54 protein-coding genes (1 of these 54 running past the window's edge) are annotated in these 57,671 nt (G+C 44.2%); 34 read left to right on the forward strand and 20 right to left on the reverse strand.

Going from position 1 to position 57,671, the window contains the following annotated elements:
• On the forward strand, positions 1–425 hold a 425-nt coding region (locus tag B2089_RS05595; RefSeq protein ID WP_296686319.1), incomplete at its 5' end, for an AMP-binding enzyme.
• A 31-nt stretch (positions 426–456) separates the two neighbouring features.
• Here the strand turns inward: B2089_RS05595 and B2089_RS05600 are convergent.
• The 7 genes from B2089_RS05600 to B2089_RS05630 form a co-directional block, all read right to left on the reverse strand.
• Positions 457–1,896: an ASKHA domain-containing protein gene (locus B2089_RS05600; RefSeq protein WP_296686320.1), complete on the reverse strand. Its 1,440-nt coding sequence runs from the start codon at positions 1,894–1,896 to the stop codon at positions 457–459.
• A gap of 67 nt (positions 1,897–1,963) precedes the next feature.
• On the reverse strand, positions 1,964–2,530 hold the full coding sequence (locus tag B2089_RS05605) for a hypothetical protein (protein WP_296322991.1): 567 nt from the start codon (positions 2,528–2,530) through the stop codon (positions 1,964–1,966).
• On the reverse strand, positions 2,527–3,123 hold the full coding sequence (locus B2089_RS05610; protein ID WP_296322988.1) for a YigZ family protein: 597 nt from the start codon (positions 3,121–3,123) through the stop codon (positions 2,527–2,529). Before B2089_RS05610 ends, B2089_RS05605 begins: the two co-directional genes overlap by 4 nt.
• Positions 3,120–4,019, reverse strand: a complete 900-nt coding sequence (locus B2089_RS05615; protein WP_296322985.1) for a hypothetical protein — start codon at positions 4,017–4,019, stop codon at positions 3,120–3,122. The genes B2089_RS05610 and B2089_RS05615 overlap by 4 nt, the downstream gene beginning before the upstream one ends.
• 22 nt (positions 4,020–4,041) lie before the next feature.
• Positions 4,042–5,982: a DNA topoisomerase IV subunit A gene (locus B2089_RS05620; RefSeq protein WP_296322984.1), complete on the reverse strand. Its 1,941-nt coding sequence runs from the start codon at positions 5,980–5,982 to the stop codon at positions 4,042–4,044.
• Between the two features lie 11 nt (positions 5,983–5,993).
• Positions 5,994–8,147, reverse strand: a complete 2,154-nt coding sequence (locus B2089_RS05625; RefSeq protein ID WP_296322980.1) for a DNA topoisomerase IV subunit B — start codon at positions 8,145–8,147, stop codon at positions 5,994–5,996.
• Between the two features lie 68 nt (positions 8,148–8,215).
• Positions 8,216–10,354, reverse strand: coding sequence for a methyl-accepting chemotaxis protein (locus tag B2089_RS05630; RefSeq protein WP_296322977.1), 2,139 nt, complete (start codon positions 10,352–10,354; stop codon positions 8,216–8,218).
• A gap of 151 nt (positions 10,355–10,505) precedes the next feature.
• On the opposite strand from B2089_RS05630, the gene B2089_RS05635 reads away from it, so the two are divergent.
• Genes B2089_RS05635 through B2089_RS05655 form a run of 5 tightly spaced genes read left to right on the forward strand, consistent with a single transcriptional unit; the run spans position 10,506 to position 14,127 of the window.
• Complete coding sequence (locus B2089_RS05635; RefSeq protein ID WP_296322972.1) at positions 10,506–11,090, forward strand: xanthine phosphoribosyltransferase; 585 nt, start codon at positions 10,506–10,508, stop codon at positions 11,088–11,090.
• Positions 11,091–11,111: 21 nt separating this feature from the next.
• Positions 11,112–12,428: a nucleobase:cation symporter-2 family protein gene (locus tag B2089_RS05640; RefSeq protein ID WP_296322969.1), complete on the forward strand. Its 1,317-nt coding sequence runs from the start codon at positions 11,112–11,114 to the stop codon at positions 12,426–12,428.
• Complete coding sequence (locus tag B2089_RS05645; RefSeq protein ID WP_296322966.1) at positions 12,425–12,934, forward strand: COG2426 family protein; 510 nt, start codon at positions 12,425–12,427, stop codon at positions 12,932–12,934. The genes B2089_RS05640 and B2089_RS05645 overlap by 4 nt, the downstream gene beginning before the upstream one ends.
• Positions 12,931–13,551 carry a hypothetical protein gene (locus B2089_RS05650; protein ID WP_296322963.1) on the forward strand — a complete coding sequence of 207 codons (621 nt, stop codon included), beginning with the start codon at positions 12,931–12,933 and terminating at the stop codon, positions 13,549–13,551. The genes B2089_RS05645 and B2089_RS05650 overlap by 4 nt, the downstream gene beginning before the upstream one ends.
• Before the next feature lie 12 nt (positions 13,552–13,563).
• Entirely contained in the window at positions 13,564–14,127 is a 564-nt protein-coding gene (locus tag B2089_RS05655) for a M48 family metallopeptidase (RefSeq protein ID WP_296322961.1), read from the forward strand.
• A gap of 8 nt (positions 14,128–14,135) precedes the next feature.
• Here B2089_RS05655 and B2089_RS05660 read toward each other — a convergent pair whose 3' ends face one another.
• Complete coding sequence (locus tag B2089_RS05660; protein WP_296322958.1) at positions 14,136–14,828, reverse strand: HAD family hydrolase; 693 nt, start codon at positions 14,826–14,828, stop codon at positions 14,136–14,138.
• Between the two features lie 150 nt (positions 14,829–14,978).
• Here B2089_RS05660 and B2089_RS05665 point away from each other — a divergent pair, with 150 nt between their 5' ends.
• The 5 genes from B2089_RS05665 to B2089_RS05685 all read left to right on the forward strand — a co-directional run bounded on the left by B2089_RS05665 (position 14,979) and on the right by B2089_RS05685 (position 20,846).
• Positions 14,979–15,923 carry an ABC transporter ATP-binding protein gene (locus B2089_RS05665; RefSeq protein ID WP_296322954.1) on the forward strand — a complete coding sequence of 315 codons (945 nt, stop codon included), beginning with the start codon at positions 14,979–14,981 and terminating at the stop codon, positions 15,921–15,923.
• Between the two features lies 1 nt (position 15,924).
• Positions 15,925–16,641 carry an ABC-2 transporter permease gene (locus B2089_RS05670; protein WP_296322950.1) on the forward strand — a complete coding sequence of 239 codons (717 nt, stop codon included), beginning with the start codon at positions 15,925–15,927 and terminating at the stop codon, positions 16,639–16,641.
• Between the two features lie 5 nt (positions 16,642–16,646).
• On the forward strand, positions 16,647–18,737 hold the full coding sequence (locus tag B2089_RS05675; RefSeq protein WP_296322948.1) for a GldG family protein: 2,091 nt from the start codon (positions 16,647–16,649) through the stop codon (positions 18,735–18,737).
• A 149-nt stretch (positions 18,738–18,886) separates the two neighbouring features.
• Positions 18,887–19,486: a DUF4340 domain-containing protein gene (locus B2089_RS05680; protein WP_296322945.1), complete on the forward strand. Its 600-nt coding sequence runs from the start codon at positions 18,887–18,889 to the stop codon at positions 19,484–19,486.
• A gap of 85 nt (positions 19,487–19,571) precedes the next feature.
• A complete protein-coding gene (locus B2089_RS05685; RefSeq protein ID WP_296322940.1) occupies positions 19,572–20,846 on the forward strand; it encodes a CobW family GTP-binding protein in 1,275 nt (424 codons plus the stop codon).
• Positions 20,847–20,863: 17 nt separating this feature from the next.
• On the opposite strand, the gene lptB is transcribed toward B2089_RS05685, so the two are convergent.
• The 3 genes from lptB to lptC all read right to left on the reverse strand — a co-directional run bounded on the left by lptB (position 20,864) and on the right by lptC (position 23,095).
• A complete protein-coding gene (gene lptB, locus B2089_RS05690) occupies positions 20,864–21,601 on the reverse strand; it encodes an LPS export ABC transporter ATP-binding protein (protein WP_296323000.1) in 738 nt (245 codons plus the stop codon).
• A 191-nt stretch (positions 21,602–21,792) separates the two neighbouring features.
• Positions 21,793–22,542, reverse strand: a complete 750-nt coding sequence (locus B2089_RS05695) for an LptA/OstA family protein (RefSeq protein ID WP_296322937.1) — start codon at positions 22,540–22,542, stop codon at positions 21,793–21,795.
• The gene (gene lptC / locus B2089_RS05700) at positions 22,532–23,095 is read right to left on the reverse strand and encodes an LPS export ABC transporter periplasmic protein LptC (RefSeq protein ID WP_296322934.1); all 564 of its coding nucleotides are present in this window, start codon (positions 23,093–23,095) and stop codon (positions 22,532–22,534) included. Before lptC ends, B2089_RS05695 begins: the two co-directional genes overlap by 11 nt.
• A gap of 106 nt (positions 23,096–23,201) precedes the next feature.
• Between lptC and B2089_RS05705 the strand changes: the two genes are divergently transcribed.
• Together B2089_RS05705 and B2089_RS05710 are read left to right on the forward strand one after the other, a co-directional pair.
• Positions 23,202–24,017 (forward strand): CheR family methyltransferase, encoded by an 816-nt coding sequence (locus B2089_RS05705; protein WP_296322932.1) that lies wholly within the window; start codon positions 23,202–23,204, stop codon positions 24,015–24,017.
• A 79-nt stretch (positions 24,018–24,096) separates the two neighbouring features.
• The gene (locus tag B2089_RS05710) at positions 24,097–25,302 is read left to right on the forward strand and encodes a protein-glutamate methylesterase/protein-glutamine glutaminase (protein WP_296322928.1); all 1,206 of its coding nucleotides are present in this window, start codon (positions 24,097–24,099) and stop codon (positions 25,300–25,302) included.
• 119 nt (positions 25,303–25,421) lie between these two features.
• Here the strand turns inward: B2089_RS05710 and rny are convergent, their stop codons facing one another.
• Positions 25,422–26,954, reverse strand: coding sequence for a ribonuclease Y (gene rny / locus B2089_RS05715; RefSeq protein ID WP_296686323.1), 1,533 nt, complete (start codon positions 26,952–26,954; stop codon positions 25,422–25,424).
• A gap of 140 nt (positions 26,955–27,094) precedes the next feature.
• On the opposite strand from rny, the gene B2089_RS05720 reads away from it, so the two are divergent.
• Entirely contained in the window at positions 27,095–27,688 is a 594-nt protein-coding gene (locus tag B2089_RS05720; protein WP_296325317.1) for an RlmE family RNA methyltransferase, read from the forward strand.
• Positions 27,688–28,686, forward strand: a complete 999-nt coding sequence (locus B2089_RS05725; RefSeq protein WP_296325320.1) for a M23 family metallopeptidase — start codon at positions 27,688–27,690, stop codon at positions 28,684–28,686. Before B2089_RS05720 ends, B2089_RS05725 begins: the two co-directional genes overlap by 1 nt.
• Before the next feature lie 70 nt (positions 28,687–28,756).
• Here B2089_RS05725 and B2089_RS05730 read toward each other — a convergent pair whose 3' ends face one another.
• Genes B2089_RS05730 through hflX form a run of 5 tightly spaced genes read right to left on the reverse strand, consistent with a single transcriptional unit; the run spans position 28,757 to position 31,975 of the window.
• A complete protein-coding gene (locus tag B2089_RS05730) occupies positions 28,757–29,176 on the reverse strand; it encodes a hypothetical protein (RefSeq protein WP_296325322.1) in 420 nt (139 codons plus the stop codon).
• A complete protein-coding gene (locus B2089_RS05735; protein ID WP_296325325.1) occupies positions 29,169–29,729 on the reverse strand; it encodes an RNA polymerase sigma factor in 561 nt (186 codons plus the stop codon). The genes B2089_RS05730 and B2089_RS05735 overlap by 8 nt, the downstream gene beginning before the upstream one ends.
• Positions 29,704–30,063 (reverse strand): hypothetical protein, encoded by a 360-nt coding sequence (locus tag B2089_RS05740; RefSeq protein ID WP_296325328.1) that lies wholly within the window; start codon positions 30,061–30,063, stop codon positions 29,704–29,706. The genes B2089_RS05735 and B2089_RS05740 overlap by 26 nt, the downstream gene beginning before the upstream one ends.
• A 51-nt stretch (positions 30,064–30,114) precedes the next feature.
• Positions 30,115–30,588 (reverse strand): flagellar basal body-associated FliL family protein, encoded by a 474-nt coding sequence (locus B2089_RS05745; RefSeq protein WP_296325331.1) that lies wholly within the window; start codon positions 30,586–30,588, stop codon positions 30,115–30,117.
• 28 nt (positions 30,589–30,616) lie between these two features.
• A complete protein-coding gene (hflX, locus tag B2089_RS05750) occupies positions 30,617–31,975 on the reverse strand; it encodes a GTPase HflX (RefSeq protein WP_296325334.1) in 1,359 nt (452 codons plus the stop codon).
• A gap of 66 nt (positions 31,976–32,041) precedes the next feature.
• Here hflX and B2089_RS05755 point away from each other — a divergent pair, with 66 nt between their 5' ends.
• Both B2089_RS05755 and B2089_RS05760 read left to right on the forward strand, forming a co-directional pair.
• A complete protein-coding gene (locus B2089_RS05755) occupies positions 32,042–34,855 on the forward strand; it encodes a hypothetical protein (RefSeq protein WP_296325337.1) in 2,814 nt (937 codons plus the stop codon).
• A gap of 9 nt (positions 34,856–34,864) precedes the next feature.
• Complete coding sequence (locus tag B2089_RS05760; protein WP_296325341.1) at positions 34,865–35,347, forward strand: hypothetical protein; 483 nt, start codon at positions 34,865–34,867, stop codon at positions 35,345–35,347.
• Here the strand turns inward: B2089_RS05760 and B2089_RS05765 are convergent.
• Positions 35,344–36,879, reverse strand: a complete 1,536-nt coding sequence (locus tag B2089_RS05765) for a DUF5312 family protein (RefSeq protein ID WP_296325346.1) — start codon at positions 36,877–36,879, stop codon at positions 35,344–35,346. The genes B2089_RS05760 and B2089_RS05765 overlap by 4 nt on opposite strands.
• 92 nt (positions 36,880–36,971) lie before the next feature.
• Between B2089_RS05765 and B2089_RS05770 the strand changes: the two genes are divergently transcribed.
• From B2089_RS05770 to B2089_RS05780, 3 genes are read left to right on the forward strand one after another with little or no spacing between them, the layout of a single operon-like run.
• A complete protein-coding gene (locus B2089_RS05770; protein ID WP_296325349.1) occupies positions 36,972–38,066 on the forward strand; it encodes a hypothetical protein in 1,095 nt (364 codons plus the stop codon).
• A 1-nt stretch (position 38,067) separates the two neighbouring features.
• Positions 38,068–41,208 (forward strand): FlgD immunoglobulin-like domain containing protein, encoded by a 3,141-nt coding sequence (locus B2089_RS05775; protein ID WP_296325354.1) that lies wholly within the window; start codon positions 38,068–38,070, stop codon positions 41,206–41,208.
• A gap of 13 nt (positions 41,209–41,221) precedes the next feature.
• Entirely contained in the window at positions 41,222–42,004 is a 783-nt protein-coding gene (locus B2089_RS05780) for a TIGR02757 family protein (protein WP_296325356.1), read from the forward strand.
• Position 42,005: 1 nt separating this feature from the next.
• Here B2089_RS05780 and B2089_RS05785 read toward each other — a convergent pair whose 3' ends face one another.
• Together B2089_RS05785 and fliS are read right to left on the reverse strand one after the other, a co-directional pair.
• On the reverse strand, positions 42,006–42,491 hold the full coding sequence (locus tag B2089_RS05785) for a flagellar biosynthesis protein FlgN (RefSeq protein ID WP_296325357.1): 486 nt from the start codon (positions 42,489–42,491) through the stop codon (positions 42,006–42,008).
• Between the two features lie 15 nt (positions 42,492–42,506).
• The gene (gene fliS, locus B2089_RS05790; protein WP_296325360.1) at positions 42,507–42,947 is read right to left on the reverse strand and encodes a flagellar export chaperone FliS; all 441 of its coding nucleotides are present in this window, start codon (positions 42,945–42,947) and stop codon (positions 42,507–42,509) included.
• 118 nt (positions 42,948–43,065) lie between these two features.
• Here fliS and ftsH point away from each other — a divergent pair, with 118 nt between their 5' ends.
• The 14 genes from ftsH to B2089_RS05860 form a co-directional block, all read left to right on the forward strand.
• Positions 43,066–45,135 (forward strand): ATP-dependent zinc metalloprotease FtsH, encoded by a 2,070-nt coding sequence (gene ftsH, locus B2089_RS05795; protein WP_296325363.1) that lies wholly within the window; start codon positions 43,066–43,068, stop codon positions 45,133–45,135.
• Complete coding sequence (locus B2089_RS05800; protein ID WP_296325366.1) at positions 45,132–45,806, forward strand: LolA family protein; 675 nt, start codon at positions 45,132–45,134, stop codon at positions 45,804–45,806. Before ftsH ends, B2089_RS05800 begins: the two co-directional genes overlap by 4 nt.
• Before the next feature lie 6 nt (positions 45,807–45,812).
• The gene (locus B2089_RS05805; protein WP_296325370.1) at positions 45,813–46,901 is read left to right on the forward strand and encodes a helix-turn-helix domain-containing protein; all 1,089 of its coding nucleotides are present in this window, start codon (positions 45,813–45,815) and stop codon (positions 46,899–46,901) included.
• Positions 46,902–46,918: 17 nt separating this feature from the next.
• Entirely contained in the window at positions 46,919–48,472 is a 1,554-nt protein-coding gene (locus B2089_RS05810; protein ID WP_296325374.1) for a MiaB/RimO family radical SAM methylthiotransferase, read from the forward strand.
• Between the two features lie 33 nt (positions 48,473–48,505).
• The gene (locus tag B2089_RS05815) at positions 48,506–48,931 is read left to right on the forward strand and encodes a protease inhibitor I42 family protein (RefSeq protein ID WP_296325377.1); all 426 of its coding nucleotides are present in this window, start codon (positions 48,506–48,508) and stop codon (positions 48,929–48,931) included.
• 9 nt (positions 48,932–48,940) lie between these two features.
• Entirely contained in the window at positions 48,941–51,340 is a 2,400-nt protein-coding gene (locus tag B2089_RS05820) for an ATP-dependent helicase (protein WP_296325380.1), read from the forward strand.
• A gap of 41 nt (positions 51,341–51,381) precedes the next feature.
• Positions 51,382–52,239 carry a hypothetical protein gene (locus tag B2089_RS05825; protein WP_296325383.1) on the forward strand — a complete coding sequence of 286 codons (858 nt, stop codon included), beginning with the start codon at positions 51,382–51,384 and terminating at the stop codon, positions 52,237–52,239.
• A gap of 87 nt (positions 52,240–52,326) precedes the next feature.
• The gene (gene gatC, locus B2089_RS05830) at positions 52,327–52,635 is read left to right on the forward strand and encodes an Asp-tRNA(Asn)/Glu-tRNA(Gln) amidotransferase subunit GatC (RefSeq protein WP_296325386.1); all 309 of its coding nucleotides are present in this window, start codon (positions 52,327–52,329) and stop codon (positions 52,633–52,635) included.
• Positions 52,635–54,134 (forward strand): Asp-tRNA(Asn)/Glu-tRNA(Gln) amidotransferase subunit GatA, encoded by a 1,500-nt coding sequence (gene gatA, locus B2089_RS05835; RefSeq protein WP_296325390.1) that lies wholly within the window; start codon positions 52,635–52,637, stop codon positions 54,132–54,134. The genes gatC and gatA overlap by 1 nt, the downstream gene beginning before the upstream one ends.
• Complete coding sequence (gene gatB / locus B2089_RS05840; RefSeq protein ID WP_296325393.1) at positions 54,134–55,669, forward strand: Asp-tRNA(Asn)/Glu-tRNA(Gln) amidotransferase subunit GatB; 1,536 nt, start codon at positions 54,134–54,136, stop codon at positions 55,667–55,669. The genes gatA and gatB overlap by 1 nt, the downstream gene beginning before the upstream one ends.
• Positions 55,670–55,688: 19 nt before the next feature.
• The gene (locus B2089_RS05845; protein ID WP_296325396.1) at positions 55,689–56,111 is read left to right on the forward strand and encodes a hypothetical protein; all 423 of its coding nucleotides are present in this window, start codon (positions 55,689–55,691) and stop codon (positions 56,109–56,111) included.
• Positions 56,112–56,120: 9 nt separating this feature from the next.
• Entirely contained in the window at positions 56,121–56,933 is an 813-nt protein-coding gene (locus B2089_RS05850; protein WP_296325399.1) for a hypothetical protein, read from the forward strand.
• The gene (locus B2089_RS05855; RefSeq protein WP_296325401.1) at positions 56,926–57,231 is read left to right on the forward strand and encodes a hypothetical protein; all 306 of its coding nucleotides are present in this window, start codon (positions 56,926–56,928) and stop codon (positions 57,229–57,231) included. The genes B2089_RS05850 and B2089_RS05855 overlap by 8 nt, the downstream gene beginning before the upstream one ends.
• On the forward strand, positions 57,231–57,671 hold the 5' portion of the coding sequence (locus B2089_RS05860) for an ASCH domain-containing protein (protein WP_296325403.1). Its footprint extends 15 nt past the window's final position; only the first 441 of its 456 coding nucleotides appear in the window; the start codon lies at positions 57,231–57,233; its stop codon lies beyond the right edge, outside the window. The genes B2089_RS05855 and B2089_RS05860 overlap by 1 nt, the downstream gene beginning before the upstream one ends.

Here is a 57,671-nt window from a genome sequence, read left to right on the forward strand (position 1 = left end):
ACGAAGAAAAAACAAAATCTGTCTTTGAAAACAACAAATATCTCACTGGCGACACGGCTTACTATGACGAAGACGGCTACATTTGGTTCATTGGCCGCAATGACGATGTAATCAAAAGCTCTGGCTACCGTGTCTCTCCATTTGAAATCGAAAGCATTTTGCAGCAGCACCCCGCTGTCCTTGAATGTGCGGTTACGGGAGTTCCTGACCCACGCCGAGGACAGGCAATCAAGGCCACAATCGTACTCACAAAACTCTACGAAGCCAGCGAGCAGTTGCGCATTTCGATTTTGGACTGGATGAAAGAAAAAACCGCCAGCTACAAGCACCCCCGCATCATCGAATTCGTAACATCATTGCCAAAAACGATTTCTGGAAAAATCCGCCGGGTAGAAATCCGTGAAAACGACCAAAAAAAAGAATAATAAATGCCTTGCATGGAGGTATTTTTTGTTCTTAAAAATCAATTCCTTTTAAGAATCTTTGCTGGAATTCGGGGATGCCTGCCAAGTTTATCTGAACGGATTTTTTTGCAAGGGCGCGTGCCTTTTCCCTGAGGACATTTGAGAAGAGCAGGGCGCTTGCTCCAGAAAGAGAGGCATTTCCCAGCTGAATCGTGCGTTTTTCCAGTTGTGCCGGCAAAAGACCGATATAAGTTGCTTCCTCAAGATTGATTTTTGAGCCGAATCCACCCGCAATGCAGAATACGGGCGTTTCTTCTGTGTGCTCAAGCAAAAATTCCAGGCCGGTTTTGACCGCAGATTTTGCCAGCTGAAGATTTCGGATATCCTGCTGAGAAAGGTAAACCGCCGGCGTAAGTTCAATACAGCTTGTTCCGTCTCCCAGTTTTGATTTTTCGCGGATGATGATTCCCGCTTTGTCGATGTACTTGTTTTTGAGCATGACAGCTGCCGCACTGATTAAGCCGGTTCCGCATAAGCCCTTTGGATTTTTGTCGCCGATTGTGTGGCAGTTTAATTTATCGTGCAGATAAGTGATTTTGTCGATTGCGCCTTCGATTGAAGGCATACCGCAACTGATGTTCGCGCCCTCAAAAGCCGGGCCCGAAGCCGCAGATGTGCATAGAATCTTGCCTTTTTTGCCTTCTGAATCAGGAACATAAAGACAAAGCTCGCTGTTGGTGCCGATGTCGGCCAGCAAAAGAGGAGCCTTAACTTTTGATTCCCAGGGGCGCAAAGTTGACGGATCATTTTTTGCTTCGGGGACTGGGAAACCTGCTGAAATCATTGCGCATACAGTGTCCGCTCCGATGAATGCGCCGATACAAGGCGGAAGATACACTTCTGTGTCAGGAGCGATTACGCTTGAATTAAAAATCTGGAGAAGTTCCGGGGTTGGCTTATCAAGAACTGTACAATGAGGATAAACCGTGCCGTTGCGAATTTTTTCCCAAGTTGTAACGGTATCAAAAAGCGATGCCGGAGTGAATGGAGCCGCCGCCATGTTATTGACCGATGTTGCCGCCAAAAAACTGAGCATTGTCGTGTTACCAGTGATGACAAGCTGGGTGACTCTTGGCTGGTATCCTCTTGGTAAGCGACTTCCTGCTTCAAGCACGGCCTTGGAGAACATCTTTTCGAGTTGAGAAATAATACAGTAATGAAGGGCTGAGTGACCAGTTTCGACAACCGATGAAGAGCCTGTGAGTGGTGGGCGAATTGCAAAAGAAATTCTTCGGATTATATCGTAACCGTAACGAACCTGATTATTTTTTTCGGCGACTGTTACGAGATGTTTCCTGCGTGATAAAGCCCAAACGCTTACGGCGATGGTCGTTGTCCCGATATCAACCGCAATTCCGAGTTCTGCAGGAGAAAGCTCTGACTCAATTTGTTCTGGGATTTCTGGCATTTCACCGTCTGTAACAATCTGCATGGTATCGTCCTAAAAGAAAAGTATCTTATATAGAATACATCGAGATTGTCGAATTTTCAATAAAAAATTATTTGTGTTTTGTCAGTTTTAATGAAACGCAAAAAAGAGTATCCCTTGTTCCACCTCTCGGCATACTTTTAAGGCTTGCAAAAATTTCTGGTGCGATTGAGTTTAAATGATAAGAAAAATCGTAGCCGATTCCGATTTTAAAACCGTTTCCCCATTTTGTACTTTCGCTTGAATCCTTGTTTTCAATTGAGTAGAAATCACTGCGTCGTCCAAGGGCGTAATCTATAGAGGCATAAAGTCCGCCGAAATTCGGGTAAACCCTGAATCCTGCCAAAAAAGCGTAATCGATAAGATAAATATGGTCAGAGCCATGCCATCTAAGGTCAAAAACTCCATCACCGCCAAGGGAAAAAATTACATAATCATTTGCAGGAATTAAAAAAGCCGCGTCAGTTGCAAGCACAATTTGATTGATGTCACTTAGCAAATCATTTTTATCTCTTGTCGCTTTGTCTCCGTAAAAAACATACCCGGAACCCAATCCGAATTCAAAACCAGCTTTTGCGAATGTGGGCAGGGAAAAAAAAGAGAGAAGGGCAGATAAAATCAGGAATTTTTTCTTCATATTGACATTATCGGCAGGATTTTACCATTTGTTGCGTCGAAAATCTTTTTGCCGAATGATTCAGAATCCGTCGCCGCGATTTTTCCCTTGATTGTGATTGCCTCGCCGAAATCCTCGGAAACTTCGTAAAGGGTGAAATCCTCAAAAATCTTTTTTATGATTTGATATTGCTGATAGTCCGCGCAGAGAGAAAAATCCGACTTTTCCACCAATTCTTCAAATTCCGCCTGAGCCAGCACATTTTTGACTCCGTTTCCGTAAGCGTGAACCAAGCCGCCCGTTCCCAAAAGAGTGCCGCCGAACCATCTGGTGACCGTGACCAAAAGATTTGTGGCTCCGCTGCCTTTTAAAACATCCAGCATTGGCCGCCCGGCAGTTCCCCCCGGCTCTCCGTCATCGCTCATTCCCATAATCTCCGCATTTTTTCCGCAGATAAAAGCATGGCAGACATGGGTAGCGTCAGCATATTTTTGTTTCTGTGCCTTGATTTTTTCCCGCACTTCAGCCTGAGAGGAAATCAGGAACAATTCAGAGAGAAAGCGCGAGCTTTTTATTGTTTCTTCGCAGGAAGCGTAATTTTTAGGTATTTTCATATTTGAACTTCATCTGTGCGCTTTGTGAGGGATAAAATTTCTTCGTAGAGAACTGGCACGGTCAGATAAATCCGAACCATCGCTGTGTAGAAATTTACGAAGTAGGCGATGTCCAGCAAAAAGACGAAAACCGAAAGACCGGGATTTTTTGTTTCTGGAATAAAATTTCCGATTGTCGCAAGCACAATGGCAATGGCAAGCTGTTTTCCGCCAGCCCTGAGAGCAAAAAGAATCAAGCGGAAGACATTTTTCTGCATTAGTTCAGCGCTTTTTCGGAAGAGAGAAATCACTCTCATGCTGGGATTGTCAAAATGCAAGTGGAAAACAAAAACGAAGCGAATCAAGACCGCGAGGGCAAGAACAAAAAGAATCAGCAGAAAAAGCCCGATAAAAAGCAGAGTTTGAGTTGCCGACTGGGAGAGAAGTTCCGCATTTTCGCTTGCGGCCTGCAAATCTTCAATACTGGGCGTGGCAAAAGAAAAATCGGGATAAATTTTGAAGAAAATGAATTTTGCGATAAAACGGGCAATCACCGCCAGCAGGGCAATCAAGGCTCCGAAAGAGGCGATAATCTTTCCCGCAGGATTAAAGCGCTTGAATCCGATGAAGATAAAGCCCAAATTCGTGTTTTTCCGCCTCGTCATCTGCAAAAGCATGACCGCAAATCCGAACTGGAAAGTGAGCCAGACGCAAATGGCAAGGAAAGCGAGGATGAAAGTTCCTGTCCTGAGAACGAGCATACTCACGCCGTCTTGAACCATGCGCATAACCGGAGACAAAATCACAAAGGAAAGAATCGTATCCAGAATCGACATAAAAAGAAGTGCGTACATGATTTTTCCGAGGTAAAGAGAAGATACTTGGTTCAGTTTTACCATGAGGCGTTTGATATCCATATCATTTCCTTTTTTTCAATTATTACAGGCCAAGCTCCAGTTGCGCTCCGTCAACCTTAATCGACTCAACTTCGTGGGTAGAAAGCCTGACTCCAAGTGTCTTCAAGCCTTTTTCCTCAAAGTCCTGAGCCTTGAACTTTTCTTCGGTGATTTTTACTCTCGGCTTTTTGACATAATTCAGGGTGAAAGTGAATTTTTCCCGCGTGTCGATGTGAAGGACTTCCATTCCGTCGGGGGCGAGAAAATAATCCCTGTTCATAATCCAGCTGGGGATTCGGCAGCGCTTGATTGAAGCGTAACCAGTCTCCGGGTCTTTAAAAATCACCGTGAAAAGCTGCTTTGGAAGTTTTTCCTTGTCGGCCAGAGCACAAAACCACATCCCTTTGTCGATGAAGAGCTTGTCTGGAACATCGGTGATGGTGTACATGCCGTTCTTTCGCACATAGATGATTCGGTCGTAGGGCGAGACCTTCATCAGCTCGCTTCCGCCTGAGACATTGATTCCTAGGTAGCCTTTTTCGTCGTATCGCAGTGAAAGATCCTGGCGGGCAACTTCTTTTACATCCGTCGCGCTGAATTTTGCCACCGTTGTGTTTCGTTTCAAAAGTTCCGGGGCGATTTTCTTGAATTTATCCAACATTCCGTCCAGATATTCGATGGCACAGCCAGTCAAATCCTTTAAGCGGCGGTTGATTTCCTTGAGCCGGTCTTTGATTGCCTTGACCTGGTCGCGGTTTTTCTGAATGTCGAAAAGTGAGATTCGGCGGATTGGAATTTGAAGCAGGTGCTCCACATCGTCATCGCTCACTTCCCGGATAAGTTCAGCCTTAAAGGGCTTGAATCCGTCTTTTACGGCCTTTGCCACGGTTTCGGCGGTGCGTTTGTTTTCGATTTCCTTGTAAATCCTCTCCTCAACGAAGATTCGCTCCAAAGTGCGCAGGTGCAGCTCGTCGGTGAGCTTTCGTTTTTCAAATTCCAGCTCGTCCTTGATGATTGCGGTGAGTTTTTGCGCATAATATTTGATGATTTCAGTTGCCGTCATCACAACAGGCATGTTGTCCTTGATGACCAGCATTGAGCAGGCGATTGTTTTCTCGCAGTCAGTGTAAGCGTAAAGTGCGTCGATTACATCTTTTGAGTAAACGCCTCTCGGCAGCTTGATTTCGATGTTACAGTGGTCGGTGGTGAAGTTGTCAACCGAGCTGATTTTGATTTTTCCCGCCTTGTAAGCCGAGTCAATTGATTCAAGAAGTCCTTTCGCGTTGGTGTCCAGAGGAAGCTCCGTGATGATGATTTTCTTTTCATCGCTGGTGTCGAATTTTGCCCGGGTGATGATTTTTCCGTTTCCGTCCTTGTAATTTGAGACATCAATCAGGCCGCCGGTCGAGACATCAGGGAGAATCGAGAATTTCTCGCCCTTCAAGCATTTAATCTCGGCTTCAAGAACTTCTTTTAAATTATAAGGCAAGATTTTCGTGCTCATGCCTACGGCAATGCCTTCCGCCCCGATTAAAAGCGTTACCGGCAGTTTTGAGCGGTAGACTTCAGGCTCCAAATCCCGGCCATCGTAATTGGGAACATAGTGGGTGATTTCTTTGTTCGTGACCAAAAATTCCTTGGCCAGCGGGTGAACGCGACACTCAATGTAACGGCCCGCAGAAGCGCCGTCGCCAGTGTACTTGTTGCCGAAGTTTCCCTGTTTTTCGATGAAAATTTCCTTGTTGGCAAGATTTACCAAGGCTCCGTAGATTGAGGCGTCACCATGCGGGTGATATTTCATCGTTCGTCCGACGACAAACTGAACTTTTTGGAAAAGTCCGTCATTCACCTCAAAAAGCGTGTGCATGATTCGCCTCTGAACAGGCTTTAATCCGTCCTCCAAATCAGGAATCGCCCTGTCCCGGATAACATAAGAAGCGTATTCAATAAAGTTTTTGTCAAATAAGTTTTTTACAAATGCCATTTTTTTTCCTCTTATGCATCAATCTCAGCGTTCGTCAGCAAATTATTCTCGATGAACTTTCTTCGCTCTGGCGTGTTTTTGCCCATGTAGAATGACAGGAGCTGAGGGATGATTTTCAGCTGGCTGATTTCCACCGGGGTCAGGCGGATTGTGTCCGGAGCTATGAATTGCTTGAACTCGCTGGGATTGATTTCGCCCAAACCTTTGAAGCGGCTGGTTTCGCATGATTTCCCCAGTTTTGCCTGAGCCTTGTCCCGCTCGTCCTCAGAGTAGCAGTAGATGTTTTCTTTTTTGTTTCGTACGCGGAAAAGGGGCGTTTCAAGGATATAGACCCTGCCGCTGGTGACAAGTTCCTCAAAGTAGCCCAAAAAGAAGGTGAGAACCAGATTTCTGATATGGAAGCCGTCGTTATCGGCATCAGTTGCGATGACGATTTTTGAGTATTTAAGGTCTTCCACGGAATTTTCGATTCCAAGGGCCATCATCAGCTGGTGAAGCTCGTCGTTCTTGTAGATGTCGGTCTGGCGTTTTCCGTACATGTTCTCAGGCTTTCCTCGCAGGGAGAAAATTGCCTGATAGTCAGCGTTCCGTGAGTGGGTCATAACGCCCGAAGCAGACTGTCCCTCGGTGATGAAAATCATGGAATTCTCGCCCTTTGTGCCGTCTTTCAGGTGGAAGCGGCAGTCATCCAGCTTTGGAATGCGGATGCTCATCTTTTTGGCGGCTTCCTTCATCTGTTTTTTTACGCTGGAAAGTTCCGTGCGGAGTTTTTCGTTTGCTTCGATTTTTGCCTTGAGCCTTTCTGCTGCCTTGGGGTTCTTGTGAAGCCAGTTGTCCAGCCCGCTTTGAACTTCCGCCACAATCCAGGCCCGGATGTCGGTGTTTCCCAGCTTGTTCTTGGTCTGGCTTTCAAAAACCGGGTCTTTTACCTTGACCAGAACAGCCGCCGTGATTCCTTCCCTTACATCCTCAGATTTATAGCTTGACTGGAAGAAGTCATTCACGCCCTTGATGAAACCTTCCTTAAAAGCCGTAAGATGGGTTCCTCCGTCCGAAGTGTACTGACCGTTTACGAATGAGAAATAATTTTCGCCGTAAGAGTTTGTGTGGGTGAAGGCAAACTGAAGATGCTCGCCCGTGTAAGAGCCGATTGGGTAGATTGTCTCGGATTCAAGCTCTTTTGTGAGCAGGTCTAAAAGTCCGTTCTGACTCTGGAAATCCTGACCGTTCAGGCGGAGAATGAGTCCTGAGTTCAGGTAGGCGTAGTTCCACATTCGTTTTTCCACGAATTCCATGTTGAACTCATATTTTCCGAAGATTTTTGTATCGGGAACGAATTCAAAGTAAGTGCCGTTTTTTGTGCCGGGCTTTACCGCGCCGGATTTATTGCTCTGGATTTTGCCCTCGTTGAAGACCGCCTCAACGCATTTTCCGTCACGGATGGAGATGACGCGAAAATATGAAGAAAGGGCATTTACCGCCTTTGTACCGACACCGTTCATACCCACAGAAAACTGGAATACATCATCGTTGTATTTGCCGCCGGTGTTGATTTCAGAGACACATTCTACGACTTTTCCCAAAGGAATTCCCCGTCCGTAGTCGCGCACCTTTACCCGGTTTTCCTTGATTTCAACATCGATTTTTGTACCGAATCCCATGATGAATTCGTCGATTGAGTTGTCGATTATTTCTTTTAAGAGAATGTAGATTCCGTCGTTTTGGTTTGAGCCGTCGCCAAGCCGGCCTATGTACATTCCGCTTCGTAAGCGGATATGCTCAAGGGCATCCAAGTGCCGGATTTTGTCGTCTGAATAGTCAGCGGCGTTCACTTCTTTTTTTGCAAGCCCTGCGTTGGGGTCGGCTTTTTTTGCCGCCGCAAGTTTTTTTTCGGCTTCGGCCGTGGCTTTTTTGTCGGTCGCCCGCTCTTCTACGCTGCTTTTGGGAGCCGCCTCTTTCTTTGACTTCGCCACGGTCTTTGCGTTGTCCCAGGCACGGAAAGTTCCGTTTTCGTCAATTCCCGCCACGGGCTTTTTTGTTTTTGCAGATGATGAGTTTGTCGCAGTCGCTTCCTTTGCAGGCGCAGATTTTGCAGCAGGAGCTTTTTTTGTCATTGTCGGGCTTGACCCGGCAATCTCTTTTTCTTCTTTTTTAATTCCACCCATAGCATACAATTATAAACTATTTTTGTCGAATTGAAAATAGTTCTTTTCTGCTATGGACTGCTTGATCTTTATTTAATGCGGAATTTGTTGATTTCGTCAGCAAGGGCAGAAATCTTTCCCTTGTTTTCCTGCGTGAGCTGGTTCACGATTTCGCTTGATTCCGTGATGCTTCTTGCTCCTTCGCCCATTTCGCTCATTCGGGAAGAAAGATTTGAGGCGATGTTTGTCATTTTTCCAACCGCGCTTGAAACTTCCTGACTTGCGCTGTAAATTCCCTCCGACTCCCGTTTTACGCTGGTCGTGGCCGTTTCGATTTCCTTGATTGCCGAAAGAACATCTTTACAACTTTCCTCATGCTCGCCCATAACGCTCTTAACATTACCTGTGAGAGTGCTTACATTTTCTGACAAGTTGTAGATTTCCGCAAAGCTCTGCTCAACCGTGCGCGTTGAATCGGCAAGGTTTGTGATTTCAAGTCCTACATCTTTAAGGGTTTGAGTGATGACCTTACCCTGTTTTGAAGATTGCTCGGCAAGGCTTCGGATTTCGTCAGCTACGACAGCGAATCCCTGACCCGCTTCGCCCGCATGTGCCGCTTCGATTGCCGCATTCATTGCAAGAAGGTTTGTCTGGCTGGCTACATTCAAGATGACTTTTGATGCTTCCTGCAAGCCGCCTGACGCATCGGCGATTTTCTGGGCGATTTCAGCGGATTTTTTCATGTTTGATTTTCCGGTGTTGGTTGCTTCCAGAAGTGAAGTGACTGCTTCGCTGGTATTTTTGATTGAATGAGAAATCTCCGTGATGTTTCCCACCATCTTGTTCGCGCTTCTTTTTGAATTTTCCACGCATTCTGACTGGGATTCCGTGCTTGCGCTCAATTTTTCGATTGCGCTTGCGATTTCTTTTTCCGAATTTGCCGTCTGTTCGACGCTGGAATTCAAAGATTCTGACTGAGAGCTGATTGAGACGATGTTTCCGACGATTTTTGAAATTTCGCTTGAAATCTTATTCATGTCGTCGGCAAGTCCGTTTCCGATTTTGTCCAGTTCGTTGGTATTCTGTGAGATAAGGCCGAAAGTCGAGCGCAGGGTTTTTATTGTATCGTTGAAAGTCTCGGTAACATTTCCCAATTCGTCATGGCTTGTGACTTCGATTGTGTGGGTAAAATCATTGTTTGCCACTTCTTCAAGGGATGTGATGATTTTTTTGAGAGGCTGCATTGTTTTTCTTGTGAAGAGTGATACTGCCAGTGATGTAACGAGTGTGATAATCAGACAAATGAGAATCGTGAAAGAAAGAGTTCTGTAGAAGGCTGCAAAAACCGTTCTTTTTGGACAGAAAGCCACGATTTGATAGCTGGTTTTTTCATTAGTTATGAATTTTGAAAAATATGTCTCGCTCTTGATTTTAATGCTTCCGCTTCCCGATGGAGCAGAAATAAAGTCTTTAAGGTTTGGAATGTCAATCTCTGTGATATTTTTGAAGTTGTTTTTGGAAGGTGAAGTGTCGGCCAGAATCGTGCCGTCTTTTTGAATCATCATAAGGAAGGCATTGTTTCCCAAATCTACTGTTGAAAGAATCTGGGTGAGCGTGTCCAGGGAAACTTCAATAGAAGAATTTCCTACGAATTCTTTGTTGAAGTCATAAACCGACCGCGTGATTCCAACGACCGTTGCTCCCACAGTGGAGGCGAAGGCATCTGTAATCATAACCTTTCCGTTTCCGTTCAGTGCCGTCTGGTACCATCCTCGTTTGCGCGGGTCATATCCTCCGCTCATTGAACTGTCGAAGTTGGTTGCATAGCCGCCCCATTTTGTTCCGATGTAGATTTCTGCGATATCCTTGTCTGCCGAAGCGAAATTCTTACAGGTTGCACGAATCGCCTCTTCTGTAGGGCTTTTTTCGTAGCCCAAAATCTGAATGTCTCCAACCTCATTTACAAAAGAGTGGATTGTGTCGTCCGCCAGTTTTACGGGGTCAGATTCAGAAAATACATTCAGTTCGACTTCCTTTGCCCCGAAGAACATGTTGATTGCGTCAGAAAAGGCGTAGAGTTCGGCTCCGGCCTTGTCATAGAAATTCTGGAGGCAATATCGCGCGAAAAAAACACTCGTAGTAATGGAAGAAATCGCCAGGACTATGAGCATGATGATGATTGCGCCCACAGAAAATTTTCGTGATGTTGAAATATAGTGTTTTTTCATAAAAATACTCTCCTTGCCGCATGTTTTATGTTTCTATGCAGAGTAATTACAGTATATTTTAAATAAAAAAGTAATGCAAGAAAAAAATATGGTATATGGCGTTTTGTAACAGTCTGTAGCACTTCATGTTCGAAGATGATATAATCTTTCTATGGCAATGAATTTTCTTGAAGAACGAATACTGAAAGACGGCGTTGTGCGCGAGGGTAATGTTCTCAAAGTTGACAGTTTCCTTAATCATCAGATTGACATTTCACTTTTGGAACAAATCGGCGCAGAATTCAAAAAACGCTTTGACGGCGAAAAAATCACCAAAATACTGACGATTGAAGCTAGCGGAATCGGAATAGCTTGCATCGTCGCCAGATATTTCAATGTTCCAGTGCTTTTCGCAAAAAAAACGCAGAGTATCAATGTGGACGGCGATAAATACAGCACTGATGTTGAATCTTTTACTCATGGCTGTACAAATCATGTCTTTGTTTCAAAAAAATATCTCTGCTCTTCCGACAAGGTGCTCATTATCGATGATTTTCTTGCGCGAGGTTCGGCTCTTCTCGGTCTTACGGAACTTGTCCGCCAGGCTGGAGCCGAAGTTGTGGGAATCGGCATCGCCATTGAAAAAGGATTTCAAGACGGTGGACGCATAATCCGCGAAAAAGGCTTCCATTTAGAGTCTATTGCTATTGTTGAATCTATGGATTCATCAAAAGGCACGATTACATTTAGGGATTAGGATATAAAACCCGGAGAAAATATGAAAAACGCAAATTCAGAAAACATGTACACACTTGAAGGCACTGTGCCGTTGACTCAGGCGATTCCCCTTGGTTTGCAGCATATTCTCGCAATGTTCGTAGCTAACATTACCCCGATAATGATTTTGGCGAATGTTTGCGGAATTGACCAGTCGCTTGCGGCTCGCCTTGTTCAGAACGCAATGATTGTGGCTGGTATAGGCACTTTGATACAGCTTTTTCCCCTTTGGAGAGTCGGTTCAGGTCTTCCCATTGTAATGGGAATCAGCTTTACCTTTTTGAATACGGCTATTTTTATCGGCACAACTTACAGCATGGGTACGGTCATCGGCTGTGTAATTATCGGCGGTTTAATCGAAGGATTGCTGGGACTGCTTGCAAAATACTGGATGAGAATTATTTCTCCGATTGTTGCCGCTTCAGTCGTTACGGCAATTGGTTTCTCTCTTCTTTCTGTCGGTGCAAATTCCTTCGCTGGCGGACAGGGGGCTGCGGATTTTGGTTCCCTGAACAATTGGATTGTCGGTACGGTCACTTTGCTTTCCTGCCTTTTGTTTCAGATTTTTTCCCGTGGTTATTTAAAGGTTATTTCGGTATTGTTCGGACTTGTAATCGGTTATATTCTTGCCCTTTGTCTGGGCATGGTTGATTTTACGGTTCTGAAAAATGCAGGCATTGTCGCCGTTCCTAAAATTTTCCCATTTAAACCAGAATTTAATCTGAGCGCAATTCTCTCTATGGTTGTCATTTATCTTGTTTCGGCAACAGAGACTATCGGTGACTCTACGGCAGTCGCTGAAACAGGTTTGAATCGAAAAATTACAGAAAAGGAACTTTCCGGTTCTTTGGCCGTAGACGGATTTGTAAGTTCTGTCGCAGGTATTTTCGGTTGTACGCCAATCACTTCTTTCAGCCAGAACATCGGTTTGGTCGCAATGACTCGTGTTGTAAACCGCTTCACGATTGCAAGTGGGGCCGTGATTATGATTGTTGCTGGAATTTTCCCTGTTATTGGTGCCTTGCTCACGACGGTTCCTCAGGCGGTTCTCGGAGGCTGTACTATCATGATGTTCGGTACAATTTGTGTTGCAGGATTCCAGCTTTTGGGAAAATGCGGTTACACAGCCCGAAACACGATGATTGTTGCCCTTTCCCTGAGTATCGGCCTTGGTTTCACTCAGAGTACTGGCATGTTCTCTGTTTTCCCGAAAATCGTTCAGAGTGTTTTCGCAGAGAATTGCGTTGCGGTTGTTTTTGTACTTGCGATTCTCCTTGATTTGCTCTTGCCAAAAGAAAAAACTGTAGCTGAAGTATGACAAAAGCACTTTTGATTTCATTTTTTGTTTCCATGATTCCCCTGATTGAGTTGCGGGGCGCGATTCCTGTTGGCTTGGGGCTTTTCGCCTCTCAGGGAATCGAACTTTCTCCCGCTATGCTCGTTTTTCTTTTTATCGCCTGCATGGTGGGGAATATGCTTCCTGTTCCATTCATTTTCTTGTTTGCCCGAAAATTTTTGGAGTGGGGGCAGGAAAAAAAATTAATCGGCGGAATCTGCCGTTTCTGCCTTGAAAAAGGTCACCGCGGCGGCGAAAAATTGCAGGAAAAAGCGGGCAGGGGGCTGTATTTCGCTCTTTTCCTCTTCGTAGGAATTCCCCTTCCTGGAACCGGAGCTTGGACAGGCACTTTAGCGGCCAGCCTTCTTGACATGGACTGGAAAAAAACGACTCTTTCGGTCATCTTTGGAGTTCTTCTTGCGGGAGTCATAATGATGACGCTCAGTTTTGGAGTTGCAAGCGGAGTCGGGGCGGTGACCGCACAATGAGAGAGATTGAACTGAAAATCCCTCTCACACAGGAAGAGTTTATTCATATAGAAGATTTTCTGCTCGGTCGCAAAAAGATTGACAGCCTTTCTCTGCGCGATGTGGAAAAAATCCTCAAAAATGACGAATATTTTTCCCTTTATAAAAGTCACGAAGAGAGGCTTAAAAATAAGGAACTTCGTGTTATCCGAATCCGAAGCGAAAAAAAACAGCCCCTTTCTCCCAGCGGAATTGACATGTTCGGCGAAGAGAGCGAAAAATCTTACTTTTGCATCAAGCAAAAAAGCCTTGAAAACGGCGTGGAATTTAACGCTGAGCATGAGACCTTAATCGAAAATCCCGAAGTTTTACGCACATTCTTTAAGGCCACTGGCTACATAAAATGGTTTGAAAAAACAAAGGATGCCATTTCTTCTTCCGTCACGCAAAATGATTTTGAGGCTCATCTGGAACTGGAAAAAGTCAACGGGCTTCCTTACGCCGAAATCGAATACACAAAGGAAGACCTTGCTCCAGATACAGTCCGCGTAAATCTTGAAAAAATCCTGGTCACTTTGGCTCTGGATGTGCAAAAAAGAGATTCGCGCTCGTGGGCGGAGATTATTAATGGCAATTAGGAATTGGGCGGTATGATTTACGAATTGCCGAACACTGAGATTCAAATTACCGTCTCAAAAAAGCGGATCCGGTCTTTTCGTTTGCGGGTTGACCGGAGCGGAAATGTGCTTTGCTCGGTTCCTTGGCTGGCTTCAAAATCTAAAATCGAAGAATTCATTGATTCAAAAAGCAAGTGGATTCAAAAATCTGTGGAAAAAGTAAAATCTTCTATATTAAACAGCGAAAATCTGTCTGAAAAACCTATAGATTTCGCCCTTGCTCAAGAAAGATTCCGCGCCACCCTTGAAAAGCAATATCGTCTTTTTGCGGAGTCAGAGCTTGCGGAAAAAATGCCGGATTTTTCTTCAATCACGCTTAAATGCCGCAAGCTAAAATCCATGTGGGGAAGCTGTAACCGCCGCACGAATACAGTCACCTTGAATTATGACTTAATGCGCTTTCCTCAAATCTGCACGGATTATGTTGTACTGCACGAACTGACCCACTTTCTCTACATCTATCACGACAAAAATTTTTACAAAATCGTCGAACGATTCATGCCAGAATACAAATCTGTCGTCAAAATGATGAGGTGAATCTGCGTCTAAATTTTTATTTCTTTTAGTGATATGCAGCTTGCGTCGCAGATTTCAAGCATACGGGCCCAGTCTGTTTTGGGCGGCTCGGTTTTTTCCTCGTCGCTTTCATCGTAGACAGCCACTGTCTTAAAACCTGCATTGTGAGCCGTTCTCAGGGCGTGGAGGGCATCTTCAAAAACCAGGGATTCTTCGGCTTTCGCATTGCAGACCTCCGCTGACTTTTCAAAAATCACTGGCTCGGATTTTGTCGTATCGTATTCAAGGCAGGTGAGGATTTTTACAAAATATTTCTCGCAGTCAAGACGGCGCATACAGGCAAGCACGCTGCTTCGGTCGGTGGCGGTGGCAAGCAGGCAGGGAATTTTCATTTCGTTAAGTCTTTCTAAAAGTTCCCTCGCTCCTTCTTTGAGTTGCAGGGTTTTTCCGTAGTGTCCGCTGATAAGGGCACGGATTTCGTCCATGATTTCTTCCCTGGGTTTTTGGATATTGTATTTTTCAATAAAATAATCCGCCGACTCCACCAAGTTAAATCGTTTGATATCCTCCCACAAGCCTTCTCTGGGAGTGATTCCGTTTTGCTGAAGATATTGCGCGCCGATTGTGTGCCACATTCCCATTGAGTCAAGAATTGTGCCGTCCATGTCAAAAATCGCGCATTTGATGTTTGAAAAAATCTGATTTAAGGGATTCTCTTTCATGTTGGAGATTATAGCAGATTGCAAAGAAATGTTCTGCAAATTGAAATTTTCTCCAAAAAAGTATAACCTATCTTCATAAATTTTGTTTTCTATATAATGAACCTCTGTGCGCTCTGTGCGCTCTGTGAGGATTTTAAGGACATTTCAAAAATGATTGAAGTTTCACATCTCTCAAAACGCTTCGGCGAGTTCAAAGCTGTCGATGATGTCAGTTTTTCAATTCCTACGGGGCAGATTGTCGGTCTTCTTGGACCTAACGGTGCGGGAAAATCAACCACCATGCGTATGATTACGGGATTTTTTAAGCCCACAAGCGGCACGGTTCTTATCGACGGAATCGACATCACTCAAAATCCTGTTGAGGCAAAACAAAAAATCGGTTACATGCCGGAATCCGCTCCTTTGTATGCGGACATGATTGTGGAAGAATATCTCCGCTATGTCGCCCTCATGCAGAATCAGAATCCTGACGAGAAAATCCCAAGACTCTGCGAGGAATGTGGTCTTAAAGAAGTCATGCACAAAAATATCGCTGAGCTTTCCCGCGGTTACAAGCAGCGAGTAGGACTTGCCCACGCCCTCATGAACGACCCGGAAATCCTTATCCTTGACGAACCAACATCGGGCCTTGACCCAAACCAAATCGAGGATGTCCGCAATCTTATCCGCGAAATCGGTAAAACCCGCACGGTCATCATCTCGACCCACATTTTGAGCGAGGTTGAAATGCTCTGCGGCCGGGTCATCATCATTTCAAAAGGCAAGGTCGTTGCCGACAGCCCCACTCAGGAGCTTCGGGAGCGATACGGCCACGCCGAGACGGTCTATATCCAGCTGGACGGAGCGGGCGAAGACGAGGCAAAAAGTGCAATTTCTTCTATTGATAATGTGGATTCTTGCACTGTCACGGAAGGCGACAAAATCGAGTCCGCTCAGAATGCAATATCGCTTTTGGTAAGCGCAAAAGACGGTCAGGAAATCCGGCCTGAGCTTTTCCGCCTCTGCGCAGACAAAAACTGGACAATCTACGAGCTTGCCCTTAGAAAGAACAGTCTGGAAGACATCTTCCACGGCTTAACGGTAGAGGAGAAATAAAATGTCAAAATCATCAATAGTAATATTCAAGCGGGAAATTCGCGCTTACTTTGCGAGTCCTATCGCTTACATCGTTACGGGGCTTTTTTTGCTGGCTTCGGGATTTTTGTTCTTCAACACATTCTTCCTGAATAACCGGGCGGAATTGCGGCAGTTCTTCGGACTTTTGCCCATTGTGCTTTCGTTTTTCATTCCCGCTCTCACCATGCGCCTTCTGGCCGAGGAAAAACGAAGCGGCTCTTATGAGACTTTGCTCACTCTCCCGGTCACAGAGCTTGAAATCGTGACTGGAAAGTTCCTCGCGGCTTTTGTGGCTGGAGGGGCCATGCTCCTTCCCACGCTTTTTTATGCCATTACCTGCTTTATTTTCGGAAAGCCTGACGCAGGCCCGATGATTGGCGGCTACTTGGGTGCCCTTTTCCTCATTGCCTCGTTCAGCGCAATCGGTCTTTTCGCCTCAAGCCTAACCAAAAATCAGATTATTGCCTTCTTCATCGCTTTTGCAATCTGCATAATCTTCACCCTTATTTCAAGTTTCCTGATTTTTATGCCGGCTCTTGTCGTAGCTTTCTTTGATTTCTTTTCGGCTTATTCTCACTTTGAGTCAATTTCCCGTGGAATCATCGATTTGCGGGATTTGGTCTACTTCATTTCCCTTACGGCACTCTTTTTTGTTCTTACCGTTGAATCTTTAAAATCAACAGGGGAGGCTCGCTAATCATTATGAAAAAGTTCATTCAATATCTTAAAAGCCCGAAAAGTGACATTCTTCTTTTCATCCTTCTTTTGATTTTCGCAAATCTTGTGGTCAGCCGCTCTTATTTCAGAATCGACCTTACCTCCCCAAAATCATATTCCCTTTCAAAAGGAAGCGAGCAGGTTGTAAAGACTCTGGAAGAGCCTCTTTCGGTCAAAGTTTTCTTCTCTGACAATCTCAACGCCCCTTATTCCAGCGTCTACCAGTACATCAAGGATATTCTGGTGGAATACAAATCAGCCGCCAACGACAATTTCTCTTACGAATTCGTCGATATGAAAAAGGCCGAGAATGAAAAAGCCGCCAGAGATTACGGCCTCAACCAGATTCAGATTCAGGAGCTTAAAAACAACGAGGTCGGCGTGAAGCGGGTCTGGATGGGAATCGCCCTTTTGTACGCTGACCGAATCGAAGTCCTGGACTCCCTCACGAGCACCGACGGCCTTGAATACAGAATCACCACCACGATTTCAAACATGGTCTCAACCACCAGTGCGCTTGCTGGCCTTGCCGGTGAAGTGAAACTCACTCTCTATGCCACTAAAAAACTCGCTGATTTCAAAATCATCGGCTTCAACCAGATGGAAGATGAAATCCGCGCGGCTTACGGCGAAATCAACAAAAAGAACAAGAACCGAATCCGTTTTGAGAGCATTGAGCCGCCTGCAAGCGAAATTCCTTCCCTCGTGGAAAAATACGGAATCCAGTCGCTTAACTGGAACGACCCCGACCTTGGTCAGGGAACTGGCGCGCTTGGACTTGTCCTTGAATATGGCGAAAAATTCTCCCTTCTTCCTGTAAAAATGTCCAGAGATTTCTTCGGACGCAACATGATTACCGGCCTTGAAGGTTTGAACGAGCAGATTGAGGAAAGCCTTAAATCCCTGGTCTCAAAATCTCAGGAAATCGGCTACATTACGGGCCACGGTGAAGTTGAAGCCAGTGAGCAGGGCCAGTACGGTCAGCCTTCACCATCGGTTTTTGCCCAGCTCATTTCTGACCGCTACACTCTCAAAGAAATCAAGCTGGCCGAGGAAGAAATCCCTCAGTCTCTTTCAAGCATCATTATCAACGGCCCCAAATCTTCTTTCACCGACGAAGAGCTTTATAAAATCGACCAGTATGTTTTGAGGGGCGGAAATATCCTTCTCTTCCTTGATCCCTTTGAGGAAGTTCAGGCAAATCCATACTCTCAGCCGACTTACAATCCGATTAACACAGGTCTTGAAAAGAATCTTGAGAAATGGGGAATCTCTGTCGGCAAAAAATATGTCTACGATTTGAATTGTTTCAGCCAGACCGACCGCCAGTACGGAAAGATGAATTTCTATGTGGCTCCAATGATGCAGAAAAACACTTTGGATCAGAAAAGCCCCATTACCAAAAACTTGGGCTATGTGATTTTCTTCCAGAACGCTCCTCTTGACGTGACTGCCGCAAAAGAAAACAAAGATGCGCGCGTCACGGTTTTGGCAAAATCTTCAAAGGAATCATGGACTGTGGATTCAAACATCAGCCCTGACCCGCGATTCATTTCTGTTCCAAGCGACAAATCAACTATGGCAAGCGAAAATCTTGCGGTTCTTGTTGAGGGAAAATTCTCTTCTGCTTTCAGCGAAAAGCCAAAATCTGCTGATAAGAATGAATCTGCTGACAGCGCGGCAATTTCTTCCAGCGAGCATTTGGCAAAATCTGTCCAGAACGGAAAAATCCTCGTGGTGGGAAGCTCTATTCTTGGCGGTGGACGAATCGCCATGTTTAACAACGCCCAGCTTTTGGACGCGGAAGGAAATCAGCCTGTATCAATGTTCGTCCGAAACGCCGTGGATTATCTCAACGGCGAGGAAGATTTGTGTACAATGCGCACAAAGGGCTTGTCGCTCAATACCCTCACCGTAAAGAATCCGGCCGCTTCAACCGTGGCAAAATATTTCAACGAAATCGGGCTTGTGGTAATCGTCGCTCTTTGCGGCCTTTTGGTACTCTTGAAAATCAAAGCCAAAAAACGAGCCATCCGGGAGCGATACAACCCGAACGATTCGAGAATAGAAAAATGAAAAGAATCCACAGATTAGCACAGATATACACAGATTAAGGAAGTATGATATACGAAAATCTGTCGTGTAATATGAGAGATTTTCGTTTTAGAAAAAATATAATCTGTGGTAATCGGTGTAAATCTGTGGACAAAGATATGGAGTTGATTATGAATTTTAAAAATATAATGCTTAGAAAGGCAATACTGGCCTCTGCCGTGGTGGTGCTGGCTTTGATTTATATCTTGCAGGTGATTTTGGGAAGCCGGTCTTCTGTAAAAGATTTTGTCATCGACAAGACTTATGACACAATCGAAATCTCTTCCAGCGAGAATGGCACGCTTTTGCTCAAAAGATACGGCGATTTCTGGAAAGTCAACGACGAGGAAGCTGACTCAGGCAAGGCAAAGATGATTTCTGACGCCTTAAGCAGAATCAAAACCCTTTCCGTAATCTCAAAGTCCTCAAGCGAGGACGCAATCGAGCGATACGGCTTCACAGACTCTTCAAAAATCACTGTAAAAGTGAGCGACAACGGCAAGGAATATCTGAGCCTTGAAGTGGGAAAAGACGCCGCCAACGGCCAGCAGAACTACATCCGCGTGAATGGGAAAAGCGAAATCTATCTTGCGAGCGGTGCCTTGCGCCAGAAATTCAATGTAAAGGCAGATGAGTTAAAGGCTCCCAAGAAAGAAGAGACAGCTCCAGCCGCTCCAGCCGAAAATGCCCCTGCTGAGGGAGCGTCTCCCAGCCTTCAGCCTGGCGTTTAGGGAATGACTGTCAAAAAATTAATTTGTTATAGCCGATTAACAGAAAATTCACTATATTTATAGGGATTATAGGAGATTCCATAAAATGGCAAAAAAACTTACACCAATGACCTTGCTCTGCGGTTACTTGGGCGCGGGAAAAACCACGCTTTTGAATAAAGTCCTTAACAATCAGGAAGGCTACAAGGTCGCTGTCATCGTAAACGACATCGGCGAAGTCAATGTTGACGCAAAACTCATCGCTGACGGAGCTAAAATCACCGATACCAGCGACATCGTTCCGCTTACAAACGGCTGTATCTGCTGTACCCTCAAAAGCCAGCTGGCACAGAATATCGAAAACCTCATTAAGACAGGCAAATACGACTACATTATGATTGAGGCTTCCGGCGTTTGTGAGCCAATGCCAATCGCTCAGGAACTTGAGATGATTAAAAATGGCAAGCTTGACAATGTTGTAGGCGTTGTTGACGCTGCCCGCCTTGTTGACGAATTTGCAGGCGGTGACAAACTCCTCGCAAAAGAGAAAATAGGCGAGGAAGATATCGAGAGTCTTTTGGTTCAGCAGATTGAGTTCTGCTCAACTTTGGTCATCAACAAAAAAGATTTGGTCACCGAAGACCAGTTCAAGAAAGTCCGCAAAGTTATCGAAGTCCTTCACCCTGGCGTAAAAATCATCGAAACAAGCCACGGTGATGTTCCTGTCTCTGACATCCTTGCGACAGGAAGCTTTGAATTTGAGACAGTTTATGCTTCTGCCGGCTGGTGCAAACAGCTTGAAGAAGGCGAAATTGATGACGACGATGATGAAGATGAAGACGAACATCATCATCACCACGACCACGACAATCCTGAGCATGGCGAGGAAGGTCATGTCTGTGATGAGCATTGTGACCATCACCATGACGATGATGACGACCATGATCATGACGAGCACGGACATCACCATCATCACCACGAGCATAAGCATGACGGAGACAGCGGAGCTGACGAGGACGAATATGGAATCGGAACATTCATCTACTACCGCCGTAAGCCTTTTGACCGCCAGAAGTTGGACGAATACGCAAATAAATGGCCTCGAAGCATTATCCGCTGCAAAGGGCTTCTGTGGTTCAGCGATGAAGAAGAAATGGCCTATGTCTTTGAGACAAGCGGCCGTCAGATTCAGGCCGGTTACTCAGGTCAGTGGATTGCAGCCGCTCCCAAAAAAGAGCAGGAAAAAATCCTCGCCGCTAATCCTGAAATCAAAAAGGAATGGGATGAAACTGTCGGCGACCGTATGGTAAAACTTTGTATCATCGGCCAGAATCTGGATAAAAAAGCAATTTCAGCAGAGCTGGACGCTTGTCTGGCTTAAGGCTCTCGACCGGCTCCCTACATATGAAAGCCTTCGCCTAGATAGATTTCCCTTGCTTCGGGGCTGTCGATGATTTCTTGGCGGGTGCCTTGGATTAAAATCTGGCCAGTGCTTACTATAATTGCCCGGTCGGTGATTTCCAGCGTATCGCGGACATTGTGGTCTGTAATCAGGACTCCGATTCCCCGCTTTGCAAGCAATTTTATCATTCCCTTAATGTCCGCTACGGCAATGGGGTCGATTCCGGCGAAAGGCTCGTCCAAAAGCAGAAATTTCGGCTCGATTGCAAGGGAGCGGGCAATTTCCGTTCTCCGCCGTTCACCGCCTGAAAGTGTGTAGGCCAGCTGTTTTCGGATTCGGCCGATTGCAAATTCTTCAATTAACTCTTCCAGTTTTTGTTTTTTTTCGGCTCTGGTTAAATCAGGGCGGGTTTCCAAAATCGACCAGATATTTTCTTCGACGGTGAGTTTTTTAAAGACACTTGGCTCCTGTGGCAAATAGGAAATTCCCAGCTGGGCCCGCTTGAACATGGGAAGGGGAGTGATTCGCTTGTTATCCAAGAAAATCTCGCCGGAAGTGGGCTTGTAAAATCCGACAATCATGTAGAAACTCGTCGTCTTTCCAGCACCGTTAGGGCCAAGCAAGCCCAAGACTTCGCCTGTGTGCATCTGAAAATCAACACCTTGCACGACTTTCTTTTTTCCGAAGGATTTATAGAGGGAAGAGACTCGTAAAGTGTGCTGCGAACCAGAAATCCCTCCCTGGATTTCTGGATTCGAACGAGAATTTTCCTCTGGAAAATTCTCTCCTGTCTTTGCCCCTGCCTCCTGCAGGGCATTTTCTTCAATGAGGGATTCGTTCTGTGAAGCCTGCTGCGAACCAGAAATCCCTTCTTGCTTTTCTCCTACATCCTGTAAGGCAGATTCGTTTTCAATTTTCTCATCGCTCATTCTTTTCCCTCCGGCTTTTCCTCAGCCTTTATTACTTTTTCTGCTTCTGGCTTTTCTTCTGGAAGATTTTCATTTTCACCAGAAATATTGTTTGTAGCTTTTTCTTCTTTTTCAGCTTCTTCTTTTTTAGAGTCCGTTACAGTTCCTGAAACTCGACCCGAAAGTGTTATTTCCTGGGATTTGAGGTTTAAAATAATTTCTTGGGCCCTGAATGTGTCATCTCCCTGAACGATTTTTGGATTTCCACTCATTTCCAAAATTTGGGATGTTTTTCTGTAGATAGCAAAAGCCGCCGTGCAAGTGTTGTTTTTTTGCTTGAGAGTTATCCCAATCTGCATAGTTGCGATTTCTTTGTTTTGATTGTAATCGATAATTTGAGCATCTATGGTAACATCATTGTCAATATCGACCATGTGAACAGAGTCTTCAAGTCTGGCGAGTTTTGTCTCTCTGTCATAAATTAATTTTCCGCATGTGAAATCCATTTTTGTTTCGGTGTTTTTCCCTTCGACAGTTCCTTCTGCTGTTATATACCTGAAGTCCTCTCCACTCAGTTTTATTGAGTCTGCTTTGATTTCCATTGTCGGTGTTTTGACGAAAGCATCTCCTGTTAATTTTGTTTCGTCATTTTTGCTTCCAGAAACTCCTGTCATAGAGTCGGCTTTGAATGTTATTTCTTCTGAAAAAGAAAGGGGGTGTGAAAAAAAAATGAAGGAAAGTGCGAAAAATAAAATTTTAGTTTTCATTTCCGTCCTCGCTTACTGATGTTGTAATTTTGCCTGAAACTCCGCCCAAAAAAGAATAGCTTTTGCTTACTCCGCTGGCACTGAATCCTTTTCCTGTCATTTGAATATCTTTTTTGTTTAGTGTGACCGTGCTGTTATTGCCGCTTGATATTTGTTCAGTTTTTTTGTTAAAACGGAGTACATTTGCCGAAATTTCCATTTCTTGACTGGCCATAGAGAGACTTATATCTCCGAAGAGATTATAAATTTCTTTTTTTGTATTTGCCGCTATTAATTGGCATGAGCCGCTTGTTTCTTTTGAGCCTTCTGAATTATAGGATGTGAAATCTGCATTTTTTGCAAATACAGCATTATCGCTTTTATATTGTTCAAGTTGCTCGGCCTTTAGCTGAAGATTTTTTTTACCATTTTGGTATTTTGTATATTGCGCATTTTTGAAAATGAATTCTGGAATTTTATCTTCGGAATTTTCTCCGTTCGTGTAGGTTAGAGAGCAGGAAAAAGAGAATATAAGAGAAAAAAATAATGAAATTAAAACTGACTTTTTCCCCATTTGTGTTATAATTTTAACATTAAGATTTGTTTATTTCAACGGAGAAGATTTTAAACTCAACTTAAAATTATTTACAATTCAAAATTAAGGGTGTATAATTAAGTATATGGCAGACTTATTAACTGATGCAGAATTTGACATGTTCCGAAAGGTCATCTATGACGAAAGCGGAATTACTTTTTCGGCTACAAACCGATCGATTCTTGACAGCCGTTTAAAAGAAAAATTACGCGAAAAACAGTTGGATTCTATCGAAGAATATTATCGTCTCGTTATGTCAAACAAAGAAGAGATGAAGATTATGCTCGACTCTGTTACGACGAACCTTACCCGATTCTTCCGAAATCAGCCGCATTTTGATGCTCTTGTCAACTATGTTATTCCGCATGTCCTAGAGAACAAAAGAAAAACTGGTGATAATACGGTGAGAATTTGGAGTGCTGGGTGTTCAACCGGCGAAGAACCTTACACTATTGCCATGATTTTGGCAGATGTGCTTCCGGCTCCGTATAAATTTCAGATTACTGCTTCTGATATTTCCCTCAAATGTCTTATGACAGGGCAGGCTGGTTTTTATCCGGAGGCTCGCGTTACTGGTATTCCTCAAAAATACCTTGACCGTTTTTTCACCAAAAATGATCGTGGCTATCAGGTAAAGCCTGAACTTATGCAGACGATTAAATTCGACTATCATAACCTGCGTAACGATTCTGGTGCGCGAAATCTTGATGTCGTATTCTGTCGAAATGTTCTCATCTATTTTGATGAGCCTGCACAGAAGAATGTTATTGATCGTTTTTGGAATTCAATGGCACCAAATTCATATTTGTTCATCGGGCATTCAGAGAGTTTGTTCGGTATGGATACCAAATTTGAATTCTTAAAGACTGACTGGGCTTGTTTATATCAAAAGCAGGTCTAATCACTTTTTTTGCGATTATTTTTCTGGTCTGCAGGCTTTGTCTTGCAGACTGATTTTTTTATAGGGAGGATTTTTAATTATGGATGATATTTCTGTAGCTATTTGTGATGACTCAGCGCTTATGCGCAATCTGATTTCTCGTATTATTGATGAAACTGAAGGCTTGACTGTTGCAGGAAAGGCCATGAACGGTCAGTTTCTTGTTGAAAAGCTGGATTTGTTCAAGCCTGATGTGATTATCCTTGATATCGAAATGCCAGTCATGACTGGTGTTGAGTTCCTTCGCTGGCGCAAACAGAACAAAGTTGATGTTCCTGTAATTATTCTTTCCAGCATTGCTGAAAAGGGTGCTGCTGTTACGATTGAATGTCTTGAACTGGGAGCCGCTGATTTTATTACAAAACCGAATGGATCAATCTCTGCCGATATCAGTTCTGTTTCAGACCGACTTATTGAGCTTATTGCTTCTTACGGAGGCTCTTATGCCCGCCGTCACGGAAAGCAGGTGCGCTCAAGTGATTTCTTTGCGAATTTAGGTTCTGACCGTCTTGTTGAGCGCAAGCTTGCCTCAAAGATGGGGGCAGATAAGGCAAAAGAATTTCTTGCAAGTACGGCTGCAAAACCCGCATCATCGTTTGGAAGTTCCTTTGCCTCTTCAGAGCCAAAAGGTCCTGCAACGATTGAGCCTCTTCGTAAGCCTGGCAGAATCGAGGTCATCGCAATCGGTATTTCTACCGGTGGTCCGAACGCCCTCCGCGATGTCTTTAAGATGATAGACCCTCACTTAAAGCAGCCAGTTCTCGTCGTTCAGCACATGCCAGCCGGCTTCACGAAAGAATTTGCAAATTCTCTCAACAAAATCTGCGCCCTCAATGTAAAAGAGGCCGAGGATAACGAGCCTATCGAGAGCGGAAACATTTACATCGCTCCGGGCAACTATCATATCTATGTTGAGCAGACTCCTTTGGGCAAAAAAATGCTCCGTCTTTCTCAGGAGCCTCAGCGAAATGGCCATCGTCCTTCAGCAGATGTTCTCTTTGAGTCAGTTGCAAAAATCTACCAGAACCGGGCTCTTGGCGTAATCATGACGGGTATGGGCCGCGACGGTGCAGTTCAGCTGGCCGAAATGCGGAAGCAGGGTGCATGGACGCTTGGCCAGGATGAGGCTACGGCAATCGTTTACGGTATGCCAAAGGTCGCTTACGAGCTTGGCGGCGTTCAAAAGCAGGTTCCGCTAGAAAAAATGGCCGATGAAATTTCTAAACTGGCTAGGGAAAACTCATAACAAAAATTACATCCATGTAATTTTTGTTATCACGAGAAAATTCTGTTCACCTAAAGGCAAACAGAATTTTCTCTCTTTACTTTTACCCCGCATCCGTGCGGGGCTTTTTTTAAGTGTTTTTATCGGGCGTATTCAACGATTCGAGTTTCCCGAATCATCGTGAGCTTTATGCGGCCCGGATAACGGATATCCGTTTCGATTTGCTTTGCAATTTTTTGCGCAAGCTCTTTGACCTCGCCGTCTGCAATCTTTTCGTTGTTGACCAGAATGCGAAGTTCTCGGCCAGCCTGAATTGCGTAAGCCTTTTCGACCCCCTGGAACTTTTCGGCTGTTTCCTCAAGGTTTTCCAAGCGTTTGACATAGTTGTCAACCGTTTCCCGGCGTGCTCCCGGACGGGCTGCTGAAATTGCGTCTGCAATCTGAACGATGACCGCTTCAAGTGTCGTTGCCTCAACATCGTTGTGGTGAGCGGCAATGGCGTTGATGACTCGCGGGTCTTCGCCCATTTTACGGGCCATCTCAGCTCCGACTTCTGCGTGGTTCTGGTCGCTGTCGTTTTCGGCGCCCTTACCGATATCGTGTAGGAGGGCTGCTCGTTTTGCAAGCTCTTTGTTGGCTCCAACTTCTGCGGCAAGCAAAGAAGCGATTTCTGCGACTTCTTTTGAGTGAGTGAGGACATTCTGACCGTAGCTGGTTCGGAAGTAGAGACGACCGAGGGCGCGGACACCGTCCTGACTCATGTTGTGGATTCCCAAGTCGAAGAGAACTTTTTCGCCCTCTTCGTAAATCTTCTGCTGAATCTCACGGGTGACTTTCTGAACGATTTCTTCGATGCGGGCCGGATGGATTCGGCCATCAGTAACGAGGCGTTCAAGTGACTGTTTTGCAATTTCCTTGCGAACAGGGTCGAAACAAGAGATAACGACTGCCTCTGGCGTGTCATCGATGATGATATCGACACCGGTGAGGGTTTCGAGGGCGCGGATATTGCGGCCTTCGCGACCGATTATTCGGCCTTTCATCTCATCGCCTGGCAAAGAAACTGTTGTGACCGTTAAGTCGCCTGTTGTTTCGGTGGCGATTCTCTGAATCGTTGAAATAAGGATTTCCTGAGCCTTCTTTTCGGCTGAAAGCTGGGCATCCTGTTCGATTTTGTTAAGAAGTGCCTGAGCGTCATGGCGAGCGTCGTTTTCAAGATTCTTGATGATTAAATCTTTTGCTTCTTTTGCAGAGAGACCTGAAATTCGCTCCAACTCGGTGCGATACTGCTCTTCCTGTGCCTGAAGCTGCTCTTCGCGCTTTTTCATTGCATTGACTCTGTCGGCGAATTCAAGCTCTTTTTTGTCGAATTCTTCGGCTCTTTTGTCAATCAGCTCTTCTTTTTTGCTCACACGCGCTTCGTATTTCTGCACTTCGGCGCGTCGTTCCCGATCTTCCCGTTCCTGCTGTTTTCGTTCACGAATGATTTGATCTTTTGCTTCGAGCAAAATTTCTTTTTTCTGTGCTTCTGCTTCCTTTATTGCATCCTGTCTTAAGCGTTCAGCTTTTTGTTCTGACGCAGATAGTTGAAATCTGGCATAACACCATCGAATAATCCATCCAAGAACGATTCCTGCAACCGGGAGACCGATGAACAAAACTAAATTGTTCATATTCTGTTCTCCTAGTTTGCAAAAAAAAACTTTTTGCGAAATCAAGTTCTTCTATATTACAATATCATTTCTCTGTTGTCAAATTAAAAAACACTTCACAATTTAACTAAATTCTGTTTTAATTTAACCGATAGTTAAGTATGGCAAATTCTTATGAAAAACCGGATTTTTGGTCACGCAAGGCGTTCTCTGAGGGCTATCCCGCCCGTTCAGTCTACAAATTGCAGGAAATCGACGAAAAATTCGGCATGATTAAGAAGAATTACAAGGTGCTTGATTTGGGTGCGGCTCCCGGAAGCTGGACGACTTTTCTTCTCCGTCAAATGGAAGGCAGCGGTAAGGTCGTTTCCTGTGACTTGAATCCTCTTTCAAAGAGCGTAAAAGGCGATAATCTCGTCTTTATTCAAGGCGATTTGCAGGCGAAGGAGATTTTCGACAAAATCAAGTCAGAAGGTCCTTTTGACCTCGTTGTATGTGACGCGGCCCCGCTCACTACAGGAAACCGTGTCGTCGATACTGCCCGTTCTTCGGGATTGGTAAAAATGGCGATTTGGTATGCCCAGACGATGCTCAAAACAGGCGGTAATTTTGCCGTGAAGATTTTTCAGAACGGAGACCAGCAGGCACTTCTCAAGATGATGCGTGAGGTCTTCCAGAATGCCAAAGGATTTAAGCCTCAAGCATGTCGTTCTGAATCATTTGAAACATACTTGATTGGGGTGGGTAAAAAGTAATGAAAAAAGTTTTTGAATGCGTAAAAAATAAATTAAGCACAATGCCTGTAAAAAATGCCGTACAGTGCCTGTCAGTTACGGTCGGTGTTTGTGCCCTCGTTCTCACTGGAACTGTCGTTTTTGCAAACCGTGTTTCTGCGCTTGAAAATGCAGGTCAGGGCGGCTTTGAAAGTACGAAAGGCCCGGTAACCGAAGAAATTCTTGACGAAATGGCCGAAAATAGCAGCGGAGTTTCAGAAAATGTTACTTTTGAAGAATCATATAATCTTTCTTACTTTGCTTACCGCGTTCGTTCTGGAGATATGATTGGAAAAATTGCGGAAGCATTTGATATCAGCTCTGATACGATTATTTCTGTGAACAATATTAGAAATTCACGCCTGCTTCAGATTGGCGATTATCTTAAAATTCCTACAATGCCAGGAATCCTCTATACGACAAAAAAAGACGGTGAATCAATCGAATCTGTGGCAGAAAAATATAAAATCGATTCGAAAAAATGTTCTGTTGTGAATCATGTTGAGATTGACGCTGCTCTTGCGGCTGGAACTACTTTGTTTGTGCCTGACGCTGAGCTTGACTGGGTTACTAGACAGGAAATCAACGGTGATTTGTTCCGAAAACCAATACATGCCCGCTGGTATAAATCATCAAGTTTCGGCTGGCGGGCAAGCCCCTTTACAGGCGCTCGTTCTTATCATTCTGGTGTTGATATGGCCTGCCCCATGGGAACAAGTATTTATGCTGCTTTGCCCGGTAAGGTTACTGCGACGGGTTATAATTCTACATACGGAAATTATGTAATCGTTGCCCATCATTCTGGCTACAAAACTCTTTATGGTCACATGAGTGCAATTCTCTGTCATACCGGAAATTATGTCACTCAGGAAACAAGAATCGGAAAGGTCGGAAGCACGGGATTGAGCACAGGCCCTCATTTGCATTTCACTGTCTTCAAAAACGGAAAACAAGTCAATCCAGAAAATCTCTGGAACTAAATTAGTTATATCATGGGCTGCCTAAAAAAGTATTGTCATGCAGAACTTTATTAGCCAGCTCCTTTTCTTTTTAAACGGTCTGAAATTTGTCTATTTTTTTTATGAAAAAATCCATGTTTGTTCCGACAAAAAGTACGCAATAGGCGGTGACAAGCGTTCCAAAAATGATGTTGAAGAAAATGGCAAAACTTGTTCTGTCGATGCGGTTAAGGATGAGGCAAAATACTACTAAAAGAAGAATCATGATGATTCCCCAAATAATCCATTTCGTCATCGTTACAGGGCGTACCGGCATGTTTTCTAATGCGTCCTTAATGGGAGTCTGTTTGATTGGTTCACTGGCATATTTTTCGGCAAGGGAAAGATAATGCACCTGAGTCCTGCATTTTTTGCAAGAAAGTAAATGCAGTGTGAGTCTCAATGGAATTCTTTCATATTTATCGAGCGAAAAAAAAGTATCCATGTTTTTTTCACAAGTTTCGTTATTCATAATAGCCTCTTAATTTTTCTCGTAATATTTTTTTTGCCCTGAATATGTGTGATTTTATCGTGTTTACGGGCAAACCTGTGATTTCGCTGATTTCTGCATGGGAATTGTCATAGAAGAAATACAATTCTACGCAGAGCGCAAATTTTTCTGGCAAATCTTTGACTGCCTCGCGAACGGCAAGAACTGTCATTTTTCGGATTTGATTCTTTTCTGGTGTAAGATTCTGGTCTTCGATATTCTCCTCATCCGAAATCGGAAGATATTCCTTACGGCGATTTTTTGCGTTGACCGCCGTGTTGTAAGCAATGGAAGTAAGCCAGGTTGAGAAAGAAGACTCGCCCCTGAATTTGGAAAGGTTTGTGTACGCCTTTATGAACACTTCCTGCATAAAATCATCCGTGTCCGCCTCGTTTTTGAAAAAACTCATACCGAGGGCACGAACCCTTTTTTTGTAAAATGAAATAAGCTTAGAAAAAGCCTGAGAGTCTCCTGATACCGTTGCTTTGATAAGAGCGTTGTCGCGTTTTTTAATTATCAGAGCTTCGAGAGTCATTTGACTTCCAGTCGTACAATCTGTAGAACAAAAGTAAACAGATTCCGATTGTGAGGGGAATTAATCCTCCGAGCAAGGCCGGAGAAATACCGTCGAACAATGCAAAAAACACTGTCAGCATAAAGCCGATTCCTGTGAGAAGTAGGCCGCATAAAAGGGTTGCCGCCTTGTAATTGAAATTTGACTGTGTCTTTTCGCCGGATTTTATGCGCTGTTTTGTTTCGTGATGAAGCCAAAGAAGCGCAAAGAAAATAACGACTCCTCCGATACAAATTCCAACTATAGGAATGAGCGAGATGATTACCTGAGCTGCTGGCGAAATAATTTGTTCCATAAGAATAAAACTCCTTATCCTTTTAGACACTACTTTTTTTAAAAAGTTGCGCTAATCCAAAAAGAGATAATCATTGAAGTAGACGCTAGTGATTTTTCCGAGAACAAGTGTTTCATTCACTTGCTCTTTTAGTTCGGATTTGATTTTGCTTTCTCCAAGGTTAAGAAGCTCTTCTTTTGTCCGTGTTGCAAAGTATGTCGTGAGGAGATTTTTTATACTCAGGTGTTTTCGGTCAAGTTCTTCGTAAAAAGCCTGATCATTTCCATCGTATTCAAGCCATGGAACAAGGATAATTACGCTTTTTTTGCTTTTGTCATCTTCCCTTGTAAACACTCTGATTTGACCAATTTCATTGAAGGCGCTTTTTGATTTTCCCACAGATTCTGGCAAGGGATCTTCGTGTCGAAGCCCTTCACCTGGGTGGGCATTTTTCGTACAGAGAGCAATCGCAGACACAGCGATGATAAAAATGACTATGCCGCCGATTGCCAGAGACAGGATTTTGTTTATGTTCAGTCTGTTCATCTTAACATCTCCAAATTTTGCTTTTTACTTACCAGTCAGATCCGAATTTTTTCTTGAATCCGCCTTGTCCTTCCTTTTCTTCAGTTATGTTTTCGCTGAAAGGGGAGAGCAGAGCTGAAAGACGGGGATTTTTTTTGAGCTCACCGCCTTTGATTTTTATGTGAATGCCATCGTCCAGCCAGTTTTCTTCTGTAATAATGCCAGTTTTGCGCGCTTCGTTCAATAAAGCTTGTTTTTCCATGGGGATGACACAGTCAATCTCTTTTCCGAGCAGTTCATCGCAGATTCGTTGTGAAAGTTGCTGAAATCCTTCGTGAGTTTTTGCGCTTATCTTTACGGAATCGGGGAAAGTTGAAGACAGTTTTGCGAGTTGAGCCGGGTTTCCGGTGAGTTTGTCGATTTTGTTCAAAACTATGATTCTCGGCGTGTTTTCAGCGCCTATTTCCTCAAGGACTTTTACGACCGTATTGTATTGTTCTTCCGCCTTTTCATCACTTGCGTCAAGTACGAGAAGAATCAGGTTTGCCCTCTGTGCTTCTTCCAGAGTTGATTTGAATGCGTTTACGAGAGAGTGGGGCAGATTTGAGATGAAGCCTACCGTGTCCGTGAGAAGAATGTTCGCCGCAAAGCCTTTTTCATCCCCGCTGGTTTTTATGGAAGATTTGAGCTGTAATTTTCTCGTTGTTGGATCTAGGGTAGCGAAAAGCTTATCCTCAACAAAAACATCAGCGCCAGTGAGTGCGTTTAGCAGAGAAGATTTTCCCGCGTTCGTGTAGCCTGCCAAAGCGCATGTTGGGAGCGGAACCCTTTCCCGTCGCTTTCGCTGAGTTTGCCGGTCACGGACGACTTGCTCAAGTTCTTTTTTGAGTTGCTGGATTTTTTCACGGATTTTGCGGATGTCAAGCTCAAGTTGAGTCTCGCCGCTGCCTTTTGAACCGAAATTGCCGCCCCGCTGACGGGCCATGTCGCCGTAAGAATGAGCGAGACGCGGACGGGCGTATTCCAACTGGGCCAGCTGAACTTGAAGAACCGCTTCTTTTGTTTGAGCGCGCTGGGCAAAAATGCGGAGAATAACTTCCTGCCGGTCAATGACGGGAATCTTTGCGAGTTTTTCCCAGTTCCGCTGCTTTCTGGGAGATATTTCAAAGTCAAAGATTATGATGTCAGCTTCAAGTTCTTTTGAGAGAGCCGCAATTTCTTCGGCCTTGCCTTTTCCGAATCCATAGACCGGGTTTTGTTCCATGCGCAGGAGAATTACGCTTCTGGCGACCTCATAACCGAGAGTATCGACCAGACCTTTGAGTTCTGAAATATCCGCTTCAGGCGCGCCAACGAGGACTGCTTTGATTTTTCTTGTCTCTTCTTCTTCAAGATTTATTAAATCCATAGAAGAAAATATAGCATATAATCTTGCTTTTGTTTTGAAAATCGCCGAAAATATAAAGAAAAGTATATGACTTCTGGACAGAAAGTTGCTTTCAGTCTTTTGATTTCTGTGCTTGCTTTTTGCGCTTTTACGCTTGTCGCTTTTTCAGGGCTTTTTGACCTTCTTGAAGTGAATTTTTATCAGCCGATGGTGCAAGAAATCAAGCAGAAAAAACTTGAGGAAATCGGGGCGGCACAAACTGAATATTTCGAAACTCTCATGAAGCGCTTTGACGCATTTACGATGAATGCAGATGTAAAGACTTATATCGAATTGCGTCCGTCCGATAATTCAGTCAAAAAACGCGAGCTCTTGCGTTCTGAGCTTGTAACTTCAACTCCGGCTCTCACAGGGCTTCGTATCGTTGATGATAATGGCCGCAATGTTTATTTCAGCACTTTTACTTCGGATATTATCTCAGGCCGTTCTGGAATTACATATCGGAATTACGGTGGTGAAAACGAAATTAGCTACACCTCAGTCCGGGCTTTATCTCTTGTTGCTGAAAATTCTGAAGCGGTTAAAAAATGCCGCATTATTAAAGACGGCGACTCGAACCGCTTGATTTTCTCAATTCCATTCTATAACTCTCGCTCGGAATTCAAGGGCTCTGCTCTATTTTATTGTGACGCGGCGAATTTCAGTCAGTTTTTGTTTAACAGAAATTTAATCGATATAAATGGTTTTGCCGCTCTTCTCACAAGCGAGCGAAAAAACAATGGTGAATTCGATGGCTTTGGCGGATTTGTTTTTGGTCTTCCAAACTTCGGTCTTTCTTCTTTCCGTGAACAAATTCTTCAAAAATGGCAGCAAACTCCTGAGGAATCATTTTGGAAACTTGCGCCTCTTGCTAAGGAAGGGGGCACCGTCGAAAATCCCAAAACTCTATGCGCTTTCTCCTACCAGCAGGAGCGGCAGGATTTTGGATTCATAGCCTTGTTATATGATGAGGGGGATTTGAAATTCCCGACATACATAAGACTTCTTCTTCTTGCTACGGCATTTGTCACATTTTATCTGGCTGTTTTTCTAGTCTTGAGTTTCCGCCATGATGCAATCGTTGTTATCAAAGATAAGGTTCATCGTTATGAAAACGAATTTTTTATCGGATATAAAAAGCTTGGCACTGACAATCCCCAGTATCTTGCTGAACAAAAGCCTGTTCTTGAACGGCGTATTCTAAAAAATCTCGGTCGGAAAGGCGAAAAACATGCCTCTGAATTCAAATCAATTTTTGAAGGATATTGGCAGGAAATGATTGCCTCGTTTGGGGGGGCAGTGACTCCTAGCGTGGGTTATTTTTCATCTGTTCAAACCCCTGTAATCAATAAAGATGAGTTAAAAGCAATTGTCCGTTCTTCTCTTGAGGATATTCTCGAAAATGGGAAAATCCAGATAAATGCGGCATCAGTCGTTACGAATTCTGCTACGGTCGAAGTTCCTTCGTCTGTAACCGAAAATCAAGAAATAAACGCACATGAAGCCGAAGAAGAAATCCAAGAGGCAGAAGAAATAGAGGAAGCCGAAAGCCTTGATGAGGCAGAAACCGTCGATGAAATTGAAGAAATAGAAGATGTTCCAGTGGCAGAAAATCCAGAATCTGTTGAAGAAGTTGAAAGCGTAGAAGAAATCAATGAGGTTGAAGAGGTTCCGGAAGCAGAAAGTGCTGAATCTGAAGAATCTGCCGATGAAATTGAAGAAATAGAAGATGTTCCAGTAGCAGAAAATACAGAATCTGTTGAAGAAGTTGAAAGCGTAGAAGAAATCGATGAAGTCGAAGAGGTTCCCGAAGCAGAAGATGCTGAAGAGATAGAAGAAATTGAAGAGGCTGATCAGGTTGTAGAAGAAGCTGAAGAACTTGAAGATGTTGAAGAGGCAGAAGAAATCCAAGAAGCGGAAGAAATCGAAGAAGCCGAAACTGTAGACGATGCAGAAGACCTTGAAATCTTAGACGAGGTTGATGAAAGTGAATACCGTGCCGATGATTTAGCCCGAACTCTCGCTTCATTGCCAGAAAGAGCGCCTCGCTGGGATGATAATGATGAGGTTGAACTTGATGAAGACGGTTTGAGCCGTAGACTTTCAGCATCAGAGTTGCATGATATTCAAAAACTCAAGGATGTCGCAAAATCAATCGATGAGCTTGATAAGGGGCTTGAGGAATTGGAGCCTTTTGATTCAAGCCAGGCGGAGGCCTCTGAGCTTAAATCCGTTGGTGCAGACTATTATATCCCCCATTTGCTTGATAATAATATTTCTTCTGATGATGACATTTACAAAGATGAAGCCTTGCTTGAAAAAATCGAATTCGGCGTACCATCATCAGAAATCGTTGATGACAATACGAATGATTTTATTGCGGAGAATTTTACGGTTGTTCAGATGGATTTTTCCGAACTGGATGAAATTGACGCTGACGATAAAATGTATGAAGTCAAGCAGACTGAAGATATAAAGGAAAATGAGCATTTCTTTGAAAATCCTGTTCTTCAAAAGGAGGAAACTGCCGATAATAATAGCGAAGAGATTCTTCCTGAAACAGAAATTATTTCCGATGTTGAAGAAGAACTTCCCGAAATTAAGGAATCTCCCGAAATCGAAGAAGAACTCCCAGAAGCAGAGGAACTTGAGTCTCTGGAAGAACCGGAGGAAACAATGCCTTTTATGTTTACTAAAATTGGCTCTGTACCGACAGAAGTCTCAGAACTTTCATCAGATGTTCCCGATTCAATCGTTCAGGAAAGTGACGGAACTTTTCGTGTAACAGAACTTTCTCCTGAGATTACGGCTATTCCCCTTAATATGGAATTTAAAAAACTCGTTGATTCAATAATGCACTAAGGTCTCTAAATGGACAAAACGCTTCTTGTTTTGACGGCTTTATATCTTCTTTTTGCGATTCCGCTTTCTTTAATGGATTCCAAAAAATTCAGGATTTCGATACCGCTTCTGCTTTTTGCCTCGCTTTTTCTTCTTGTTTGTCGTTTTGTTTTTCTTTCTATGCCGCTTTTGTCAGGCGCAAAAAATCTTTTCTTTGCTTTGACTTCTTCTTTTTTGATTTATTTTTGCACTAGAGTTTTGAGTGGAGAAGGTCTTGGTTTCGGGGATGTTTTTTTTGGAATGTACTCAGCCCTATACACTGGATTTTATCTGAACATAATTTGTACGGTTTTTGCCGCATTGCTAGGCGTACTCTATTATTTATTGCTGGCTATTCTTCAGAAAATGAAAAAAAAGCAACTTGTGCACCGACCGATTTTTGCGATACCTTTTGTACCATTTATCACTGCCGGTTCGGTGCTTGGCGTCCTGCTTTTTTATGTTATTGCTTAGCCCTGTCCGCCGCCAACGAGAGCCTGCATAAGCTGAACGATTAAATAAATCTTTTTATAGACTTCAACGCTCAAATCTTTTATTGGAGTTTCTGCAAAGCGGTCAAGTTCTTTCCAGTTCGTGAGCATTTCTGGACGCGTTTTCTGATAGTCCTCAAGGAGCATTTTTGTGTTCTTGCCGAATACAATCAATTGTTTTGTCGCGCTGATGATGTATTCTTTGGCCAGCGTGTTATTGTCGCGAAGCGTTGTTTTTATGATGCTTGCGGCTTCTTTGTCGCGGTCTGCACGAGGAAGTAATGTCTTGAGTTTGATTCCGTATTCGCCTTCTTCTTCGGAGAGGTTTTTATCGAAAATAGTGATTTTTTCTGAATATTCGAGGAGCGCATTGTAAGCATCGCTCATTTCGGCTGATAGAGGTGTTGTCGTCCATTTTCCGCGGATGAGAACGAGGTCGGCGTAGGCTCGGATGTCGCGTTTTACATATTCAAGAAGGAAAGCCTTCAGGTAATTGAGAGGCCTTGTATACTCGAATCCGCCTAGATTTTTCTTTGTGAAATAAGAGCTTTGTTCGTCGGTGTAGTTTTGAAGAGAAGAAATGCTTGTTGTCCCGAAAATCTGCTTGAGCAGAGTATCAGTCTTTGAGTTTTTGAGGGCATTTTCGAGCTTGTTGATTGTTGTTTGAGCCTCAGTTTTTATTTTGTCGATGTAATCCTCGACGATTTGCTCATGTTTTTCTTCGTATTTTACTTCGTAGAGAGGATCTTTTGTTGTGAGCTGGATAATCATTTCGAAAACATGTGATGCCTTGAGCTGGGTGAGTCTTGAGACGATTTTTGACCACTGACCAGCCTTGATTGGTTCAGTTCCACCCCGCATGTTTTTGAGAAGTTGCATTAAATCAGTCCAATCTTCTCCTAAAGGAAGCGAGTAGAGAACTGAAAGAAAGTCTTTAAGGTCGTCACTAATGTAAGAAGCGTCAATTGCATTAAGTTTTGGTGCTTTTGAAAATTCATTCTCACGGATTGTCGAGTCGAATTTTTTGAGGATAAAGAAATAGTCGAATGTACAGAAAGCCTTGAATGCCAAAAGTTTTTGATAGAGATTGTCGATAAGCTGAATCTTTGACTGGTCGAATTCTCCTGAGAATGCAGTAATATCGGCCTTTACCTTTGACTTGATTTGAGCAAAGTCACCGGATTTTGCGCTTTCTTGGATTGCTTCTTCTGAAAGGGACTCTGCAAGCTGTTTTTGATTTTCTGAAAGCCCTGTGTTGATGACTGTGCTTTTGTAGTAGTTCGGGTTTTGCTGACTGTTAAACAAAGTCTGACAACTTGAAAGTGCCTTGTAGAGGTCGAAGAAGAATTTTCCCATTATGGGAAGAGCTTGATCCGAACTTGCCTTATAGAATTTAAAATGAGTTTTTGAAAGATTTTTAGCGATATTTTTTAATTGCTTTTTTTTTGCGGCATCGGCGTCTCTTCCGCCAACAAGTGAGCCTAGTAGTTTCTGAAAAATTGATTCTTTTGCCATAGTTTAAATATGATGAATTCTTATTATAAAGTCAAATACTTCATGACAAATATATGTTTTTTTGCTATCCTAAATATCCATGGGAGGATTTCATGAAAAAATTGTTTGCTGCATTATTCGCGCTTTCTGTTTTGTGTGCGAATGTTTTTGCATATGACCCGCCGGCAGGAGGTCAAAACGTGCTTAGGTTGACCAGCCCGGAACTTATTACCAGCGCAAATTCTTCTGCAGGTGGTGGAATTTTTGGTGTTACGCCAGACTCCATCATAAATAACCCGGCTCTTACTGCATGGGAGCAAAGAATTACTCTTGATGCGGCTGGAACTCTGCTCCTTAGCACAAACAGTGATGACAACCGTAAACTGGGATTTGCCGTTGAAGGTGGTTTGCTTATTCCGTCTCGATGGTGTGTCATGTCAACGCTTTTTCAGGGAATTTGGTCAGAGTATGTGGATATGCCGGTTGGCAACAGCGTAAATGCTTCGCTTGCTTTTTCAAAAGATGTAACGGATCAGGTTTCAGTAGGTATCAGTGGCAATTTTGGTTTTGTATACGGTGACAGTGATTCTGTTGGTTCTGACTGGACGGCGAGTGGTGCAGTCGGTGCCTTTTACAATTTCGGTGATTTGTTCTTTATGCGTAACCTCCGCTTCGGAGCGGCGATGAGCAACATCGGTAAAATGTATTCAAAAACAAAAGTATTCGGAATTAAATCCGTAAAGGACTACAATGACGGAAAGCCGGTCAAAGAATCAGAGAGTTGGCCTGGATTGTGTACTGTTCGCACTGGCGTTGCGGCAAGTTTTGTCAAAACCAGTGATTTTGAGCTTGGAGCTTCCATTGATTTTGCCTATCCGTCCTTTCAGAATGTCGTAGTCGATACAGGTCTTCAAATTCAAATCAAAGATTTCCTCAAAATCTCATCTTCATGGGAATTTGATGTTATGGAATTCACAAACGGTGCAAAGAACATAATGCCGTCAATTGGTGCCAGTTTCAAATTCCGCTTTAAGTCAAAAGAAGGCTCTTACCTTGCGCGAAAGGGATGGGCTGAGAGCGATATGACTGTTTCGACCGCATATAAACTTATGTATAAGAATATTCACGCTCTGAGTGCTGGTGCTGTAATGAATCTCGGACTTGAGGATACGAAAGCGCCTGAAGTTATCTTGTGGGGAGAAGAATAAAATGAAAAAAACATTGCTTGCATTTACGACCGCACTCCTTGTTGCAGGTCTTGCCTATTCAGAAAAAAGCCCTGTGTACATTTCTCCGAACAATGATGGTAAAAAAGATTTTCTTGAGGTTCCTTTTAAAATCAAAGAAAATCGCTATGTAAAGGACTGGTCCTTTGTTATAGAAGACTCAAAAGGAAATGTAATCCGAACAATCGGCAATAAAGAGAGACGAGAGTCAAAAATTACTTTCAAAACATTCTGGAAGGCACTTTTTACTCCAAAATCAGGTGTTTCTATACCTTCGAGTGTCGTATGGAACGGTATTATGGATTCTGGAGAAGTTGCTCCTGATGGGACTTACTACTACTACGCGACGGCCACAGATGACAATGGTAATTCTGCTTCAACAGAAAAATTCGTCGTCATTGTTGACAATACACCTCCAGAGGTTGATTTGGCTCAGCCGTCTTCAAACGAAAAAATCTTCGGCGAAGGCTCTAAGCCAGTTCTTTCAGTAAGGCAGAAGGGTTCTGAGGAGGATTCATGGATTGGTGTTTTCTCTGACGCAACTGGAAAGGCTGTCCGCACTTACAAGTGGACTTCAAGTGAGCCATTGAATTTTGAGTGGAATGGCTCTGATGATAACGGGGCTCCTCTTCCTGACGGCGTTTATACATACAAAGTTGCGGCAACGGATCGAGCGGGCAACGACTCTGCTCCAGCAACAATCACGAATATCATTTATTCTGCTGACAAGCCTGCAACGAACATTTCAATCATCGGAAGCAAGTATTTTTCTCCTAACGGAAACGGCGTAAACGATACGATTTCATTCTTCGTGAAAATTCCTGTTCCAGACGCAAAATCTGTAAACAAACTGGTTGAATGGTCTGTCAAAGTTGTCGATGCGAAAGGAAACACTGTAAAAACTTACAGTGGCACAGAGAATCCTCCGAGCAAAGTAGAATTTAACGGAAAGACTGATTCTGGCTCAGACGCTCCTGAAGGCTTGTATCAGGCTGTCGTTTCTGCAAAATATTCAAACGGCTTCGTTCCTGATCTCGTAAAATCACCGGAGTTTACTTTGGATAAAACAGCTCCGTTGGCAAAAATCAAGCAGTCAAGCACGACTTTCTCTCCTGATGGTGATGGAAATCTTGATACTATGATTATTACTCAGGATGTGGCTTCTGATTCCCTTTCGCCTGTTGAGGACTGGCTTGGACGCATAGTTGACTCAAACGGAAAAACTGTTCGTGAATTCGATTTTGGCTCATTCCCGCCAGAAAAAGTGGTTTGGGATGGTCTTGATGATTCTGGTTCCCTTGTTTCAGACGGAAAATATAAATACATTCTCTCTGCGACGGATTTGGCTGGAAACTCTTCTGAAACATCAATCAATGAAATTGCCCTTGATACAAGCAAGACTGAGCTTCTGCTGGCAGTTGCGCCGTCAGCCTTTAATCCTGCTTCAGCAGACAAGTCAAAGGCTTCTGTCAAACTTTCGCCAGTCGTAAAAGCTGGCAGCGCGATCAGTTCGTATAATGTCGAAATCAAAAATGCAAAGGGTGAGACTGTCTGGACTCAAAGCGGCTCTTCTCTGCCGTCTTCGATTTCATGGAATGGACTTGCTTCAAGTGGAGCCCGTTGTGATGATGGAAAATATGTCGCAAGCCTTTCGACTAAATCAACAAACGGAAGTGAGGCAAAAACCTCAAGCCAGTCTTTCGTTCTTGATACGATCGCGCCTTCGATTTCTCTTGCAAGTCCCTATACATTATTCTCTCCTGACGGAGACGGCAAAAAAGATACCTTGCCTATTAATGCAGAGTCTTCTGCAGAAGATAAATGGAATGCTTCTATCTACGACAGTAAGAATCAGCTTGTCCGCTCTTATACATGGCAGGGTAAGGTTCCTTCACAAATCGAATGGAATGGTACTGATAATTCTGGAAATAAAGTTGCTGATGGAGTGTATCGAATGGTCTTTGTTTCGGAAGATGCGGCCGGCAATAAAGGAAGTGCAGAAATTGCAAGCATCCGTGTCGATAATCGCGAGACCAAGGCTTATATCACGGCGGAACTTGATGCATTTAGTCCGAATGCCGATGGATTCCTTGAAACTCAGAAACTTTCGCTCCGTCCTTCTCTAAAAGAGGGCGTTGAGTCATGGGCTGTTTCAGTCGTAACTCCAGAAGGAAAAACCGTTAAATCATGGAGCGATAAAGATCAGAAAGACATGCCTGCTGAAATCACTTGGAACGGTCTTGATTCAGAAGGAAATGTTGCAGAAGGCGCATTCATTGCAAATCTCAAGATGGTTTACGCTAAGGGTAACGAAGTTGATGTCAATTCTTCACTCTTCATCTGTTCTGTTACTCCTCCGCAACTCACTGTTAAAACAGCTCCTCAGTATTTCTCGCCAGATAACGATGGAGAGAATGATGATTTGTATATCCAGCTTAAAGGCAGTGATATTGTGCCTCTTAAAAACTGGTCATTTGTCATCAAAGATCCCAATGGAAAACCTTTCTGGTCAACGAGTGGAAAATCTTCTATTACAGAGCGTATCGTTTGGGACGGTCGAGGCAATAACGGTGAGCTTGTTCAGTCTGCTACGGACTACCCCTATACCTTTACCGTTACTGACACTCTCGGCATGACAAGCACTGTTGAGGGCAAAATCGAAGTCGATATCCTTGTTATCCGTGTCGGTGATGTGCTCAAAATGGCAGTTCCTTCTATTATTTTCCGTCAGGATGCATCTGATTTTGGTATCCAAGTCCTTGACGCAAATGGAAAGGTCACAAAGCCTGGAATTACTCAGGCTCAAGCTGCAAACAACGAGCGAATTCTCAAGCGAATCGCACAGATTCTCAACAAGTTCAAAAACTACACTGTCACTGTTGAAGGACACGCAAATTCTGTCACAGGACTTGAAGAAGAGGAAACAACGAACAAGTATGGTCTTGCTCTTGAGCCTCTCTCAAAAGACCGTGCTGAATTCGTCAAAGAAAAACTCAAGAGTTACGGCGTTGCAGGCGACAGACTTTCTGCGCTTGGTCGCGGTGGACGACAGCCAGTTGCTGCCAGAGGGGACAAAGACAACGCATGGAAGAACCGACGAGTTGAATTTATCCTCAATAAGTAGTTCTGAAATAACTTTGGAATTATCCGAGAAACTGATTTCGCTGGCTCAAAAGTATGAGTCAGCGGATTTTCTTCAAAAAGATCCGTCTCAGTTCATGCACCGTTACAAAGACGAACGCACGGCTGAGACTGTTGCTTTTATCGCGGCAAACCTTGCCTTTGGTCGCCGCGAGCAAATCCTCTCTCATGTAGAATCAATTTTGGCGGCGGCTGGCTCTTCTCCAGTCGACTGGATTCTCTCTCAAAAATACAAAAATCTTTTCCCGGAAAACAATATTTCTTTCTATCGAATGTACACTAACACCGACATGCGCATTTTTTTTGACACTTTGCGCGCTATCCTTGAAGAGAACGAAAGTCTGGGAGCATTTTTTAAGAAAAAGTGGCAAAAAGCAGTGGAAGAGCAGGGGGCTGGGCATGAAAAAGAGGGCAGAATCTATCTTCATCAGGTGATTGCCTCTGCTTTCCCCTGTGATTGCGCCCTTTTGCCCCATTCAAAGGATTCTGCCGCCAAAAAAGTGAACATGCTCTTGCGCTGGCTTGTGAGGGATTCTTCTCCGGTGGATTTGGGCTTGTGGACTTGGTTTTCAAAGAAAGACCTTCTCATGCCCCTGGACACTCATGTCATGCAGCAGTCAAATGAGCTGGGCTTGATTTCTTCAAAAAGCGCGAATCTCCGCACAGCCCTTGAACTTACAAAAAAAGTCGCCGAAATATTTCCCGGCGACCCCGTTAAGGCAGATTTTGCTCTTTTTGGAATGGGAGTGGATTCTTCCATTCAACAGTCTGCATTATAAACTAAACATTGAATTCAATGGTGCTTCCTGCCGCGGCTTTTTCTGAATAGACAGAAGAGCGCCCCCGGTAAGGATTCATAAGATTCATGTTTCCAAGCTGATTTTTGATTTTTCCCATCTGGCTCTGAAGAAGATTTTTATTTCTTTCATTCTGAGCAAGAACCTGCTTCTGCAAGTTAGCCAAATCAAGCTGGAGCTGTTCAACGGTCGCATTGTCCGCCACCGGAACACCTGGAACAATTGCCTTGTACATACTTTGCATCGGAATGATTACTTTCTGCAGGCTTGCGAGATTTTTCACAATCTGATTTTCAAGTTCTGCATGAGCTACGATTGAATCACCGTCCTCAATTTCAATTTTTCCTTCCTGACTTTCGAGAACAAGAAGATATTCCTGAAATTTATTTCTCTGTTGTTCAAGCAGTTTTCTGAATCGTTTAAGGATAGCGACTCGTTCGTCCAATTCTTCTTTTGAAAGTTCTGCCATTTTTCTCTCCTTGCCTTAGCCTGTAATATTGAGGGTTCGCTGTGCTTGCGGAACAGAATCCGCCGCCGTGTTTGCAGCAGCGGCTTCCCATGCTGAGCCCAGATCTTTAATCATATTAAGAATCAGGCTGAGTTTTTCTTTGTCCTGCTTAATGCTGACATCCATGAGCTCTTTGTTAAAGTACACATAAAGCGACATGAGATGCTGGGCAATTTGACCGCCCTTGTCCATGTCCAAAGAGACCTGCAATTCATTGATGATTTCCTGAGCCTTCATGATGTGTTTTCCGAAATTTTCTACAGATGAGGCTGGAATTTTGTTGTCTGTGGCAAAACAAGTGAGTGCGGAGCTTAATTCCCGTTCTGCCCCCTGATAGAGCATGACGACGAGTTTTCCCTGACTTGCTGTTTTGACCGCCGTAGTCTGATAGGCTGCGTAAGGATTTCCAAATGCCATGTTTTCCCTCCCGAAAACAGATATTCTTTATTATTTTCGGAACTTAAAATCATGACTTTAGATTTTTCTCTTCACTAAATGCAAAATTTTCTCTATATTTATGGGATAGAATTTATTTATGTTGAGAAAGATAATGGCAGAAGACAAAGAAAACAAAAAGAAAGACGAAAAAAATAATTTCGATAAAGATCCATATAATTTTTTTAAACTTGACGGTGGCTCTGACGATGATGATTCAAACGGAAAAAAGCCTTTTAAATTTCCGTTTTTCACGCTCATGTTCGCGATTGTCTTTACACTTGCTTTCGTGCACATGTTTCTTATGCGTCGTCCAGCGGAAGAACCGATTGATTTCTCAGAGTTTATACAGCTTGTAAAAGACGATAAAATCGTAAGGGTTGAATTCAGAAATGATTATTTTATCGGCTACAGCAAAGAAACTCTTCCCAGTTCAGAATTGAATTCAGCTGACGCAATGCGCAGAATGAGTCGCAGACTTGCTGTCTCCGATGACACTTTCTCCAATCATAAGCAATATCGCACAATTGGATATCTGTTTTTGTCTGAAGAACTCCTAAAACTTCTTGAAGAAAAAAACATTCCTTATAAATTTGTTCGGCAGGAACCTAGTATTTTCATGCAGTTGCTTCCTAATATTATTTTAATGGTAATCATTTTGGGCGTTTATTTCTTCATGTTCCGAAAGATGACTGGTGGAATTGGCGGAGTCGGTTCAATTTTTGGTGGTGGAAGCAAAAGCAAGGCTGTTGACGAAGGCAAGGTAAAGACCCGCTTTGATGATGTGGCAGGCGTTGACGAGGCTAAAGACGAGCTTGTAGAGGTCGTGGATTTTCTCAAGTCTCCAAAAAAATACACTGACATAGGCGGTAAGATTCCTAAAGGCGTTCTTCTTGTCGGCCCGCCGGGAACAGGTAAAACACTTCTTGCTCGTGCAGTAGCTGGCGAGGCCGGTGTTCCTTTCTTCCGAATTTCTGGTTCTGATTTTGTGGAGATGTTCGTGGGTGTTGGCGCAAGCCGCGTTCGTGATTTGTTCAAGCAGGCCCGCGAAAAGGCTCCCTGTATCATTTTTATTGATGAGATTGACGCAATCGGTAAGAGCCGAATGAACGGATTTTCAAGCAACGATGAGCGGGAACAGACATTAAACCAGCTTTTGGTTGAGATGGACGGCTTTGACAACGAAAAGGGTCTCATTATCCTTGCGGCGACAAACCGGGCTGATGTCCTTGATCCGGCTCTCCTTCGCCCCGGTCGCTTTGACCGTCAGGTTCCTGTTGAGCGTCCTGATGTAAAAGGCCGTGAGGCAATTCTTAAAATTCATGCAAAGAATGTCAAACTTGATGACACCGTAGATTTTGAATCTCTTGCCCACGGAACCGTTGGTTTTGCCGGCGCAGATTTGGCCAATGTTGTCAATGAGGCAGCTCTCCTCGCCGTACGAAACGGTCACGACAAAGTTTCAATGACTGATTTTAATGAGGCTATCGATAAGGTGAGCATTGGTCTTAAAAAGAAGAGCCGCAAAGACAACGAAAAAGAAATGCGTCTCGTGGCAGTTCATGAAACAGGGCACGCTCTCGTGGCGGCATTCACTCCGGGACACACGCCTGTCAACAAAATTACGGTCGTTCCCCGCTCTCATGGCGTCGGTGGCTTCACCCAGTTCCGTGAAGAAAAAGAAGAAAAGCATTTTATGACTCGTAGCGATATGATTAACGATGTCGATTCTTCCCTTGGCGGTCGTGCGGCAGAAGAAATCATGCTGGGCGATATTTCTACCGGGGCTTCAAATGACATCGCTCAGGCTACTGACATTATCAAGCGCATGATTACAGACTACGGTATGAGCGACAAATTCAAGAATATGACTTTGGGAAAAGGTGTTCTTGGAAATCGTGGTGGCGAGCCAAATCTTGTCCGTGAATTCAGCGAAGAGACTCAGAATTTCATCGACGAAGAAATAGCCCGAATCATGGATGAGCGTTACAATCATGTTTTGGACTTGCTCCGCTCAAAAAAAGATTTGCTCGAATATATCTCAAATCGCCTTATCGAAATCGAAACCATGGATTCAAAAGAATTCAACGAAATCATCAAGGCACATGAGCATTGCGAGGAAGTGGCAGGCACCCTGTCTCAAACAGAATCAGAAGGAACAAACGAATGAAAAAAATAATTTCAGTATGCGTGCTTTTAGCAACGTTGACAATTGCTATGTTTTCTCAGGGAATACTCACTGCATCGGCTTTTTTCAAGTCAGTTTCTGAAAATTATTCCACGATAAAAGATTATGAAGCTGATGTTGATATAAAAGCTGGTCGTTCTGCAATGAAAGGTCATGTCTCCTACAAAAATCCTAATTTGCTCCGAATTGATTTTTCTGACCCAAAAGATCAGGTCGTTTGTTTCAACGGGAATTTGCTTACAATATATCTTCCTGACCAGCAGGTCATTTTGAATCAATCCGTTGACAATTCTTCTGGAGGCAATGGCGCAAACCTTGCCACAGCACAGGGGCTGACGCTTCTTTCCCGCTATTATTCTCCTGCATACGAAACTGGCCCGGAACCTGTTTTGCTTGATGACGACAGTGAGGAAATGGTAGTGAATCTTATTCTCCGCCGCAGAAATACCAGCGAAGCCTTTACGACGATACGATTATCAGTAGCTTCCTCATCAATGCTTATTCGCCGTATCATAGCGACTACGCCACAGGGAGAAGAATTTACCTTTGATTTTAAAAATTATCAGCTGAATACAGGAATTTCTGATCAGCGTTTTATCTATGATGCCCCAACATCGGCAAATAATTACAACAATTTCCTGTTCTCGGAGTAAGTAAAAATGGAAAGCTATGGTGAAATTTTAAGAAAAGCCCGTGAAGAAAAAGCGGTCGATTTGGAAATTATCGCACGAGAGACTTCTATTACACAGGAATATCTTGAGGCTCTTGAAAAAGAAGATGTCTCTGCTTTTCCTGGTGAGCCGTATCTTGTCGGATTCTTGAAAAATTATGCAGAGTATCTTGAAGTTGATGTGAATCGTGTCATTACTTTATACCATGCAAAAAAAATTCAAGAAGCTCCACCGCCATTAGCCCTGACTGCTCGTGAGCGCCCTCGGTTTTTAATTCCTTTAATCGCAACTCTTTGTATTATTTTGCTTGTCGGCTTGATAATAACTTTTTCTTTTATTTTGAAGAATAAATTAGCTGAGAGGGCAGAAGAAGCGGCTCTTGCTCGTGGTACAGAGTTCAAAAAATATGAATTGACAGAAAAGCCTTTCTCTGGTCGTCTTTACAAAAGTGACCAGCTCGTTATGGGAAGTGAAAAAGGCAATATTTTCCTTACTGTAGCTGAGACCGAGGGAATCTTTGGACTGGAAACTCCCACTGGTATTCAATATGTGGAGCTTTCTGAGGAACTTGAGCTTGATGTAGATGGAAATTCAATTCCTGAGCTTATAGTCTATGTTTCTGATGTATCTCAGAAAAATGTAGATCGCGGAGCAGAAGTCAAAATCATGCTTAAAAATGCTTCAAGTGTTGCTATTGCTTCTCCTGATGAAAATCAGATTCCAAACGCAGAGGATTTGCCGAAAGAACAGTCCCGAACAGAGATTTTCTCTGATACAAGGGCTTATCCATTCACGATAAATGCTTCATTCCGTGGAGGATGTCTTTTCCGTTACCGCCCAGATCGTAAGGAAACTGTTGAAGATTATTTTGCCAGCGGCGATATTTTGAGTATGACGGCAAGCAATGGTATTAGAATGTGGATTTCTAACGGAAACGCTGTAAAATTGCAGGTCGTCGCTAATAGCAAGACCTATGATTTGGCAGTTCCTCGTGCGGGTGAAGTTATCGCTCAGGATATCAAGTGGATTAAAGATACGGACGGCCGTTACAAAGTCGTTATCGTTGATATCGACTAATTGGATTTAAAAAGAACATGAAATTTTTTATCGACCAGCACGGATGCGCAAAAAATCAGGTTGACGGCGAGCTTATCATCTCCCTGCTTAAAAAAAAAGGTTGGGAGCAGACTTTTGAGCCGACAGAAGCCAATCTAATCATCGTAAATTCCTGCGGATTCATTGAATCTGCCAAAACTGAGAGCATTAATGCCGTTATGAGCGCACGGCAAATGTACCCAAAGGCAAAAATCTTGCTGGCGGGCTGCCTTGCCCAGCGTTATGCCAGCGAATTAAAAGACGATTTGACCGAAGCCGACGGATTTTTTGGTAACGGAAAACTTGACGAAATCTACAAAATCCTTGATCCGCTTATGAATGACCAGCGGCCTCTTCTCGTTCCCAAACAGGAAGGCGTATGCTGCGGCGACCGTGACATTCTTCTTTCTTTTCCGGGCATGGCCTTTGTCAAAATCACTGAGGGATGCAATAACCGCTGCTCATTTTGTGCCATTCCCATTATCCGTGGGGATTTGCGCAGCCGAAAAGCAGATGAAATCATTTCTGAAATCAAAGAACTGGTCTCAAAAGGCGTATACGAAATCAATTTGATTGGGCAGGACTTGGCGGCCTACGGAACTGGAGCCGCGGACAACTGTTTTGGCGACGGAAGAACATTCCTGCCAAACGGAACTCCCGGAAGTGAAGTTTTGACGCAGATGGACGCGGATGGACGCAGATTAAATGACGAGAAAAATATCTGCGTGAATCTGTGTGAATCCGCGTCTAATTCTAAATCAGGATTGGCCCGGCTTCTTGAGATGATTTCTCAAATTCAGGGAACTTTTGTGGTTCGGCTTTTGTACATTCATCCCGATCACTTTAATGAAGATATTCTGCCGGTAATGCAGGCTGATTCCCGTTTCCTTCATTATTTTGACATTCCTTTCCAGAACGGAGATGACCAAATCATCAAAAAAATGAACCGCGTGGGAAGCAGGGAAAAATACAAGGCTCTTATCGCAAAAATCCGCTCGGTTTTCCCAGATGCCGCAATCCGCACCACCTTTATGGCGGGCTTCCCCGGAGAAAGTGACGCTGCCTTTGAGAACACTAAGTCCTTTTTGCGGGAAATTGCCACTGACTGGAGCGGCTGCTTCTCTTATTCAAAAGAAGACGACACTCCTGCCTACGATTTCAAAAAGCAGGTTCCCAAAAAGACCTCCGAAAAACGAGCCGCCGAGCTTGTGGAAATTCAGGCAGAAATCACCAGGGAGCGATTAAAAACCCGCACTGGAGCAGAATACGACATTCTCGTTGAGGAAGTTCTTTCTGAAAGCAGCGAAAATCCTGACGAGGGACTGGCAATTGGCAGGGCTTGGTTTCAGGCACCAGAAGTTGACGGAAGCGTGGTTGTTCGATACGACAGAAGTTCTGAAAGCGAAAAAAATGCTGTCAAAACAGGCCGCCTTGTCCGCGTAAAAATCACTTCCAGCGGCGATGTGGATTTGAACGGTGATTTCGTAAGCGACTCGCCCTTAAACGAAAAAATCAAGGATTCTGACCAACTGAAATTTGCTCAGAATCTTTAGAAATTATATAAAATATTTATGGAGGAAAATAGTATGAAAAAATTACATCTTATTTCTACTTTTTTTGCTATCGCTTTGCTCTCTGCGGGCTTTATTTCATGTGGTTCGACTTCAACGGCTGTTGCTGAAGGCTCCGCAAGTTCTGGAACAAGTGACGGTTCAAATATCTTTATTATTTTAGACTCAAATCCTAGCACTGGTTATTCATGGACATACAATATCGAAGACAAATCAATTGTTGCTTCGGTTTCTGACAATTTTGTTCAGAATAATTCTGGTTCTGAGCGGGTTGGAGCCGGCGGAATCCATACTTTTATTCTGCAAGGTAAAAAAGAAGGTAGAACTCAAGTCGTTTTCACCTATGCGCGAGCAAATGCTAGTCCAAGCCAAAAGCGAGTGTATGAAGTTACAGTTGATTCCAATCTTTCAACTGGACTCAAGCTTCTTTCCGCTGAGTAAATATTTTAAATGGCAATCGAGGACGAAATTCTTTCTGGTATCACAGATTCTCAGACGGGCGAGCTTTCCGAGCACGCAAAAGAATATCTCTCGGTTTTAAATCCTGAGCAGTACGAAGCCGTAGTCCATGAAGGAAGTCCCCTTTTGATTCTGGCCGGGGCTGGCTCTGGAAAAACCCGTGTCATTACGACAAAAATCGCCTACCTGATTGGCGAAAAGGGCGTAAATCCCCATTCGATTCTTGCGGTCACATTCACTAAAAAGGCAGCCGCTGAGATGCATGAGCGTGCCATTGACCTTGAAAGCCGGGCCGAATATTCTCAAATCAAAACTTTTCACTCCTTCGGAGCCTGGTTTTTGCGGGTCTATGCCGATGATGCGGGAGGCGACCTTGGCTTCAGCCCGAATTTCACCGTTTACGATGATGAAGATGTTGTCTCCCTGATTCAGAAAGTCGAGCCTAAACTGACAAAAAAAGAAGCGGCGACCTATGCGCGGAAGATTTCCCTTGCAAAAGATTACTGTCTCCTGCCGGATTCCCCTGAGCTTTTGACCCGTGATGAGTTTTTAAATCCAACTGATTTTGCCGAAATGTACGCCGCTTACGAAAAGCGTCTCCGCGCCACTGGAAATGTGGATTTCGGCGATTTGATTTTGCTTCCCTATCTGGCCCTTACCCGAAATGCCTCTCTCCGTGAAAAAATGTACCGTCGTTTCCGGGTGATTATGGTGGACGAGTATCAGGACTCCAATGTAGCCCAGTTCAAATTGCTGGAGGCTCTTTCCGGCTTAAACGATGGCAGCGGAACTTATGTCTGTGTCGTCGGTGATGATGACCAGTCCATTTACAAATTCCGTGGGGCGGAGATTCAGAATATCCTGAATTTCCCGAAAATCTTTGAGGGAACGAAAATCGTCCGTCTTGAAAGCAATTACCGCTCAACTCAGGAAATTCTTTCCCTGGCAGATAATGTGATTAAGAATAATTCCGGCCGTCTCGGAAAAACTCTCCGGGCTGAGCGGGGAAGCGGAAAGACTCCCGTGCTGGCTTTTTTGCCTAATCAGGACGATGAGGTTCATTTCTGCGCTGATTTAGTTCAGAAGACTCATACGATGGGAGTTCCTTATTCAGAATGGGCGATATTATATAGAACTAATGCCCAGTCCATGGGGTTTGAGAGCGAGTTCGTGCGAAAAAAAATCCCATACATAATTGTCGGCTCCCTTAAATTCTTTGAGAGGGAAGAAGTCAAGGATATCGTTGCCTGGCTGGAATTGCTCGCGAATCACAAAAACGAAATCGCCTTTCACAGAATCATAAATAAGCCTGCAAGGGGAATCGGAAACAAGACACAGGACTCTATCGTCGCCTGTGCCCAAAATGAATGGCAAGTGACAAACGAAAACGGCGCGGAGATTCAAAATTTTGAGAAGAATGACATCATCGCAGCCTGCCGCTACATGACTAGCCGTCTTTCGGGAAAGAGCAAGTCTGAGGTGGCAAAATTTGCCGAATTAATCGAGGAAATCGAATCTCTTTTTGAGGAAGACACCACGGCGGGAGGGGAGTTGGCAAGCCAAGTCCTTTCTGATGGCGCAAATCTTTCTTCAGAGGAGCTTAAAAAGCGGGAGAGCAAAAAAACGCTGGCGGAATTAATCGAAGCGATTGCAAAAAAATCTGGCCTTGCCCAGTATTACGAGGACCGCGATAAAGAAGAGCACACTTTCCGCGTGGAAAACATTCAAGAGCTTGCAAACTCCGCCGTTCCATATCCTCTTGCCCGGCAGGGACTTTTGGATTTTCTTGACAACATCCAGCTTGACCGCACCCTTTCAAATCAAGACGAGGATGTGGCGGAAGACGCCGTCACTTTAATCACATTGCACAACACCAAGGGCTTGGAATTCAACCGGGTGGTTATGACCGGCATGGAAGAGGGAGTTTTCCCCCGCAACGGCGACGACGAAGAAGAAATGGAAGAAGAGCGCCGCTTGTGTTATGTGGGAATCACGCGGGCAAAAAACGAGCTTTACCTGACATCTTGCGCCGTCCGACGCATGTACGGCCACATCGAGTACATGAAATGCAGTCCTTTTTTGCTTGAAATGGGAACGGAAGGCATAAAGGCAATCGGTCAGCTTCCGTCAAGATACCGGGGCAGCAGCTTTTATCAGGGGGATTACGGCGAGCGGGGCTTGAGCCACCCTGATTTCGGCACTGACGAGATTCAGAAAAAATACCATCGGGGTGCGAAAATCTACCACGACGATTACGGCTACGGCATTATCGCCAACACGGCCGTCAATGACGATGGAGAATACGCAATCACGGTGTCTTTTGAGAACAGCGGAATCAAACGGTTTTTGCCAAAGTATCAGGAATCAAGCCTGATGATCGTTAAAGACTGAGTTGATTGTTACTTTCTTCTTGTTATAATGTTTTACTTAATATGAAAGAGCGGATTTTTTCTTTTATTTTGATTTTTTCTCTTTTTGGCGGGCTTTTGTCTGCTGAAAATGTGATTTCTGATTATACGACGGATAAAGTCGAGGAATTTGTTACTTACCGTGTCGTGCTTAAGAGCGTAAAAGATGATATTGCCTATGATACCATTCTAAAAATGAAAGAAGAGGCGCTTGCAGAGCTTCCAAAACATGCTCTTGATTTTGAGCAGGAAGAATGTATCCTTGAGAGTTTGTATCTTACGGAATTTTACGAACATTCCCTTACTGCCAGTGGAAACCAGAAGGAACTTCGCAGACAGATGAAAAATCAAATGAAAAAAAATATGACCTGCATCGACAATCATAAGGAAAAAAACATAAGCGAATGGCTTTACCAGTTTACGGCGGATGTCACTTCTTATTATATGACTCGTTCTGTGGCGGCGACTTTTTTTTACGGCATGAAGGTCAAAGGTTATTACGAAAAAGCCATTGAAATCAATAAAAATCGCGCATCATCTTATGTTTGTCTCGGAAACTGGTGTTTTTATGCGCCGCGGCTTTTTGGGGGCGGTTTGAAAAAAGCGCAGAAACATTATGAGTCAGCAGAAGCCTGTGCTGAAATTGACGGTGAAAAATATCTTGCCTACATTTCCATGTCGCAAATCAATTACGAAAACAAAAATAAAGAGACAGCAAAAGAATATCTTGAAAAAGCGATTGCCCTTGATCTTGGTCGCAAGGACTTGGATTTAATTGCCCGGTGTAACGAAAAGGGCTATTCCTATTTTCAGTATTTGCGAAATCGCTCTGGTATAGATGAGGAAATGGCCGAAGACGAAAAGGATGAGGAAGACAAGTAATAGAAAATTGAAAACTAAAAATCTAAGTGATTTTCAAAATCCGTGAGCATATTCCACAAAAACTCTTTTTTCGCTAAAATATTCGCTATGGCTACACATAAAACCGTTGACGAAACAACACTGGAAAATCTTTTGTATCTTTCCCGCCTGTCTCCTTCAAGCACGGACATGGCGACGCTGAAAAAGCAGGTCGATGAAATAGTCGGCTACTTCGACATCCTTTCAAAATACGACGACTCAGAAAATCCCTACGACGCATATCCTTCGACAAAAGCCGAGGCTCTTCGCGAGGACGAAATTGTTGCAGGACTTGATATCCCTGATGTCAAAAAAATCACCGACAAATTCATGGACGGATACTTCCAGGTTCCGAAAGTTCTTGGAGAGGGCGCATAATGTACTATACGATAAAAGAAACGGTCGCCGCCTTGAAATCTGGCGAAACGACAAGCGAAAAACTGGTTCGCTCTTCCATCGACACCTTTACTGCCGACCAGAAATCAGAAAAACCGCTGAATGCCTTTTTGGAAATCTACGATGATGCTTTGGAAGCCGCAAAAGCCGCTGACGCAGAGATTTCCGCTGCCCGCACAAATGGCACAATCGACAAACTCTTTGCAGAAAAGCCGCTCCTTGGCGTGCCTTTCGCAAACAAAGACAATATTTCAAGCAAGGGGCACCGCCTCACTTGTTCCTCAAAGATTCTTGAAGGCTATGTGGCTCCCTACAATGCCACGGTCGTTGCCCGCCTCGTTGAAAAGGGAGCGATTCCCCTTGGTCGCTGCAATCAGGACGAGTTCGCTATGGGCTCTTCAACTGAATATTCAATTTACGGCCCGACTCGCAATCCCATTAACCGCGACTATGTTTCAGGCGGTTCATCTGGCGGTTCTACGGCAGCCGTTGCCGCAAATCAGGCACTTTTCGGCTTGGGCACGGAAACCGGCGGTTCTGTCCGTCTGCCCGCAAGCTATTGCGGCATTTACGGCTTAAAGCCCACTTACGGCGTTCTTTCTCGTTGGGGAGTTGTGGCTTACGGCTCTTCTCTTGATCAAGTGGGCATCCTCGGCCACACGCCTGAAGACATCGCCCTTCCTCTCTCTCTTATGAGCGGAGTGGATTTTTACGATGACACCAGCGCGGATCTTCCAGATTCAGACAAACTGGCAAATCTCAGCGCATACAAGGATTTTTCTTCCCTTAAAATTGCCGTTCCCAAGCAGTTCGAGGAGGCAAAAGGCCTTGATGGCGATGTAAAGAAAGTCTTCGATGACACAAAAAAATGGTTCTCAGGCAAGGGAGCAAAAATTGACAGCGTTGACCTTCCTGTTTTGGACGCGTCAATCGCCGCATATTATGTCATCGCCCTTTCTGAGGCTGCATCAAACCTTTCCCGCTTTGACGGCATCCGCTACGGACACCGCGTCGATAACGGTGCGGGCTACGATCAGCTCTATGTTGACACCCGCAGCGAAGGCTTTGGTCCTGAGGTAAAGCGCCGAATCATCATTGGAAACTATGTGCTTTCAGAGCAGTTCTCTGGCGACACATACAAGAAAGGTATGTCAGTCCGTGCCCGCATTCAGCGGGAAGTTGCCGCTTTGTTTGAAAACTACGACATCATTCTCTGCCCGGTTTGCCCCACCCCAGCCTTCAAGTTGGGCGAAAAATACGACGATCCTCTGGCGATGTATTTGAGCGACCTTTACACCGTATTCGTAAACCTTGCCCGTATTCCGTCAATTTCGGTTCCGGCGGGAGTAAGCAAAGACGGTCTTCCTATAGGCATCCAGTTCGCAGGCAAAATGTTCAGCGAAGCAAAGATTTTGCAGCTGGCGCAAGCCTGGGAAGAAGAGCATAAGGGATGCGGAATTCCTGTTAAGGAGGGCAAGTAATGGCTATCGATAAATACGAAATCGTAATCGGCTGTGAGATTCACACCCAGCTTTTGACTAAAACTAAGGCTTTCTGTGCCTGTGAGAACCGCTATGGCGGCATGCCGAACACCCGCGTTTGCCCTGTCTGTTTGGGCTTGCCTGGCGCAATGCCCCGCATTTCCAAGGGCTATGTGGAGCTGGGGGCGGTAGCTGGCCTGGCTTTGAACTGCAATATCGCTCACTTTACTAAATTTGACCGCAAGCATTATTTTTATCCGGATCTTACCAAGGGCTATCAGATTACCCAGTACGATATTCCTTTGTGTACTGACGGTTTCGTTGATTTGCCGCTTTCTCACTTCCCGAAAGACGAGCAGGTTGGTGGCGCAAAACACCGGCCTGTAAACTTTAAGGGCGAAAACTGCATTATCGACGGCAAATACCGCCGGGTCAGAATCGAGCGAATCCATCTTGAGGAAGACGTAGGTAAGTCTCTCCACTTGCAGGGGGCCCACTCATACATCGACTATAACCGCTCTGGCACTCCCTTGATTGAGATTGTCACCAAGCCTGATATGTCAAGCCCTGACGAGGCCGCTCTTTTCATGCAGACGGTTCAGGAAATCCTCCGCTATGTAAAAGTCACTGCCGGAAACCTTGAGGAAGGAAACATGCGCTGTGACGCAAACATCAACCTCAATGTGTGGGAAGACGGAAAGCTTTATCACACGCCGATTTCTGAAATCAAGAACTTGAACAGCTTCAAGGCAATCCGCGAGGCCTGCACTTACGAGGCAAAGAGGCAGCTTGAGGAATTCCAGAATGACCGTCAGGAATTCAACGCGGGATTCAAAGTGACTATGGGCTGGGACGAGGCAAAAGGCCAGACTGTGGTTCAGCGTACCAAAAACTCTTTCGTGGATTACCGCTTTGTGGTTGAGCCAGACATCAAGCCTTTCAGCGTAAGCGACGAGCTGATTAGCCGTGCCGGTTCAAAAGTAGGCGAGCTTCCTGAGGCAAAACGAAGGCGCTTAAAGAAGGATTACGGTCTTTCTGATTTCGATGTTGAGACTTTGACCAGCACCCGTGAGCTTTCCCTTTGGTTTGAGGAAGCGGCTAAGGGTGCAAAAGATGTTAAAAAAGTCGCCAACTGGATTCTTGCGGAGCTCCTTGCTGTCCTTAACGAAAAGAACATTACCATTGGCGAAGTGAACATCAAGCCGGCTCACATCACTGAGCTGGTAAACGCCATCGCTGACAAAAAAATCACTTCGGCACAGGGCAAAACCGTTTTTGCAAAAATGCTTGAAAGCGGCAAAATGCCGGCCCAAATCATCAAGGACGAGGGCATGGAAAGCGTTTCTGACTCTGGCGAAATCGAAAAAATCGTCGATCAGGTCATCGCCGATAATCCAAAGGCTGTCTCCGACTTTAAGGGCGGAAAGACCAATGTTGTGGGCTGGCTCATGGGGCAGGTTATGAAGGCTTCTAAAGGCAAGGCAAACCCAGGCGTGGCAACAAAACTTGTTACAGAAAAACTTGCAAAGCTGTAATGATTTTTAGGAGATTTTTATGAAGAAACTTGTTTCAATTTTTATCATGTTCTTTTCTTTTACAACACTTTTTGCGAAAGAGTTTGAATCTCAGAAAAAGGCTGAGTCTTTTGTTGCTGGCATTGTCGAAGATTTTACTGAAAAAAAATTTCAAGAATCTGTCGATAGATTAAAGGAGTATTCTTTTATCAATTCGGCTACAATGGATAATCTTGTTGTGCAGGCTTCCCAGCAGTGGACTCTGATTGAGCAAGTTTATGGAAAAAAACTTTCGGTTGATTTTCTCTCTTCAAAAAAAGCTGGCGAATCTCTTGTTCAATTGGTTCATATCGTTCGTTTTGAAAATTATCCTCTTATCTTCAGGACTGTTCTTTATCGTGCTGAAAAGGGATGGACTGTAGTTGGATTTTCTTTCAACGATACGCTTACAGACTTGTTTTAGAATATAAGAATGTCAGAGCCGTTGAATATTTCTCAAGAAATTTTCTCTCGCTTCGGCACGGTAAAACGCGCCCGGAAGTGTTTTCTCTATACGGCAAAAGGTGTCCGGCTCACAGACTTGTATCAGGAAGAGGGCAGGGCAATCTTGGGCTGGGGCGGCTCTGTCTTCACGATTTTCAAGAATGTCCTTGAGAGGGGTGCTCTAGGCAGCTATTTTACTGATTTTTCTTCTCCTTGTGGCAGGGAAAAAAGCCCACTTGACCGCGCTATTTCCGCTCTTTTTGGCGATGAGCGAAAAGCATTCACTTTCTCTGGCAAGCAGGCGGCTTTGGAAGCGGCAATTTCTCTTTCTGCAGAAAGCACCAGCGTCTGGCGGCCATGGAATCCCGTGAGCGTGGACTGGCGGGGGGTAAATTGCATCGTTTTTGCGCCAAGCCTTCCCTGGGCCAGTGATATTTTCATTCTTGCGGTAAAAAGCGAGATTCTTTCATCTGAGAGCCATTATTTTAAGGGCGAGTCTTTTCTTCCCTCAGCCTTGTGCGCTGCTGTCACCCGCTCAATTTACGACTTAATCAAGGCCTTGCAGGAGCGGGAAGAAAAGCACTGGTTTATTTACGACCAGATTATCACAAAATACTGGGAACGCAAGGGGCCATATCTCTTCCCCAAAGTCCCGGAAGAAAAATACGCTGATTTTGTCCGTCATTGCCTCGATTGCGCTATGGTTATTTCTCCGGATTATCACCAGCCTTCAATAGTTCCTTTTGGCTCTGACAAAGGCGTTTTCTCTAAACTTCAGAAGAATCCATTCATCTATGACTGAGACTGAAATCATCTTTTTTACAATAAAACTCTTTCTCGGCGGAATCATCGCTTTTTTGGCCATTATGCTTTGGAGCAAGACGCGAGATTTTTCATGGATGTTCCTCGTTTTTGCGGCGGTCACCGGCTATTCGGCCATCGTCTTCGACCTGCTCTTAAAACTTGGCTTCGTGACGGCAAAGGAAATCTCAATTTTTGGAAATGAAATTCCCCTGGTTCAGCTTGTCCTCTCGGTGGTGCCAAGCCTTTTCGTGATTATAGCTTTTATCATCATGCTTTCAAAAAGCGGGAGAAAATAATGACGACGGCAGAATTCTGGAAATCCTATTTAAAAGCGACTAATCAAAAGACAGAAAATGCAGTTTATTCCGGCGAGCTTGTTTTTGAGGATTCGGGCTTTACCGGGAAGACTCAGCTTTCCCTTGTCCTTTCTGGGGCAAAAACCGCCACCTTTACGCCCTTTGATTCTTTTGAGATTAACCGTGAGACAATACCTGTGGCAGGTGAAGTGTATGTCGTCCTTGATTCAGAAGAAGAGCCGGTAGCAATCCTTGAAGTGACCAATGTGACCGTGATTCCTTTCAACGAAATTCCCTGGGATTTGGCGGCCCGTGACGGCGAGAACGAAAATCTTTCTGACTGGCAGGATAAAATGCGGGAATTCTTGGAAGACGAGGCTGATTTGTGTGGATTTGAAGTCCGCGAAGACAGCAAAATCGTCTGTGAGATTTTCCGCGTA

The sequence above is a fragment of the Treponema sp. UBA3813 genome, assembly GCA_002368605.1.
GTDB lineage: Bacteria > Spirochaetota > Spirochaetia > Treponematales > Treponemataceae > Treponema_D.

Excerpts from the sequence above, each read along its gene's own strand:
- B2089_RS05600 (WP_296686320.1), bottom strand. The coding sequence starts at position 1,896 with ATGCAGATTGTTACAGACGGTGAAATGCCAGAAATCCCAGAACAAATT.
- B2089_RS05605 (WP_296322991.1), bottom strand. The coding sequence starts at position 2,530 with ATGAAGAAAAAATTCCTGATTTTATCTGCCCTTCTCTCTTTTTTTTCC.
- B2089_RS05610 (WP_296322988.1), bottom strand. The coding sequence starts at position 3,123 with ATGAAAATACCTAAAAATTACGCTTCCTGCGAAGAAACAATAAAAAGC.
- B2089_RS05615 (WP_296322985.1), bottom strand. The coding sequence starts at position 4,019 with ATGGATATCAAACGCCTCATGGTAAAACTGAACCAAGTATCTTCTCTT.
- B2089_RS05620 (WP_296322984.1), bottom strand. The coding sequence starts at position 5,982 with ATGGCATTTGTAAAAAACTTATTTGACAAAAACTTTATTGAATACGCT.
- B2089_RS05625 (WP_296322980.1), bottom strand. The coding sequence starts at position 8,147 with ATGGGTGGAATTAAAAAAGAAGAAAAAGAGATTGCCGGGTCAAGCCCG.
- B2089_RS05630 (WP_296322977.1), bottom strand. The coding sequence starts at position 10,354 with ATGAAAAAACACTATATTTCAACATCACGAAAATTTTCTGTGGGCGCA.
- B2089_RS05635 (WP_296322972.1), top strand. The coding sequence starts at position 10,506 with ATGGCAATGAATTTTCTTGAAGAACGAATACTGAAAGACGGCGTTGTG.
- B2089_RS05640 (WP_296322969.1), top strand. The coding sequence starts at position 11,112 with ATGAAAAACGCAAATTCAGAAAACATGTACACACTTGAAGGCACTGTG.
- B2089_RS05645 (WP_296322966.1), top strand. The coding sequence starts at position 12,425 with ATGACAAAAGCACTTTTGATTTCATTTTTTGTTTCCATGATTCCCCTG.
- B2089_RS05650 (WP_296322963.1), top strand. The coding sequence starts at position 12,931 with ATGAGAGAGATTGAACTGAAAATCCCTCTCACACAGGAAGAGTTTATT.
- B2089_RS05655 (WP_296322961.1), top strand. The coding sequence starts at position 13,564 with ATGATTTACGAATTGCCGAACACTGAGATTCAAATTACCGTCTCAAAA.
- B2089_RS05660 (WP_296322958.1), bottom strand. The coding sequence starts at position 14,828 with ATGAAAGAGAATCCCTTAAATCAGATTTTTTCAAACATCAAATGCGCG.
- B2089_RS05665 (WP_296322954.1), top strand. The coding sequence starts at position 14,979 with ATGATTGAAGTTTCACATCTCTCAAAACGCTTCGGCGAGTTCAAAGCT.
- B2089_RS05670 (WP_296322950.1), top strand. The coding sequence starts at position 15,925 with ATGTCAAAATCATCAATAGTAATATTCAAGCGGGAAATTCGCGCTTAC.
- B2089_RS05675 (WP_296322948.1), top strand. The coding sequence starts at position 16,647 with ATGAAAAAGTTCATTCAATATCTTAAAAGCCCGAAAAGTGACATTCTT.
- B2089_RS05680 (WP_296322945.1), top strand. The coding sequence starts at position 18,887 with ATGAATTTTAAAAATATAATGCTTAGAAAGGCAATACTGGCCTCTGCC.
- B2089_RS05685 (WP_296322940.1), top strand. The coding sequence starts at position 19,572 with ATGGCAAAAAAACTTACACCAATGACCTTGCTCTGCGGTTACTTGGGC.
- B2089_RS05695 (WP_296322937.1), bottom strand. The coding sequence starts at position 22,542 with ATGAAAACTAAAATTTTATTTTTCGCACTTTCCTTCATTTTTTTTTCA.
- lptC (WP_296322934.1), bottom strand. The coding sequence starts at position 23,095 with ATGGGGAAAAAGTCAGTTTTAATTTCATTATTTTTTTCTCTTATATTC.
- B2089_RS05705 (WP_296322932.1), top strand. The coding sequence starts at position 23,202 with ATGGCAGACTTATTAACTGATGCAGAATTTGACATGTTCCGAAAGGTC.
- B2089_RS05710 (WP_296322928.1), top strand. The coding sequence starts at position 24,097 with ATGGATGATATTTCTGTAGCTATTTGTGATGACTCAGCGCTTATGCGC.
- rny (WP_296686323.1), bottom strand. The coding sequence starts at position 26,954 with ATGAACAATTTAGTTTTGTTCATCGGTCTCCCGGTTGCAGGAATCGTT.
- B2089_RS05720 (WP_296325317.1), top strand. The coding sequence starts at position 27,095 with ATGGCAAATTCTTATGAAAAACCGGATTTTTGGTCACGCAAGGCGTTC.
- B2089_RS05725 (WP_296325320.1), top strand. The coding sequence starts at position 27,688 with ATGAAAAAAGTTTTTGAATGCGTAAAAAATAAATTAAGCACAATGCCT.
- B2089_RS05730 (WP_296325322.1), bottom strand. The coding sequence starts at position 29,176 with ATGAATAACGAAACTTGTGAAAAAAACATGGATACTTTTTTTTCGCTC.
- B2089_RS05735 (WP_296325325.1), bottom strand. The coding sequence starts at position 29,729 with ATGACTCTCGAAGCTCTGATAATTAAAAAACGCGACAACGCTCTTATC.
- B2089_RS05740 (WP_296325328.1), bottom strand. The coding sequence starts at position 30,063 with ATGGAACAAATTATTTCGCCAGCAGCTCAGGTAATCATCTCGCTCATT.
- B2089_RS05745 (WP_296325331.1), bottom strand. The coding sequence starts at position 30,588 with ATGAACAGACTGAACATAAACAAAATCCTGTCTCTGGCAATCGGCGGC.
- hflX (WP_296325334.1), bottom strand. The coding sequence starts at position 31,975 with ATGGATTTAATAAATCTTGAAGAAGAAGAGACAAGAAAAATCAAAGCA.
- B2089_RS05755 (WP_296325337.1), top strand. The coding sequence starts at position 32,042 with ATGACTTCTGGACAGAAAGTTGCTTTCAGTCTTTTGATTTCTGTGCTT.
- B2089_RS05760 (WP_296325341.1), top strand. The coding sequence starts at position 34,865 with ATGGACAAAACGCTTCTTGTTTTGACGGCTTTATATCTTCTTTTTGCG.
- B2089_RS05765 (WP_296325346.1), bottom strand. The coding sequence starts at position 36,879 with ATGGCAAAAGAATCAATTTTTCAGAAACTACTAGGCTCACTTGTTGGC.
- B2089_RS05770 (WP_296325349.1), top strand. The coding sequence starts at position 36,972 with ATGAAAAAATTGTTTGCTGCATTATTCGCGCTTTCTGTTTTGTGTGCG.
- B2089_RS05775 (WP_296325354.1), top strand. The coding sequence starts at position 38,068 with ATGAAAAAAACATTGCTTGCATTTACGACCGCACTCCTTGTTGCAGGT.
- B2089_RS05785 (WP_296325357.1), bottom strand. The coding sequence starts at position 42,491 with ATGGCAGAACTTTCAAAAGAAGAATTGGACGAACGAGTCGCTATCCTT.
- fliS (WP_296325360.1), bottom strand. The coding sequence starts at position 42,947 with ATGGCATTTGGAAATCCTTACGCAGCCTATCAGACTACGGCGGTCAAA.
- ftsH (WP_296325363.1), top strand. The coding sequence starts at position 43,066 with ATGTTGAGAAAGATAATGGCAGAAGACAAAGAAAACAAAAAGAAAGAC.
- B2089_RS05800 (WP_296325366.1), top strand. The coding sequence starts at position 45,132 with ATGAAAAAAATAATTTCAGTATGCGTGCTTTTAGCAACGTTGACAATT.
- B2089_RS05805 (WP_296325370.1), top strand. The coding sequence starts at position 45,813 with ATGGAAAGCTATGGTGAAATTTTAAGAAAAGCCCGTGAAGAAAAAGCG.
- B2089_RS05810 (WP_296325374.1), top strand. The coding sequence starts at position 46,919 with ATGAAATTTTTTATCGACCAGCACGGATGCGCAAAAAATCAGGTTGAC.
- B2089_RS05815 (WP_296325377.1), top strand. The coding sequence starts at position 48,506 with ATGAAAAAATTACATCTTATTTCTACTTTTTTTGCTATCGCTTTGCTC.
- B2089_RS05820 (WP_296325380.1), top strand. The coding sequence starts at position 48,941 with ATGGCAATCGAGGACGAAATTCTTTCTGGTATCACAGATTCTCAGACG.
- B2089_RS05825 (WP_296325383.1), top strand. The coding sequence starts at position 51,382 with ATGAAAGAGCGGATTTTTTCTTTTATTTTGATTTTTTCTCTTTTTGGC.
- gatC (WP_296325386.1), top strand. The coding sequence starts at position 52,327 with ATGGCTACACATAAAACCGTTGACGAAACAACACTGGAAAATCTTTTG.
- gatA (WP_296325390.1), top strand. The coding sequence starts at position 52,635 with ATGTACTATACGATAAAAGAAACGGTCGCCGCCTTGAAATCTGGCGAA.
- gatB (WP_296325393.1), top strand. The coding sequence starts at position 54,134 with ATGGCTATCGATAAATACGAAATCGTAATCGGCTGTGAGATTCACACC.
- B2089_RS05845 (WP_296325396.1), top strand. The coding sequence starts at position 55,689 with ATGAAGAAACTTGTTTCAATTTTTATCATGTTCTTTTCTTTTACAACA.
- B2089_RS05850 (WP_296325399.1), top strand. The coding sequence starts at position 56,121 with ATGTCAGAGCCGTTGAATATTTCTCAAGAAATTTTCTCTCGCTTCGGC.
- B2089_RS05855 (WP_296325401.1), top strand. The coding sequence starts at position 56,926 with ATGACTGAGACTGAAATCATCTTTTTTACAATAAAACTCTTTCTCGGC.